General features: G+C 32.1%; 52 protein-coding genes and 1 other RNA gene (2 of these 53 running past the window's edge). 34 read left to right on the top strand and 19 right to left on the bottom strand.

Annotated features, from left to right (window positions below; translation table 11 throughout):
- Together B2Y85_RS03685 and B2Y85_RS03680 are read left to right on the top strand one after the other, a co-directional pair.
- On the top strand, window positions 1–4,204 hold the 3' portion of the coding sequence (locus B2Y85_RS03685) for a hypothetical protein (RefSeq protein WP_372519127.1). The gene continues 1,310 nt to the left of window position 1, outside the view; 4,204 of the gene's 5,514 nt are visible here — the last part of the coding sequence; its start codon lies beyond the left edge, outside the window; its stop codon occupies window positions 4,202–4,204.
- 1 nt (window position 4,205) lies between these two features.
- Window positions 4,206–4,919 (top strand): ComF family protein, encoded by a 714-nt coding sequence (locus B2Y85_RS03680; RefSeq protein ID WP_372519126.1) that lies wholly within the window; start codon window positions 4,206–4,208, stop codon window positions 4,917–4,919.
- A gap of 2 nt (window positions 4,920–4,921) precedes the next feature.
- Here B2Y85_RS03680 and surE read toward each other — a convergent pair whose 3' ends face one another.
- The 12 genes from surE to B2Y85_RS03620 form a co-directional block, all read right to left on the bottom strand.
- Window positions 4,922–5,668, bottom strand: a complete 747-nt coding sequence (surE, locus tag B2Y85_RS03675; RefSeq protein ID WP_372519125.1) for a 5'/3'-nucleotidase SurE — start codon at window positions 5,666–5,668, stop codon at window positions 4,922–4,924.
- Window positions 5,655–6,746 carry an undecaprenyldiphospho-muramoylpentapeptide beta-N-acetylglucosaminyltransferase gene (murG, locus tag B2Y85_RS03670; protein WP_372519124.1) on the bottom strand — a complete coding sequence of 364 codons (1,092 nt, stop codon included), beginning with the start codon at window positions 6,744–6,746 and terminating at the stop codon, window positions 5,655–5,657. Before murG ends, surE begins: the two co-directional genes overlap by 14 nt.
- Window positions 6,743–7,915, bottom strand: coding sequence for an FtsW/RodA/SpoVE family cell cycle protein (locus B2Y85_RS03665; protein ID WP_372519123.1), 1,173 nt, complete (start codon window positions 7,913–7,915; stop codon window positions 6,743–6,745). Before B2Y85_RS03665 ends, murG begins: the two co-directional genes overlap by 4 nt.
- Window position 7,916: 1 nt before the next feature.
- Complete coding sequence (gene murD, locus B2Y85_RS03660) at window positions 7,917–9,251, bottom strand: UDP-N-acetylmuramoyl-L-alanine--D-glutamate ligase (protein WP_372519122.1); 1,335 nt, start codon at window positions 9,249–9,251, stop codon at window positions 7,917–7,919.
- Window positions 9,252–9,254: 3 nt separating this feature from the next.
- Window positions 9,255–10,328 (bottom strand): phospho-N-acetylmuramoyl-pentapeptide-transferase, encoded by a 1,074-nt coding sequence (gene mraY, locus B2Y85_RS03655; RefSeq protein ID WP_372519121.1) that lies wholly within the window; start codon window positions 10,326–10,328, stop codon window positions 9,255–9,257.
- 1 nt (window position 10,329) lies between these two features.
- Window positions 10,330–11,736: a UDP-N-acetylmuramoyl-tripeptide--D-alanyl-D-alanine ligase gene (locus B2Y85_RS03650; RefSeq protein ID WP_372519120.1), complete on the bottom strand. Its 1,407-nt coding sequence runs from the start codon at window positions 11,734–11,736 to the stop codon at window positions 10,330–10,332.
- Window positions 11,737–11,746: 10 nt separating this feature from the next.
- Window positions 11,747–13,231: a UDP-N-acetylmuramoyl-L-alanyl-D-glutamate--2,6-diaminopimelate ligase gene (locus tag B2Y85_RS03645; RefSeq protein WP_372519119.1), complete on the bottom strand. Its 1,485-nt coding sequence runs from the start codon at window positions 13,229–13,231 to the stop codon at window positions 11,747–11,749.
- Window positions 13,228–14,934: a peptidoglycan D,D-transpeptidase FtsI family protein gene (locus tag B2Y85_RS03640; protein ID WP_372519118.1), complete on the bottom strand. Its 1,707-nt coding sequence runs from the start codon at window positions 14,932–14,934 to the stop codon at window positions 13,228–13,230. Before B2Y85_RS03640 ends, B2Y85_RS03645 begins: the two co-directional genes overlap by 4 nt.
- A 206-nt stretch (window positions 14,935–15,140) precedes the next feature.
- Window positions 15,141–15,413, bottom strand: a complete 273-nt coding sequence (locus tag B2Y85_RS03635) for a hypothetical protein (RefSeq protein WP_372519117.1) — start codon at window positions 15,411–15,413, stop codon at window positions 15,141–15,143.
- Window positions 15,406–16,293, bottom strand: coding sequence for a 16S rRNA (cytosine(1402)-N(4))-methyltransferase RsmH (gene rsmH / locus B2Y85_RS03630; RefSeq protein ID WP_372519116.1), 888 nt, complete (start codon window positions 16,291–16,293; stop codon window positions 15,406–15,408). The genes B2Y85_RS03635 and rsmH overlap by 8 nt, the downstream gene beginning before the upstream one ends.
- Before the next feature lie 25 nt (window positions 16,294–16,318).
- Window positions 16,319–16,651: RNase P RNA component class A (gene rnpB / locus B2Y85_RS03625), an RNA gene on the bottom strand.
- Window positions 16,652–16,655: 4 nt separating this feature from the next.
- On the bottom strand, window positions 16,656–17,381 hold the full coding sequence (locus B2Y85_RS03620; protein WP_372519115.1) for a zinc ribbon domain-containing protein: 726 nt from the start codon (window positions 17,379–17,381) through the stop codon (window positions 16,656–16,658).
- Between the two features lie 129 nt (window positions 17,382–17,510).
- Here B2Y85_RS03620 and tmk point away from each other — a divergent pair, with 129 nt between their 5' ends.
- From tmk to B2Y85_RS03495, 25 genes are all read left to right on the top strand, one after another.
- Window positions 17,511–18,170: a dTMP kinase gene (gene tmk / locus B2Y85_RS03615; protein ID WP_372519114.1), complete on the top strand. Its 660-nt coding sequence runs from the start codon at window positions 17,511–17,513 to the stop codon at window positions 18,168–18,170.
- On the top strand, window positions 18,163–19,116 hold the full coding sequence (gene holB / locus B2Y85_RS03610; protein ID WP_372519113.1) for a DNA polymerase III subunit delta': 954 nt from the start codon (window positions 18,163–18,165) through the stop codon (window positions 19,114–19,116). The genes tmk and holB overlap by 8 nt, the downstream gene beginning before the upstream one ends.
- A gap of 16 nt (window positions 19,117–19,132) precedes the next feature.
- The gene (locus B2Y85_RS03605; RefSeq protein WP_372519112.1) at window positions 19,133–19,927 is read left to right on the top strand and encodes a PSP1 domain-containing protein; all 795 of its coding nucleotides are present in this window, start codon (window positions 19,133–19,135) and stop codon (window positions 19,925–19,927) included.
- A gap of 73 nt (window positions 19,928–20,000) precedes the next feature.
- Complete coding sequence (locus tag B2Y85_RS03600) at window positions 20,001–20,615, top strand: phosphatidylserine decarboxylase (RefSeq protein WP_372519111.1); 615 nt, start codon at window positions 20,001–20,003, stop codon at window positions 20,613–20,615.
- A gap of 88 nt (window positions 20,616–20,703) precedes the next feature.
- Window positions 20,704–21,516, top strand: a complete 813-nt coding sequence (gene pssA / locus B2Y85_RS03595; protein ID WP_372519110.1) for a CDP-diacylglycerol--serine O-phosphatidyltransferase — start codon at window positions 20,704–20,706, stop codon at window positions 21,514–21,516.
- A gap of 123 nt (window positions 21,517–21,639) precedes the next feature.
- On the top strand, window positions 21,640–23,193 hold the full coding sequence (locus tag B2Y85_RS03590) for a 2-isopropylmalate synthase (protein WP_372519109.1): 1,554 nt from the start codon (window positions 21,640–21,642) through the stop codon (window positions 23,191–23,193).
- A 1-nt stretch (window position 23,194) separates the two neighbouring features.
- Window positions 23,195–24,457: a 3-isopropylmalate dehydratase large subunit gene (gene leuC, locus B2Y85_RS03585; RefSeq protein ID WP_372519108.1), complete on the top strand. Its 1,263-nt coding sequence runs from the start codon at window positions 23,195–23,197 to the stop codon at window positions 24,455–24,457.
- A 21-nt stretch (window positions 24,458–24,478) separates the two neighbouring features.
- Complete coding sequence (locus tag B2Y85_RS03580) at window positions 24,479–24,718, top strand: Sec-independent protein translocase subunit TatA/TatB (protein ID WP_372519107.1); 240 nt, start codon at window positions 24,479–24,481, stop codon at window positions 24,716–24,718.
- A gap of 5 nt (window positions 24,719–24,723) precedes the next feature.
- The gene (gene tatC, locus B2Y85_RS03575) at window positions 24,724–25,437 is read left to right on the top strand and encodes a twin-arginine translocase subunit TatC (RefSeq protein WP_372519106.1); all 714 of its coding nucleotides are present in this window, start codon (window positions 24,724–24,726) and stop codon (window positions 25,435–25,437) included.
- A gap of 69 nt (window positions 25,438–25,506) precedes the next feature.
- Window positions 25,507–26,073 (top strand): RsmD family RNA methyltransferase, encoded by a 567-nt coding sequence (locus B2Y85_RS03570; RefSeq protein ID WP_372519105.1) that lies wholly within the window; start codon window positions 25,507–25,509, stop codon window positions 26,071–26,073.
- 2 nt (window positions 26,074–26,075) lie between these two features.
- Window positions 26,076–26,840: a RecB family exonuclease gene (locus tag B2Y85_RS03565; protein ID WP_372519104.1), complete on the top strand. Its 765-nt coding sequence runs from the start codon at window positions 26,076–26,078 to the stop codon at window positions 26,838–26,840.
- A gap of 12 nt (window positions 26,841–26,852) precedes the next feature.
- The gene (locus B2Y85_RS03560; protein ID WP_372519103.1) at window positions 26,853–27,839 is read left to right on the top strand and encodes a hypothetical protein; all 987 of its coding nucleotides are present in this window, start codon (window positions 26,853–26,855) and stop codon (window positions 27,837–27,839) included.
- A gap of 31 nt (window positions 27,840–27,870) precedes the next feature.
- Window positions 27,871–28,620, top strand: a complete 750-nt coding sequence (gene argB, locus B2Y85_RS03555; protein WP_372519102.1) for an acetylglutamate kinase — start codon at window positions 27,871–27,873, stop codon at window positions 28,618–28,620.
- Between the two features lie 24 nt (window positions 28,621–28,644).
- Window positions 28,645–29,298: a histidinol phosphate phosphatase domain-containing protein gene (locus tag B2Y85_RS03550; protein WP_372519101.1), complete on the top strand. Its 654-nt coding sequence runs from the start codon at window positions 28,645–28,647 to the stop codon at window positions 29,296–29,298.
- 2 nt (window positions 29,299–29,300) lie between these two features.
- Window positions 29,301–29,927 (top strand): YfgM family protein, encoded by a 627-nt coding sequence (locus tag B2Y85_RS03545; RefSeq protein ID WP_372519100.1) that lies wholly within the window; start codon window positions 29,301–29,303, stop codon window positions 29,925–29,927.
- 14 nt (window positions 29,928–29,941) lie between these two features.
- Entirely contained in the window at window positions 29,942–32,143 is a 2,202-nt protein-coding gene (locus B2Y85_RS03540) for a glycoside hydrolase (protein ID WP_372519099.1), read from the top strand.
- 140 nt (window positions 32,144–32,283) lie between these two features.
- On the top strand, window positions 32,284–32,577 hold the full coding sequence (locus B2Y85_RS03535; protein WP_372519098.1) for a YunC family protein: 294 nt from the start codon (window positions 32,284–32,286) through the stop codon (window positions 32,575–32,577).
- Window positions 32,578–32,631: 54 nt separating this feature from the next.
- Window positions 32,632–33,627, top strand: coding sequence for an AAA family ATPase (locus B2Y85_RS03530; RefSeq protein ID WP_372519097.1), 996 nt, complete (start codon window positions 32,632–32,634; stop codon window positions 33,625–33,627).
- Between the two features lie 36 nt (window positions 33,628–33,663).
- Complete coding sequence (locus B2Y85_RS03525) at window positions 33,664–34,551, top strand: DUF58 domain-containing protein (protein ID WP_372519096.1); 888 nt, start codon at window positions 33,664–33,666, stop codon at window positions 34,549–34,551.
- Window positions 34,552–34,570: 19 nt separating this feature from the next.
- Window positions 34,571–37,309, top strand: a complete 2,739-nt coding sequence (locus B2Y85_RS03520; RefSeq protein ID WP_372519095.1) for a hypothetical protein — start codon at window positions 34,571–34,573, stop codon at window positions 37,307–37,309.
- Between the two features lie 44 nt (window positions 37,310–37,353).
- The gene (locus B2Y85_RS03515) at window positions 37,354–38,229 is read left to right on the top strand and encodes a hypothetical protein (protein WP_372519094.1); all 876 of its coding nucleotides are present in this window, start codon (window positions 37,354–37,356) and stop codon (window positions 38,227–38,229) included.
- The gene (locus tag B2Y85_RS03510) at window positions 38,226–39,212 is read left to right on the top strand and encodes a VWA domain-containing protein (protein ID WP_372519093.1); all 987 of its coding nucleotides are present in this window, start codon (window positions 38,226–38,228) and stop codon (window positions 39,210–39,212) included. The genes B2Y85_RS03515 and B2Y85_RS03510 overlap by 4 nt, the downstream gene beginning before the upstream one ends.
- Before the next feature lie 3 nt (window positions 39,213–39,215).
- Window positions 39,216–40,238, top strand: a complete 1,023-nt coding sequence (locus tag B2Y85_RS03505) for a vWA domain-containing protein (RefSeq protein WP_372519092.1) — start codon at window positions 39,216–39,218, stop codon at window positions 40,236–40,238.
- Window positions 40,235–41,005, top strand: a complete 771-nt coding sequence (locus B2Y85_RS03500; RefSeq protein ID WP_372519091.1) for a tetratricopeptide repeat protein — start codon at window positions 40,235–40,237, stop codon at window positions 41,003–41,005. The genes B2Y85_RS03505 and B2Y85_RS03500 overlap by 4 nt, the downstream gene beginning before the upstream one ends.
- Window positions 41,006–41,010: 5 nt before the next feature.
- Window positions 41,011–42,783, top strand: a complete 1,773-nt coding sequence (locus tag B2Y85_RS03495) for a BatD family protein (RefSeq protein WP_372519090.1) — start codon at window positions 41,011–41,013, stop codon at window positions 42,781–42,783.
- 70 nt (window positions 42,784–42,853) lie between these two features.
- On the opposite strand, the gene B2Y85_RS03490 is transcribed toward B2Y85_RS03495, so the two are convergent.
- The 7 genes from B2Y85_RS03490 to rimP all read right to left on the bottom strand — a co-directional run bounded on the left by B2Y85_RS03490 (window position 42,854) and on the right by rimP (window position 49,504).
- Window positions 42,854–43,294: a hypothetical protein gene (locus tag B2Y85_RS03490; protein WP_372519089.1), complete on the bottom strand. Its 441-nt coding sequence runs from the start codon at window positions 43,292–43,294 to the stop codon at window positions 42,854–42,856.
- A gap of 42 nt (window positions 43,295–43,336) precedes the next feature.
- The gene (truB, locus tag B2Y85_RS03485; protein ID WP_372519088.1) at window positions 43,337–44,041 is read right to left on the bottom strand and encodes a tRNA pseudouridine(55) synthase TruB; all 705 of its coding nucleotides are present in this window, start codon (window positions 44,039–44,041) and stop codon (window positions 43,337–43,339) included.
- On the bottom strand, window positions 44,042–45,043 hold the full coding sequence (locus B2Y85_RS03480) for a DHH family phosphoesterase (RefSeq protein ID WP_372519087.1): 1,002 nt from the start codon (window positions 45,041–45,043) through the stop codon (window positions 44,042–44,044).
- Entirely contained in the window at window positions 45,024–45,380 is a 357-nt protein-coding gene (gene rbfA / locus B2Y85_RS03475; protein ID WP_372519086.1) for a 30S ribosome-binding factor RbfA, read from the bottom strand. Before rbfA ends, B2Y85_RS03480 begins: the two co-directional genes overlap by 20 nt.
- 77 nt (window positions 45,381–45,457) lie before the next feature.
- A complete protein-coding gene (gene infB, locus B2Y85_RS03470) occupies window positions 45,458–47,752 on the bottom strand; it encodes a translation initiation factor IF-2 (protein WP_372519085.1) in 2,295 nt (764 codons plus the stop codon).
- Between the two features lie 38 nt (window positions 47,753–47,790).
- Window positions 47,791–49,038, bottom strand: coding sequence for a transcription termination factor NusA (nusA, locus tag B2Y85_RS03465; protein ID WP_372519084.1), 1,248 nt, complete (start codon window positions 49,036–49,038; stop codon window positions 47,791–47,793).
- A 10-nt stretch (window positions 49,039–49,048) separates the two neighbouring features.
- A complete protein-coding gene (rimP, locus tag B2Y85_RS03460) occupies window positions 49,049–49,504 on the bottom strand; it encodes a ribosome maturation factor RimP (RefSeq protein ID WP_372519083.1) in 456 nt (151 codons plus the stop codon).
- A gap of 222 nt (window positions 49,505–49,726) precedes the next feature.
- On the opposite strand from rimP, the gene B2Y85_RS03455 reads away from it, so the two are divergent.
- The 7 genes from B2Y85_RS03455 to hprK form a co-directional block, all read left to right on the top strand.
- Window positions 49,727–50,164 carry a hypothetical protein gene (locus B2Y85_RS03455; protein WP_372519082.1) on the top strand — a complete coding sequence of 146 codons (438 nt, stop codon included), beginning with the start codon at window positions 49,727–49,729 and terminating at the stop codon, window positions 50,162–50,164.
- A gap of 170 nt (window positions 50,165–50,334) precedes the next feature.
- Window positions 50,335–53,820, top strand: coding sequence for a chromosome segregation protein SMC (gene smc, locus B2Y85_RS03450; RefSeq protein ID WP_372519081.1), 3,486 nt, complete (start codon window positions 50,335–50,337; stop codon window positions 53,818–53,820).
- Window positions 53,821–53,830: 10 nt separating this feature from the next.
- Window positions 53,831–55,009 (top strand): DUF362 domain-containing protein, encoded by a 1,179-nt coding sequence (locus B2Y85_RS03445; protein WP_372519080.1) that lies wholly within the window; start codon window positions 53,831–53,833, stop codon window positions 55,007–55,009.
- Window positions 54,996–55,886: a lysophospholipid acyltransferase family protein gene (locus B2Y85_RS03440; protein ID WP_372519079.1), complete on the top strand. Its 891-nt coding sequence runs from the start codon at window positions 54,996–54,998 to the stop codon at window positions 55,884–55,886. The genes B2Y85_RS03445 and B2Y85_RS03440 overlap by 14 nt, the downstream gene beginning before the upstream one ends.
- Window positions 55,887–56,007: 121 nt before the next feature.
- A complete protein-coding gene (gene hpf / locus B2Y85_RS03435) occupies window positions 56,008–56,556 on the top strand; it encodes a ribosome hibernation-promoting factor, HPF/YfiA family (RefSeq protein ID WP_372519078.1) in 549 nt (182 codons plus the stop codon).
- A gap of 52 nt (window positions 56,557–56,608) precedes the next feature.
- The gene (locus tag B2Y85_RS03430; protein ID WP_372519077.1) at window positions 56,609–57,067 is read left to right on the top strand and encodes a PTS sugar transporter subunit IIA; all 459 of its coding nucleotides are present in this window, start codon (window positions 56,609–56,611) and stop codon (window positions 57,065–57,067) included.
- Window position 57,068: 1 nt separating this feature from the next.
- On the top strand, window positions 57,069–57,671 hold the 5' portion of the coding sequence (gene hprK, locus B2Y85_RS03425; protein WP_372519076.1) for an HPr(Ser) kinase/phosphatase. The gene runs 345 nt beyond the window's last position; the window shows 603 of its 948 coding nt (coding positions 1–603); the start codon lies at window positions 57,069–57,071; its stop codon lies off the right edge, out of view.

The raw sequence follows: 57,671 nt of genomic DNA, 5'->3' as shown, positions 1-57,671 counted from the left end.
ATTTAAAAATACTTTGTCCAGTCAGTATGTCGTTGCTATAGATTATCAATATACGGATGGTACTTGGTTGTCGGATGAAACAGGAGGAAATCCTCAAATAATTAAAGATACTAATAATACGGATTCTTTATCTAAGGAAGTTCGAACTTTTTACAGCTTGGGAAATTATCAAATTACGAAATATAACGGCAGAGATAATTTTATTTTGGAATTAAGAGATTTGAATGATACCGTTCCCAGAGAGATAGACGGAGGAAAACCTGTTCCTAAATTTCCTAACATTGACGGATATGAATCAAATATTATCGTTGATTATGAAAAGGGTGTATTTAATTTACAACCGATAACCGGCAAACCTTTACACGATGATTTATATACATCAAATACACACAAATATAATTTTGTTGCACAATACGAATATAAAATTAAAATTTTTAATTTAAGAACGGATATCGTTCCTATGTCGGAAAAAGTTGTTGCAAACGGCAAAACTTTGAAAATTAACGAAGATTATATGTTGGACTATGATGTCGGTATATTAACTATTTTGAAAGATGAATATATTAATAATGATACGGTTATAGATGTTTCTTATGACTATTCTCCGTTGGGAGGAGCATCGGCAGGTTCAACACTTGTAGGTGTTCGTTCCCAATATGATTTTACCGACAATATTTCGTTGGGGGGAAGTTTTATTTATGAATTTGCCGCAGAAGATACAAAATTACCTGATATTTATACTACTCCTTCCAGCACATTGGTCGGGGAAGTTGATGCCAAAGTAAAAAATGTAAAAATAACCGATAGTTTAAAGGTTTCGGCTTCTGCCGAATATGCCATGAGTAAATATAATCAAAATACAACAGGTAAAGCTATAGTTGAATCTATGGAAAGTGCAAAACAGGATGACAGTTTTTCTTTAATAGATGATAATTGGTTTTATGCTGCAACTCCGAACGGCATATATGCACAATATGATACGAATGCGATAACGTGGAGAAATTATGATATAGAAAAAAAAGAAATAGATAAAAATTTGGAAATTATATCAGGTGAAAAACAGCAGGTTATGGATGTAAATTATAATTTACTCGTTTGTGATTATGCTTCTATAGGGCAAATCATATCCGCTTCCGGTTATGATTTTTCAAAAAAATTATATTTGGAAGTTTGGATAAAAGCAAATTTTGCACAAGTGAAAGTAAGGCTTGATTTAGCTTCCGCAATAAGCGAAGATTCCGACCAAAACTATCTGCTTGATACGGAAGATAAAAACGGGGACGGAATAATCAGCCCTTGGGAAGATGTAGGTAGAGATTTTACAAATAAAACAGCTGCTTACGGTATATCAAAAATCGGAGCGAATAACGGCAGGCTGGATACGGAAGATTTAAACGGTAACAACATTTTAGACAGATATGAAACAAATCTCACATATTTCAATTTGGATGAATATGCCGATATTACAAAAACATCCTGGCAAAGAATTCAAATTCCGTTGGATATCACGACCGATGCCGATAAAGAAAAATGGAAAAATATAAGAATTGCAAGATTAACCCTAAACGGTTCCGGTTGTGAAGGTAAACTTACCGTAGGTAAAATTTCCGTTGTAGGAAATAAATGGACTAAAGAACAAAATAATTCTTTAAGTGCAGGTGAAATATTTTCCATAGGAAGAGATAATCCGCAATATGTTTCACTTTTAACTAATTCATATTATAGAGATTTATACGATATAGACAGTGATTCCAAAAGAGATGAACAGGCATTGGCAATCAATTATGATTCCTCTGCAAGCGGTGATGAATTCTTTGCCAGAGCAACATACAGTTCGGGTTTTGATATATCCAATTATGAGAAATTTAAATTCTTTTTATACATAAAAGATACAACGGCTACAAGTCCCGATGAAAGTTCTTTCGTTATGAGAATCGGAGGAGATGAAAATAATTACTACGAGTATTCTATTCCTATAACCGATGATATGAAAGGAAAATGGAATCTTCTTGAAATCAGACAGCCTGGATACGGAGCAATGGCTGCATGGGATATAAATGATCCGAGAATTACCAAGCAAGGTGAGCCGAGTTTACAAAAGATTGCATTTATTGAAACAGGTATAAAAACAAACGGTGCGGATAAAGGTGAAATTTGGGTAAACGAAATCCATGTTGCAGGAAGTAAAAGTAAAGACGGTAATGCATGGAAAGCCGATTTAAACATAAATTGGAACGGTAAAGGCAGAATAGGCGGTTTAAATGTTGATTTATACAGAAAAAATATAGATCAGGATTTTGAAACTTTTGCTCCGGGAACTTATGATAGAACTTTTTATGAAGACTGTGCGGATCTTACCTTTAAAGGTGTTGAGATTGCGGGAACACAAGTTTTACCGATAAATGCATCTTTAATTAAGACAAAGACTATTACGCCTCTTGCCTTGCAAAATACCTCGGATCAGGTTTCGGTATTGGATGAAGGTAAAGTTGTTTCTTATATGGGAAAAGTAAATACCGTTTTATCCGCCGGAACGGATTTGCCTAAGGTTACATTGGAATATAACAGATTTATTAAAGATACGGAAAATATTGAAAGGATTGAAGATAAAGAAACTGTTTCTGCGAATATGGTTTATTTAAATCCGATAGATTTTGATTTTTTACCGACAAGCATTGTCGGCGATTACAGAATAAGTAATTCCGCGTATAAAGTTTATCCCACCGAAAAAATAGAAGATACAAATGCTTTTTTAGACTTGGATACGATGAGAAAATATATGGAAATTGAAGATTTCTTAACATTGGAAAAAACCGAAACCTGGGGTTTAAAAGCTCCTTTTTCTTTCTTTGATAAGGTTGTTTTTTCTCCGGCTTATGTTATTACAAGAGTTAACGAGAAAAATAAAGAATATTTTGAAAATGAAGAAATCTTTTATGATAAATCTTTAAATCAGGATATAGGAGCAAGTTTGAATTTCAAAGTGGCAAAATGGTTCCAACCGAATATTCTTTACAGTTTGAATACCGTTGAAACTTATGACTTAAATTACAGCAGTATGTCTGCAACAAAATTTTATCCCGGTGAGAAAAAAGCAATAGACAGGGTAGGGACAACCGAATTTACTTGGAACTTACAGGCAAAAGATATTTTTGATACAAAATATTTAAAAAGTTTAACATTTACCACATCTTACAGAATGCAGGATTCCGATTCTTATACTAATGTTGAAAAGAATTTTTCTTCCGTAGGCTTTTCCGCCGATAAGTTGTGGATAAGAGATAATATGTTAAAAGAAATACAGCCGGTATATTCAACATCATCGTATACCGTTAAAACCGTTTTGAAAAGAGATGACAGAAGGGTTATAGGAAGATACAATCCGTTTGAAGCTTTTGATTTAAAAGGAAAACTGTTACCGATAAAAACAATGACTATGAGTTTTACTTTTACTGACGGAGAGGAGGAATCATATAGTACCGGAACAACAAAAGATTCCTATACAAAAACTTGGCCGGATATTCTCATAGGTATGAGCAGATTTGAAAAGTTGTTCGGACAAAATTGGATGAGTGATACTCAACTTAATTTAAAATACAATAAAAAGACAACTACTGTTGCCGGAGTGTCTTACGGCGACAGCATCATGTTCGGCGGAGACTATAAATTGAAAATTGTAAAAAAATATGATGTGTTGCTTTCTGCGGATGTAACATCTACTCAGGATTTCGATACCGAAGCTAATGTTCTTAAGCAGGAGGGGAAAATCACTAATTGGGCCGTGCAGGTTGCTACAAATGTAAAACAATGGAGATTTAGTTTAAGATATGACAATTCCCAAAACTGGACAAAAAATTCCAAAGGAAACCTTGCTACACAAGTTTTTTCAAATGCCGTAAACGGGCAGGCAACATCGGATTTGGTTTTCCCGAGCGGGATAAAAATACCTTTGATAGGAAATATTCCTTTGAAAAACAGATTACTGTTTGAATCGAATGTGTTCTACAACACACAAAGTTCTGCAGTGGATGTTGAGGCTGCAAATTATCAAAATTTCGGATTTAAATTGTCGGGAGATTACGAAATATCTAAAAATTTCAGATTTGCTTTAGGAACGAGTTTTTCAAGATTTTTATATAACTATGTTCCTGAACAAAATTATACAAATATAGAACTTTCAAGTAAGTTGACAATACAATTCTGATATGAAAAAAATTTTAAATTTTATAATATCAATAATATTTCCGAGAACATGTTCTCTTTGCGGTAAAAAAATCTCATTTAACTTTGAAAAAAATATTTGTAATGAGTGTATTGAAAAACTTCCTAAAGTGGAAGGATTGATATGTCACAAATGTTCTTTGCCGTTACCTGATGGAGGTGCTACTTGTTCCGATTGTAAAAGCAATAAAGATATTTATTTTGAAAATTTAAAATCTCCTTATATATATTCGTTACAAATGAAAAAATTAATAAAAAAGTTAAAATATTCAAGAAAAACTTTTTTGGCAAAAGATTTATCCGCTAAATTAGCGGATTTTATAATAACAGAAAATATCGATAAGAATATAGATGTTGTTGTTCCCGTTCCTATGCATTGGCTTAAAAAGTGGAAAAGAGGATATAATCAGGCAGAACTTCTTGCAGATGATGTTGCACGAATTATAAATAAACCGATGTATAATGCTTTAGCGAGAACAAAATATACCAAACCGCAGTTTAATCTTAAAAAAGGACAACGAAAAGAAAATTTGGAAGATATGTTTGCCGTAAACAAAAAATATGCAGATATAATACAAGGGAAAAGAATTCTTTTAATAGATGATATTGCAACAACTTGCTCTACGGCAAATCAGTGTGCAAAAGTTTTAAAAAATTTAAGATGTAAAACTGTTGTGGTTACTCTTGCAAGAGCATAAAGCTATTTCTTTTCCAGGAATTTGTAGCTTTTTATTTTAAAAAAACTTGTTTGGTCGAGTTCTAACGGAGTAATCGAAATAAAACCTTGTTCTATGGCATCAATATCCGAATTTTTATTTTTTTTGCCGGATATAAATCTGCCCGCAAGTTTATAATATGTTCCTTTTTTTGTTTTCTTTTCCACGATTGTTTCGTCGTAACATCTTATACCTAACGGCACAACTTTTATTCCTTTATAATTTGGGGGAATATTTATATTAAGACAAAGTGCAGGTCTGCCTTTCTTTTCTTTTTTTAAAACTTCTTTTGCTATTTTTAATACAGCTTTTGCAACTTGATTATAACAAGGATTTGTTTCATCACTTGCCGAAACGGATATTGACGGTATTCCCAAATATGCTCCTTCACGGGCAGAAGCAACAGTTCCTGAATAGACAACATCCTGTGCAAGATTTGCACATGTATTTATTCCGGACACAACCAAATCTATTTTATCTTTGAAAAAAGAATATAATGCATATTTTACGCAGTCTGCGGGAGTTCCTCCTACAAGAGCATAAATATTGTGTTTTATTTTTTCAAGTTTTAAATATTTTTTTAAATGTATTGAATGACTTGTTCCGGACATTTCGTGTTTTGGAACAATGACATAGATATTTGCAAAAGAAGATAATTCTTTAATTAAAGGCTTTAGTCCCGGTCCGTTTATCCCGTCGTCATTAGATATCAAAATATTATATTTTTTCATTTGTTAACTTTAAAACCTCTTTCGCCAATATTTCCTGAGGGAAAAAATCGGGAGAAACTATTCTGTCAATATCTATAACATCAGATATATATTGCTCGATAAATTTTATTATTTCCTGTTCCGTAATATTTTTTTCTTCCGTAACGACTCTAAAGTTTGGTACTTCTACCGATTTTGCATTGAAATATTGATGATTGTCTGTGGCATAAGGGAAAGGTATAAAAAGTGTCGGTAAATTATAATTTTCAACTTCTTTTACCGTTCCCGCACCTGCTCTGCAAATAACTAAATCGCTGCAAGCATAGGCATTGCCTATATCATTCATATATTTTGTTATAAATTTTTTTGTGTTGAGTTTTTGGTATTTGTTATCCAAATTTTCAAAATCATTATTTCCCGTAATATGTATAAATTGTATTTTATCTTTATGTCTGTTGAATAAATATTCGTTAACATTAAACATAATATTATTTAGTTTTGTTGCACCCAAACTTCCGCCGAAAATAAAAATTGTAAAGATATCGGCATCAAGATTTAATTTTTTTGCTGCATCCTTTCTTGAAATATTAAAAATATCTTTTCTTATCGGATTGGATGTAAATATTGTTTTTTTTCTGTTGAAGAATTTTCCCGAATTTTTAAAACTTATTGCAACTTTCGTAACTATTTTTGATAACAATCTGTTTGCAAGTCCAGGTATGGAATTTTGCTCATGAATCAATGTAGGAATCTTTTTGAATTTTGCCATAAGTAAAACGGGAAAAGATAAATATGCACCCATTCCGACAACGACCTTCGGAGAAAGTCTGTTTAACATTCTTTTTACCGTAAACAATGTTTTAACAAATCTAAACGGAAATAAAATCAAATCCAAAGATATTTTTCTCGGAGGAGCTTTGAAATCCAATATTTCATAAGAATATCCCGACGTACTTACAATTTTTAAAGATACACCGTTTTTATTGTTGTTTACCACAAAAACAGGATTGTATCCTTTTTGTTGCAGTTCATAAGCAAGTGCTATTCCCGGATAAACATGTCCGCCCGTACCGCTGACAGCTATAAGTATATTTTTCATAGTATTTTATTGTTGTTCCTTGCAATATTAATAAGTATTCCTATCATATAACAATTTATGAGCATGGCAGAACCGCCGTATGAAATAAAAGGCAGCGGAATTCCTTTTGACGGAAAAATTCCGGTTGTCATTCCCATATTGATAATAGCTTGTCCCGTTATTGTAAGCATTATTCCAAAAGACAAAAATTTACCGAAATCATCTTTGCATTTACTGTTTATAGATAAAGCTGTTTTTGTAAAAAGAATAAAAAGAAATACCGTTAATAATGTTCCTAAAAGTCCGTATTCTTCTCCTATGATCGGGAAAATATAGTCGGTCTGCTTTTCCGGAAGATAGCGTAATTTTGTATCACTTTTGCCGGCGCCTTTTCCGGTTAATCCGCCGGAACCGAAAGCGGCAAAGGAAATATCCGAATTATATCTTGCATCATCTATTTTTTTTCTCAGCTTTTTATCTTCGGCGGTTTCTTTGTTACCGGAAAAAGAATGAACTATTTGGTTAACATAAGTTATTACTCTTGCTCTTCTGTAAGGTTTTACGATTATTGCCGCTGACATACCTAAAAAAGCAATGAGAATAAGTATCAGTATTCTTTTTGTATCTATTTTTGCGATAAAAAGCATTGATGACCATATAACAAAAAGCAGAATAGTCGTTCCTAAATCACTTTGTAAACCATATATGATGGAAGCAAAAACTATAAGGTAAATGCAAGGAAAAACATTTGCACTCCATGTATTTATATGGTGTTTATGTCTGCTTAAAAAATTTGCCATTATTATTATTATTACCAATTTAGCCAATTCTGATGGCTGAAAATTAAAGAAACCGAGATTTATCCATCTGTGAGCACCGTTTATTTCTCTAAAAAAAGAAGTTGACAGCAATAACAATGTGGTTACAATAAATAACGGTAAATTAAAGTTTGTATATTTTTTATAGTTAAAAAAAGAAGCTATGATAAAAAGAATAAAACCTAATCCTATATTAATAAAATGTTTGGTTATGCAGTCCAAAGGTGCATTTATATTTACCATGGAACTACACGAAGAAACGGCCGATATTCCTATTATGATAAGACCTAAAGTAATATATGAAAGATATCGAGCTTCTTTGTTCTTTTTAAAATTATTAACGATAAAATTATTAAAAAATAATTTTGCCATATTATTTTATTGCCAAAACAAATTTTTTAAATTCTCTGCCTCTGTGTTCAAAATCGTTGAACTGATCGAAAGATGCACATGCGGGGGAAAATAACACAATATCACCTTTTTCGGCAACAGAATGTATCTTTCTTATTGCATTTGATAATGTTTCACATTCCGTCATTTCGGCAGAACCTTTAAGCTGCTTTTTTATAATGTTTGTTGCTTCACCGATTAAAAATATGTTTTTTACTTTTTTCTTAATTAAATTAAAAATCGGTTTATACGGGCTGCCTTTATCTTGACCGCCGAGTATAAGTTGAATGTTTTTATCGAAAGATTCAAGTGCGACTTTCGTTGAATCTACATTTGTTCCTTTAGAATCGTTATAATATTTTACACCGTTTATTTCTTTTACGAACTCTATTCTGTGTTCTACACCTTTAAAATTCGATATTACTTTTTCAATTATTGCAGGCTTTGTTCCCGCGATATAACTTGCGGCAACTGCAGCAAGAATGTTATCTATGTTGTGTTTTCCCGGAATATTTATTTTCGGATTTAGTTTTATTGTTTTGTTATTCTTCTTTAAATAAATAGTTCCGTCGTTATAATAAATACAGTTTTTTGTTTTGTTGTAATTAAATTCAAACTTGGTTGCTTTCGTCTTTGTTATGGCTTTTTTCAAATATTTATCGTTATAGTTATATATTGCGTAATCTTTTTTCTTTTGATTTATAAAAACATTTGCTTTTGCTTTTACATAGTTTGCCATTGTATGATGGTGCTTTAGGTGGTCCGGAGTAATGTTCATGCTGACACTTATGTCCGGTTTAAAGTAAGGGGAATCTTCCAGTTGATAAGATGACAATTCCAAAACTAAAACAGATTTTGAATTTAATTTTGTCACAACTTCGGATATCGGAAAACCTATATTTCCGGCAACAAAAGTGTTTTTATATCCTTTCTTTATTATTTCATAAATTAAAGTTGTTGTCGTTGTTTTACCGTTGGTTCCGGTAACTGCAATTATTTTCCTGGGTTTTGCAAAATTTAATGCAAAGTCAAGTTCACTTAATATGGGAATTTCTTTTTTTCTTGCCTGTTTCAAAATATAGAGATCGTTCGGTAATCCGGGACTTTTGATTATTATGTCGCTATCGAGCACTTTTTGAGAATGTTTACCGAATTCAAGTTTAACATTCTTGTTTAATTTCATTTGTTTATGTGTTCTTGTTTTGCCGCTGTCACTGGCAAACACATCGTATCCTTTTGATATTGCTAAGTTCGCACAAGCAATACCGGATTTTCCCAATCCCAAAACCGCTATTTTTATACCGTTGTTTTTTATCATTTTTTATCTTAATTTAAGAGAAGCTATTGATATAATAGCAAGAACGATTCCTATTATCCAAAATCTTATAGTTACTTTTGTTTCCGCAATTCCGCCTAATTCAAAATGATGGTGCAACGGAGCCATTCTAAAAACTCTTTTTTGAGTCCTTTTAAACACGGAAACTTGTATCATAACCGATAATGCTTCTGCTACAAATATTCCTCCTAATATAAAAAGAATAAGTTCCTGTTTTATAAATACGGCACATAATCCCAACAAACCGCCTAAACATAAGCTGCCGGTGTCACCCATGAATATTTCTGCCGGATACGAATTATACCATAAAAATCCTAATCCGGAACCGAATAAAGCCATTAAAAATACGGAAATTTCTCCCGCTCCCGAGACATAAGGAACTTTTAAGTAAGAGCTTATGTGTGAATGACCTATAAGATAAGAAAATATTGCCAGTGTTACGGCTGCAATTATAATATTTCCCGTTGCAAGTCCGTCCAGACCGTCGGTTAAGTTTACCGCATTGGAACTTCCTACTATAACAAGGAATATTAACACAAAATACAAAAAAGATAATTCAATAAAAGTTGTTTTTAAGTATGGGATATTTAAAGATGTTGCATATTGAGTGTTTGTCGGATAAAAATATAAATATACTATCACAAGTATCGCAAATACGGACTGAAACAATAATTTCTTTTTAGCCGATAAGCCTTTGGGATTCTTTTTTACCAATTTTAAATAATCATCTATAAACCCTATCATGCCGAAATATATTGTTGCGGCTATTAACCATAAAATAAAATTGTTATCCAATCTTGCCCATAAGATTGTTGATAATAATAAAGATAATAAAATTATTATTCCGCCCATGGTAGTTGTTCCGGATTTTACTTGGTGAGTTTTGGGACCGTCATTTCTTACTATTTGTCCGATTTTATATTTTTTTAAATTTTTTATTATTGCCGGTCCTATTAAAAAAGTTATTATTAAACTTGTTAAAATAGCTCCTCCGGCTCTGAATGTAATATACTGAAAAAGATTTATATCACACAATGTATAGAAAAGATAATAGAACATTTTATTTCATTCCTTTTTTTATTTTGTCTGCGGCAATAATTTCATTATAAACTTCATCGAGCTTCATTCCTCTGGAGCCTTTTATGAATACTAATGTATTTTCCGTTATATCGTTTATCAGTTCTTCGCAAAGAATTGTTTTCGATATAAAATATTTTGAGCTTTTATCCGTAAGTTCGTTTTTTAAATAATTAACCAAATCTCCGAATAAATAAACTGTTTTTATGTTCGGCAAAGAATTTATATATTGTCCCAGTTCTGCATGATAATCCGGAGATTTTTCTCCCAACTCCAACATATCTCCTAAAACTAAAAGAATTTCTCTGCTTGGATAAGATTGAGCCAAACTTTTTATCGATTCATGCATAGATGTGGGGTTTGCATTGTAAGCGTCATTTATAATAATAGCTCCGTTGCTTAAAGAATACGATTGCATTCTCATTTTGGGAGGGGTACATTTTGCCAAACCTTCTTTTATTTCTTTAAAAGAAAATCCGAGCCCGTAAGCAACGGCAGCCGCACCTAATGCATTAAATATATTAAACTTACCTTTTATCGGTAACTCTATTGTTTCTTTATTCCCGTCAATATACATATCAAATAAAGGTTTATCCAACCATAATTTTATATTCTTTGCATAAACATCGGCACCGTTATACAAACCGAATGTAATAACTTTTTTTGATACTTGCGGTATAAGATTTTTCAAGAAAGGATTATCGTTATTTAAAGCTATGAAACCGTCATCGGCTATACCGTCTATCAATGTCATTTTTTCCTGTAATACTTTTTCCGGAGTTTTAAAAAATTCCAAATGAGAATTTCCTATATTCGTTATTATTCCGCAGTGAGGAATTACAATATCCGTTAAAGCTTTTATTTCACCGAATTCCGAAGTTCCTATTTCTATTGCAGCATATTCCGTATCACTCGTAAGATTAAATAAAGTTAACGGAACACCTATTCTGTTGTTGAAATTTCCCTGATTGGTTAATGTCTTGCCTTTTTGTCTGAATATTGACGACAACATTTCTTTTGTTGTTGTTTTTCCGTTTGAACCCGTAATTGCGGCGCAATGCAGGAGATTGAATCTTTTTCTGTATGCCGTCGCAAGTTTTTCCAATGCAACGGAGGTGTCTTGAACTTTTACTAACGACGGAATTGTAGGAAACATATTTTCAAAATTCATATCTTCTTTAGAATAAACTATTGCGGAAACATTTTTTTCTATGGCATCTCTTATGAAATCATGTCCGTCTAAAGATTTTCCTTTTATTGCAAAAAATAAAGACCCTTCTTTAACGGTTCTGGTGTCTATACTTATTTCTCTTATCGGTAAATGAGGGTTTCCTATGACGAAAGAACCGTTTACGGCATTTATTAAGTCCATCAAATAAAAATTTTCCATTTTATATTACCTAAATTTTGTTTAATATTTCGGAAGCAGTTTCTCTGTCATCAAAATGAATTTTATTTCTTCCTATTATTTGATAATTTTCATGTCCCTTACCGGCTATTAAAACAACATCTTTTTCTTTTGCCGCAATAATTGCTTGTTTTATTGCTTCCTTTCTGTCTACTATAACTTTATAATTGGTTTTATTAATTTCTTTTGCACCTGCTTCTATATCTTTTGTTATTTCTACGGGCTCTTCTTCTCTGGGATTATCGGAAGTGATAAAAACAAAATCACTCATGCTGCAAGCAACTTTTGCCATTTTCGGCCTTTTTGTTTTGTCTCTGTTTCCGCCGCAACCGAATACTGTAATAATTTTCGACGGTTTTAAATTTTTTATTGCTTCCAATACATTTTTTAAAGCATCATCGGTGTGTGCATAATCGACTACTACGGAAAATTTTTTGTTGCTCTTTATAAGTTCAAGCCGTCCGGGTGCACCTGTCATATATTTTAAACATTCAACAATTTTTCTTAACTCTATTCCCGTTGATATACAAATACAAATTACGGCAAGGATATTGTATACATTGTGCAGCCCTATGTGATTTACTTCTATTTCCGCATCACCGACCCATGATTCCAAAGTAAAAGAACTGTATTTGCTGTTTAATAAAATATCTTTTGCAAAACAAAATATGTTGCCGTATTTTGAAATTGTAGAGTAAGAGATTTTGGTAGCAGCAATACGGGAATCTTCTAAAAGTTTCTTCCCGTAAAAATCATCGGAATTAATTATAGCAAACTTTTTATTGTTTTTTAAGTTTTGCGACAATGAATAAAACAGTCTTTTTTTTGCATTAAAATAATTATCCATGTTTTTATGAAAATCAAGATGATCCTGAGTTAAATTAGTAAAAACGGCAATATCGAATTCTATTCCGAAAACTCTGCCTAATTCCAAAGAATGAGAGGAAACTTCCATTATCAAATATTTTATATTTGATTTAACCATTTCCGACATCATCTTATATAAATCTAAAGACTGCGGTGTTGTGTTCGGGGCATCAATAACAACATCGGCATATCTGTAACTTATAGTTCCTATTACACCTATGTTGATATTTAATTTTTTGAATATTGATTCCGTCATATATGTTATGGATGTTTTACCGTTGGTTCCCGTAACTCCGATAATTGTTAACTTCTTATCGGGGTAGTCATAAAATTTAGCACTGAGTTTAGACATACATAAAAAGACATCGTTTACAACTATGTTTGTGCAGCTGCAATTTTTAATTTCCGTGTCGGAAACAATACAAACCGCTCCTTTTGATATTGCTTGATCCGAAAATTCTATTCCGTTTGTATGTGTGCCGTTTAAAGCAAAAAACATGTCTCCCGGTGATACTTTTCTTGAATCGTAAGATAATCCTTTTATATCAATATTTGTATTTCCGAAAATGTTTTTAATCTCTATAACTTCAAGCAAAATGTTTAAATTCATCTTTTTGCTCCTTTTTTATTTTTCTTTTCCGTTAATTCTTCCGGCTTATCGGGTTTTATGTCGAGATATTCCGCAGCTCTTTGTGCTATTTTTGAAAATACCGGTGCCGCAACCGTGGAAGCATAGTATTCGTCACCGTAGGGTTCATCATATATCACCAAAATAACTATTTCAGGGTTCATTGCCGGCAGCATTCCGCAAAATGATGCCATGTAATTTTTCTTTGAATATTTTCTTAATTGTTGGTCGAATTTTTGTGCCGTTCCTGTTTTGCCTCCTACGGAATATCCCGGAACTCTTGCCGATTTTCCCGTTCCGTCTGTCACAACACCTTGCAAAGCCTGCCGAACTTTATAGGCGGTATCTTTACTTACCACATTTTTTCTTACAACTTCTATATCTTCAAATTCATTGTTTGCAATGGCTTTTATGATTTTAGGTTTTAAAAGAGTTCCTCCGTTTGCAATTGTACTGTAAGCACCTATGGTTTGTAACGGAGTAACAAACAATTCTTGTCCGAAGGATAAAGAGCAAGGGCTCAGCTTACTCCATTTATTTACCGGGGCAACAATTCCTTTTTCTTCTCCTGTTAATTCTATTCCGGTACGAGAATTGAATCCGAAGTTTCTTATGTAATTATAAAAAATATTATTGTCTGTTTTCAGCGCAAGTTTTGAAGTTCCGACGTTTGATGACTGTTCCAATATTTGCTGAACCGTAATTGTTTTTTGTTTATCATGGTCATGTATTGTTTGCCCGAAAATTTTAAAGTTTCCGTTTTCGCAATATACTTTGTCGGTTAATTTAAATATTCCCTGATCAAGAACAGTAGATAAAATAACTATTTTAAATGTTGAACCCGGTTCGGCGGAAAAGCCTATGGCATTGTTAATTAAATATTCCTGTTTTGCTACCTTTTCTTCCGGATTATATTTCGGTAATGACGCCATTGCCAGAATTTCACCGTTATGAGGATTTTGTATTATGGCTACTCCTTTTTTCGATTTTGTTCTTATCAATCCTTTTTCAAGTTCTTCTTCGGCAATAAATTGCAGTTTCCTGTCGATAGTTAAAACGACATCGTTAGATTGATCGATATCTTTTTCCGATACGGAATCCAAAAATACGCTCTTATAATTATTTATTACCATCTTTTGTCTTTTTATGTTTTCACCGTTAAGTTGTTCGTTACAAAATTTTTCTATACCGTTAGTTCCTATGTTTTCCGAATTTACTTTCCCTATTACATGTGCGGCCAATTCTTTTTCCGGGTAAATTCTTTTATATTTGCTTTCTATTTTTAAACAAACAAATTTATCTTCTTTAATTTCGTTTAATTCCGCACGAATTTGTTCTTTTTTTTCGATATCTTTTTTATAAATTTTTGAATCTTTTTTTAATTGTCTTATTCGTGCTCTTATCTTTTTTCTTTCCTCTGAAATATCGTGTTTTATTTGCAGAATCGTTATTTCCGATATGTTCGATTGTATAGGAATATATCTTTTTTTTGCTTTTATTGCTTCGTAGTTGGAGGAACTGAAACGAATATCGTATTTTGCAAGTAAGTTCTCGATTGCTTTTATATCCGGCATCATTTTCGCGTCAACAGACAGTGTGTAAGTTTTTACACTCATAGCCAAAATATTTTTATTTCTGTCGAAAATAAAGCCCCTTTGCTGTTGTTCTTCACTTTCTTTATACACTGTACTTTGAATGAATTGCTCTTTGTTGGAATGTTGAAAAATCTGTAAATTTATGAGTTTTGCTATTATTAAAACAAAAAATAAAAATAAAAATCCTATGATAATTTTTTGCCTTGTAGCTGCAGAGAAAAAATTTGTGTTGAGAAATTTTTTTAAGGTGTCGGAACTAAAAAAACGGTTTTTCTTCTTACTTTGTTTTATTTTTATCATTTTTTTAATATTATTTTTTGTTCTTTTGTCGGCTTTTTTAAATTTTTTTCTTTAGCAATATTATCGAGATTTTTCATGGAAAGCAAAGATTCAATTTCTCCTTTTATGGAATTTGTTTTGCTTTTTACTATATTGTAGTTTTCTTCAAGATCTGTAATTTGTATATTTAAATCAACCAACTTTATGTTTATTTGTACCATGACGATAATATAAAAAACAATACATGCCAATATGAGTAAAACGATAATTTTTATTTGTTTGCTATTCATCTGTTTTTTCCGCAATCCTGAGTTTTGCACTCCTGCTTCTCGGATTAATTTTTATTTCTTCTTCACCGGCAGTTATAACTTTTTTATTTATTATTTTTAAATTAATATTTTCTTTAAAATTTTGTTTAACTATTCTGTCTTCCAAAGAATGATAAGTTAAAATTGCGGCTCTTGCCCCGGTATTTAAAACATTTGCAATACTGTTTAACATATCCCGTAAACTGCCGAGCTCGTCGTTAACATAAATTCTTAAAGCCTGAAAAATTTTTGTTGCCGGGTTAATTTTACCTCTAGCCCATTTTACTTTACAAACAATGTCCGTTAACTGATTACAGGTTTTAATATTTCCTTTTATACGTTCTTCAACTATTTTTTGTGCAATCTGTTTTGAAAGACTTTCTTCACCGTACTTAAAAAATATATCCTGCAACTTTTCTTTACCGAAAGTGTTCACAACTTCATAAGCGGTCAATTCTTGTTCTTTGTTCATTCTCATATCGAGCAAATCATTTGAATTAAAAGAAAAACCTCTTGTTTTATCGTCAAGCTGTTTTGACGATACACCCAAATCCGCAAGTAACCCGTTAATCTTGGATATATTCAATTCTTTTAATTTTTTTTCAATGTTCCTAAAATTATCATGACAAAAAATTATTCTGTCTTTAAATTTTTGCACTTCGGGATTTTCTTTAAATCTCTTTAGCGAATCTGTATCCTGATCGAAAGCTATTATTTTAATTCCTTTGTGTTTGTTCAAAAGATATAAACTGTGACCGCCGCCTCCGAAAGTACAATCAACATAATAACCGGTATCTTTAGTTATAAGATACTGATCTATTTCGTTTAACATAACCGGTAAATGATAAAAGTTTTCTTCCATTTTCGGAGTGTTCTTTCCGAAGAACACTAAACAGACGGTTATACACCGAATTCTGTATGTTTACAAGTAAACATTGTGGTCATTTCTCTGCTATATAAATTACTTTATATAGTCAAGCGATAATAACTGCTATCTTGCTTTCCGGTAAGGTTTTAGCCGTTTCACCTCTTACCTTGGTTATAGTAAGAGCTATTCCTTTTGCAAGGAACACATTTTCCTTTCGGAAAATATCGTCTCTGCTCGCACCTCTATCCTCGCGGACTGTGGGAATTGCCCACTACCGTTTTTCTCCCGAAGGAGAGTAAAGTTCGGACTTTCCTCTTTACAATGAATGTAAAGCGACCACGAACCGTCTGTTTATGTTATTCTTCTATACCTTTTTTATTAAATAATATTCTGGAACAATTATCGCAATATACAAGTTCTTTGCATTTCGTTGCCTGAACTATCAATTGCGGTCTTAAAACCATATTGCACCCGCTACAACTTTCACCGTCAATTGTCGCAATTCCCTGTCCGTTTCTGCTTTCTCTTATTCTTTCGTATTGAGATAAAATGTTTTTGTCTATCGTTTTGGAAAAATCATCTCTTTCTTTTTGTATTGTTTCAATGTTCTCTTTAGCTTTTTCCACGGTAAGTTTTGCATCCGCAATTTCTTTATTTATTTCCGCTTCTTTTGCTTTTGTATCTTCATCGTATTTTTTTAAATTAACCATTTCTTTATCTATATCTTCCATAAGTTGAAGAATTTCATCTTCAACAACACTTTTATCGGCTTTGGCTTTCTCTATTTCAAGTAAACAATTTTTGTACATATCGTTTGCTTTAATCGTATTTAAATCTGAAGTATGTTTTGCTATTGCCGCTTCTTTTGCGGATAAAAGAGCTTCTTTTTCTTTTTTCAACGAAGTTAATCTTACATATTCCGCTTTTTTATTTTCAAAACTTGCTTTCAATTCCGCAATCTTTTTTTGTTTTTCTTCAACAAGCTTCGGTAGATTTATAAGATTTTGTTTCAGTTCAAAAATCTTTACATCTTTTTCCTGTAATTGATATAAAAGTTCTAAAGTTTCTTTTAAATTTTCCATTATATCTCCAATAAAATTATAAATTTAGTTAATTATAGCAAGTTTAAAAATATTAGACAATACAAAATAATTATTAAATATGATTTGTTTTGACACTATAAGGCTTTTTTTTATAAAATCTAAAGATATATGAAGAATAAAAAAGCTGTTTTTATTACAATAGAAGGCTGTGAAGGGTGTGGGAAAACCACACAGTCCGAACTGCTGAAAAAATATTTGGAATCCAAAGGATTAACCGTTGTTTTAACAAGAGAGCCCGGCGGGAGTATTGTTGCCGAACAAGTAAGGAATATTTTGCTTAACCCGGATTTTAATGTTGCTCCTTTTTGTGAACTTATGTTATATGAAGCATCGAGAGCACAGCATTTGGAAGATGTAATAAAACCGAATTTACAAAAAGGGCATGTTGTAATTTGTGACAGGTTTACCGATTCCACGCTTGCTTATCAGGGATATGCAAGAGGAATAGATAAAGAAGTAATAAAAAAATTAAATAATATAGCAACATCGGGATTAAAACCGGATTTAACTATTTATTTGGATATAAATCCGAATAAAGGTATAAAAAAAGCAAAAACAGTTAATAAAGGAAACCTTACCGGAGGAGACAGAATAGAAAGAGAAAGTTTAAAGTTCCATAATAACGTAAGAAAAGGATTTCTTGAACTTGCAAAAAAATATCCTGACAGAATAAAAAAAGTAAAGACGAGCGAAATAATAGAAAAAACTCAAAAAGAAATAAATAAAGAAATAGATAAATTTTTTAAGAAGAAAAAAATATATGTTTGAAAAAATAATAGCACAAGATAAAGCAAAAAAAATCCTTTCCGAACAAATAAGAAATAATAAGATTCCGCATGCTTATATTTTTATGGGTGAAGAAGGAACGGGCAAAATGCTTACCGCAATAGAATTTGCAAAAATTTTAAATTGCATGATTAACGATTATACAAAAGTAGATGCCGGTCCGTGTAATCATTGTTTGTCTTGTGAGCATATAGATAAAGGTACTTTTCCGGATTTGCATATAATAAATTTCGAAAAACAAGATGAAATTGCCGAAAAAGAAAGCGAAAAAGGAAAAACAAAACTCGGCATAAAGCTTATAAGATATATGCAGGAAAAAGTATATATTAAAGCTACCGACGGTAAATGGAAGTTCTTTATTATAGAACCGGCTGAAAAAATGACAACAGAGGCTTTTAATTGTTTATTAAAAACACTTGAGGAGCCGCCCGATAATACAATAATCATACTTATAGCCAAACATAAAGAAACAATACCCGTAACTATTTTATCAAGGTCTCAAACTGTTTTTTTTCAACCTCTGCATAGCGAAGAAATCTCAAAATATTTGCAGGAAAAACATTCTTTATCGCAGGAAAATGCCGACAAAATTGCAGAAATGTCCGACGGCTCGATAGAAAAAGCGGAACAATTAATGCTGAATACTCAAAATGAATATTCCTCTTTATGGACAGAGTTGACAAGTAAAAAGTTGGCATTGGCGGATATTCTTATAAAAAGTAAATCCGTTGCCAAAGACAGAGATAGTGCCATAGAGGCTGTCGGCATTATTACGGAAAATGCGACTAAATTTTTTAGACAAAATCCTAATAAGTATGCTAATATTATTGAACAGTTATCGCAAAGTAAAAGATATTTGGAACAAAATGCTAATCCTACAAATGTGTTAGACAATTTGTTCTTATATATAAATTCAAAAATAAAATAAACGGAGATATAAAGTTATGCCAATGGTAGTAGGAGTAATAGTCAGAAGAATTAAAGATAAAGTTTATGCTCAAACGGGGAAATATACAGTAAACTTAAATGATAAAGTTATACTTGAAACAGAGCACGGAACCGAATTCGGTGTAGTTTGCGAAAAAGAAAAAAATATGCAACCTTCAAAAGATGTGTATATCGGAAAAATTTTAAGAATAGCTACGGAAAACGATTTGAAAAGGCTTGTTAACAATGAAAATAAAAATGCACAGGCAAGAGTGACTGTTTCAAAAAAAGTTCAGGAACATAAACTTGATATGAAATTGACTTGTGTTCAATATACTTTTGACAGAACGAAACTTTTTATTTATTATACTTCCGAAACGAGAGTTGATTTCAGGGAACTTATAAAAGATTTGGCTCATACTTTGAAAACAAGGATACAGATGGTTCAAATAGGTGTCAGAGATGAATCTAAAATTGTAGGCGGAGTCGGAGTTTGCGGTAAGCAATTATGCTGTCAAATTTTCTTGAAAGATTTTTCGTCGGTAACAATAGATATGGCAAAAGATCAGGATTTGTCTTTAAACACTTCAAAACTTTCCGGACTTTGCGGAAGATTGATGTGTTGTTTGGCTTACGAATATGATAATTATGTTTGCTTTAAAAACAAACATCCGAAAGTCGGGGAAACGGTAATAACTCCTAACGGGAAAGGAAAAGTTGTTTCGGTTGATTGTATAAAAGAAACTTTTAATGTTGAACTTTCCGAAAACAATATAAAAACTTTTAAAGCGTCGCAAATAAAAAAGGCTTAAAAGTTTGAATATTGTTAGTCAATATGATAAAATAATTATTTAGATTTGCAGTTATTTTTAAGGAGAATAAGTTATGAAAATAGTTAAAGAAGGTTATCCTTTTATTTTGGGCTTTTTTATAGCAGGTATCATTTTTAATTTGATTTTTCCGCCTTTAGCTATAATTTGTTATCTTTTATCAATAGGTTGTCTTTTATTCTTTAGAGATCCGGATTTAACCGTAAATACAGACGAAAAATTTATTTTGTCACCATGTAACGGAACCGTTATGAATGTGCTGGAAAATGAAAACGGTCAAACGGAAGTCAGAGTTTTTATGTCGGTAGCAAATGTTCATTTGCAAAGATCTCCGATTTCGGGAACAGTAAAATCCGTTGAACATAAACCGGGTAAATTTTTGAAAGCACATTTGCCGGAAGCTTATATTGAAAATGAACAAAATGTTATTACAATAGAAAATGAGAACGGAACTTATATAGTTAAACAAATCGCCGGTATTCTTGCGAGAAGATGTGTTGCTTGGGTAAAACCGGGGGATGTTGTAAAACAGGGTGATAAAATAGGTGTTATTAAGTTTAGTTCCCAGGTGGATTTGATTATGCCTGCAGGTTATGATGTAAGAGTAAAAGTAGGGGATAAAGTAACTTCAGGTCTTAGTATATTTGCAATAATAAAACAAAATGCATAGCATTTTTGGTAAATAAACAGATTTTTCGCTTTGCGAAAAATACATTCATTATACATTGTAAATTATAAATTATAAATTGGAGTTTAAGATGCCTTCTTTAAGAAAAGGTTTGTATGTTTTACCGAGTATGTTTACTGCCGGGAATTTAGCGTCCGGATTTATTTCGGTTATATGTGCAATAAACGGAAACTTTAATGCTGCCGCATGGTTTATAATACTTGCGATTGCTTTTGATATGAGCGACGGTAGAGTTGCAAGACTCACAAAAACAATGAGCAAATTCGGTATGGAATTTGATTCGTTATGCGACTTGGTTTCTTTCGGTGTGGCTCCTGCTGTTTTAATGTATCAGTTGGTTTTAAATACAATGGGAAATGTCGGTATAGCAATAGCCGTTATTTTTGTTGTTGCAAGTGCCACAAGACTTGCAAAGTTCAATGTTAAAGCTATGGAACCCGTAGATGCAACAAAACCTAAAAGTGATACTTTTTCAGGGCTTCCTACACCTGCATCGGCCGGGTTAATTTCATCTTTTGTTTTAAGTTATGAAATATTTGACGGAACTGTTTTGAATTTTAAAACTATTCCTTTGCTTATGAAAAAGATGCCTTTTTTCTTTAATGCAATGCCTGTAATAATGTTAATACTTGCATTCTTAATGGTATCAACAGTTCCTTACGGAGCATTTAAACATATTAAATGGACAAGACCGAAATCTATACAGGTCTTTTTCTTGGCGGTTGTATTTGTTGCTTTAATTTTTACATATCCGCAAAATACAATTTTTATAATATTTTTACTCTATATCCTTTCCGGTTTTGTGGTTCTTTTGGTTAGAGGATATAAAATAAGAAAAGCATTATCTAAGAATAAAAAAGAAAATAAAAATGAAGATAAATAAAATAATACTAAAATTTTTACATATCGGCTTTTTGGGAAATTGGCGATTACAATAGCTGATTATTTATTTGTTTGTATAACAAAAATTGACGAGAATAAAAGTAAATAATTGGAGAGAATAAAAATGGTAAAGAAAAATAAAAAAGATACTGTAGTTTTTTTTGATACAACTTTAAGAGACGGAGAACAATCACCGGGAGCAAGTTTGACTTTCCAGGAAAAGTTATTGGTTGCACAACAACTTGCCGCTATGAATGTGGATATTATAGAAGCCGGTTTTCCTGTATCAAGTCAGGGTGATTTTGAGTCGGTAAAATCAATAGCACAACAAGTTAAAGGTCCTGTGATTTGCGGTCTTTCAAGAGCAAATACAAAAGATATTACAACTTGTTGGAATGCAATAAAATATTCCAAAAAACCGAGAATTCATACGTTTATTGCAACATCGGATTTACATATAGAAAAGAAGTTACAAAAAACAAGACAACAGGTCTTCGATATGGCTGTTAATGCCGTAAAATTGGCAAAAAGTTTTTGTGATGATGTTGAATTTTCCGCAGAAGATGCAAGCAGAAGTGATGTTGATTATTTGTGCTCGATAGTGGAAGCGGTTATTGAGGCCGGTGCAACAACGGTAAATATTCCTGATACCGTAGGTTATGCACTTCCGTCGGAATTCGGTAAATTAATAGCAACAATTAAACAAAGAGTAAAAAATATAGAAAAGGCAGTTATAAGCGTTCATTGTCATAACGATTTGGGTTTGGGTGTTGCAAATTCTCTTGCTGCAATAGAAAACGGTGCAAGACAAATAGAATGTACGGTTAACGGTATTGGAGAAAGAGCAGGTAATGCCGCAATAGAAGAAATTGTAATGGCAATAAAAACAAAACCTATGTTCTATCCTGTAAATTATAATATCAAGACAAAAGAAATTTATAAATCGAGTAAGTTGGTTTCAAATTTAACGGGAATTACCGTTCAGCCCAACAAAGCAATTGTCGGTATAAATGCTTTTGCTCATGAATCCGGTATTCATCAGGACGGAATGTTAAAAGATAAGAGAACTTACGAAATTATGTCTCCGCAGGATGTCGGAGTTCCGGAAAGCCTTTTGGTTTTAGGAAAACATTCCGGCAGACATGCTTTCTTTAAGAGATTAAAAGATTTGGGATACAGCAAATTACAACCGGAAGTTATGGAACAATTATTTGAAAAGTTTAAACTTTTGGCAGATAAGAAAAAATGTGTGTTCGATGATGATATAAATTCGTTGGTTGAACAATCCGTTTCCGGAGTTAAAGAAGTTTATACAATAGATTATGTAAATGTTACTTCCGGTGTCGGAGTAATTCCTACAGCAACAATAAGACTTATAAAGACTGTTAAAAATAAAAAAGAAGTTATACAGGAAGCGGCCTGCGGTTCGGGGCCGGTGGACGCAGCATACAAAGCAATAGATAAAATTACAGGCATAACTGTGGATTTGGAAGACTATACTTTAAGAGCAATTTCAAGCGGTGAAGATGCACAAGGTGAAGTAAATGTTAAAGTAAAATATAACGGGGCTAAATACATAGGTAAAGGTATGTCTACCGATATCGTTGAGGCAAGTATAAATGCTTATGTTCATGCCGTAAACAAAATAGTTATAATGCAATTCGGAGGAAAGAAATAAAATGGGTCAAACAATAACAGAGAAAATATTGGCTGCTCATTGCGGTAAAAAAGTTGTGGTTCCGGGCGAATTTATAGAGCCTAAAGTTGATATATCGTTATCGAACGATGTTACTGCACCTCTTGCGATAAAAGAATATTTGAAGACAGGCAAAAAACATGTTTTCGATAAAAATAAAATAGCTCTTGTTATGGATCATTTTACCCCGAATAAGGATATAAAATCTGCAGAAAATGTTAAGTTTGTCAGAGAATTTGCTAAAAAAGAGAAAATAAAACATTACTATGAAGGCGGTAATGTAGGTATAGAACATGCTTTACTTCCCGAAAAAGGAATAGTTGTTCCGGGAGATATTGTTATAGGCGCGGATTCTCATACATGCACTTACGGAGCACTCGGAGCATTTTCAACGGGTGTAGGTTCGACCGATATCGGTGCTTCTCTTGCTACAGGTAAAGTATGGTTAAAGGTTCCTCAAACAATAAAGTTTGTTTATAAAGGTAAATTGAATAAGTTTGTCAGCGGTAAAGATTTGATTCTTTACACAATAGGTAAAATCGGTGTTGACGGTGCATTATATCAAACAATGGAATTTACCGGCGAGACGGTAAAAAAATTAAAGATGGCGGACAGACTTACAATGGCTAACATGGCTATTGAAGCAGGCGGAAAATCCGGAATTTTCCCTGTAGATAAAATTACATTGGATTATGTTTCAAAAAGAGCTTTAAGAAAATTTAAAGTTTATGAAAGTGATAAAGATGCAAAATATGCAAATGTTATTGAGATAGATTGTTCAAAAATATATCCTCAAGTATCGTTACCGTTTTTACCGGAAAATGCAAAAGCCGCAAAATCCGTGAAAAAAACTTATATAGATCAAGTTGTTATAGGTTCTTGTACAAACGGAAGAATTGAAGATTTAAGAGTTGCGGCTGCAATTTTAAAAGGTAAAAAAGTTAACAGCAATGTCAGAACAATTATTATACCTGCAACACCTCAAGTTTATGCGGATGCTTTAAAAGAAGGTTTAATGAAAATATTTATAGAAGCGGGTGCAATAATTTCCGCTCCTACATGCGGACCTTGCTTGGGCGGACATATGGGAGTTCTTGCAAACGGAGAAAAATGTGTTTCGACGACAAACAGAAATTTTGTAGGCAGAATGGGAAATACAAAGTCCGAACTCTTTTTGGCAAGTCCGGCTGTGGCTGCAGCATCTGCAATTAAAGGATATATTGCAGATCCTACGACAATAAAATAGTTGTTTTATCGGAGGTAAATTATGGGATTAGGATTTTCTGAAATAGTTGTAATTCTTATAGTAATAGTAATTTTGTTTTTCGGTGCAAAAAAAATTCCGGAATTGGTAAAAGCAATAGCAAGAGCCGGTCACGAATATAAAAAAGCAAAAGAAATGTTAAAAAAAGAATCCGATGAAATAGCAAAAGCGGAATCCGGTGACACAACTGCGCAAAAGCAACAATCTGCGGATATAAAGTCGGAAGAGAAAACAGATAAGTAAATTAAATGGCGGATTTAGATCAGGAATCTTTAACTTATCATTTGTCCGAATTAAGAAAAACAATCATTTCAATAGTTGTTTGTTTATTTGTTTTGTTTCCTATAGGTTATTTTTTAGCTCCATATTGTATCGATTGGTTGGTACGGTGGAGCTTTCCTGTTGATAATGCACAATTGAACTTTTTCTCTCCGATGGAAGTTTTTATTCTAAATTTAAAAATAGGTTTTGTTATTGCTCTTATATTGGGTTTTCCTTATATAATTTATAAAATATGGCAATTTTTGTTGCCTGCATTATACGATAAAGAAAAAAAATTTGTAAAAACGGCAGTGTTTTGTTCAACATTTCTTTTTGTTTTAGGTGCGGCGATGTGTGTTGGATTCGTGTTACCGTTAATAATAAAATTTTCTATGAGTTTTGCAACCGAACAAATTAAACCTATATTGGGAATAAACAATTTTGTAGTTCTTTCCGGTTGGCTTATGTTGGCTTTCGGTTTAATGTTTCAATTCCCTATAGCAATATACTTTTTGGTTAGGTTTGATATTGTATCCTTGGAGAGTTTAAAAAATAAAAGACCTTATATTGTAGTAATACTTCTTATTATTGCGGCTATTCTTACTCCGCCGGATGTAGTTTCTCAAATTTTATTGTTTATACCTACTTATCTTTTGTTTGAATTGGGACTTTTTTTTGCAAAGTTTCCGAAACAAAAATAATTGCTTTTAATCTTTAAACTTTAATACAAAAATAGTAAAATATTAGCCATAAAATATTAGGATTTTATTATGTTAAAAGTTATAGCCGGAACTGCAAGAGGCAGACAACTCAAAACATTACCGAAAGAGGATTTTTCAATCAGACCGATGCTCGGTATGATGAAAAAATCGGTGTTTGATATTATTACACCTGTATTGCCCGACAGTTTATTCCTTGATTTATATGCCGGTGTGGGTTCGGTGGGTATAGAAGCTCTTTCTAGAGGAGCAAAGAGAGTAGTTTTTGCCGAAATAAGCGATAAATCGATAGCACTTGTAAAATATAATTTGAAAATGCTCGGATTTGAAGATAAAGCCGACATTGTAAAATGTGATGTCGTAAAAGGATTTCCGAAATTTCAAAATAAATACGATATTATTTTTATGGGACCGCCTTATAAAGACGGCGACAAAAAAGCTTTGGCTTTAACATATCCCACATTGAAAAATGTTGTTTTGTTTTCTATGCTTAAAGAGAACGGAATAGTTATTTCTCAAAGACATATGAAAGAACCTGTAGGGGATGTTGCGGGATTAAATAATTACAGAACGGAAAAGTACGGCGATACCGTTGTTGCTTTTTATAGGATGATATAACAGTGAGAGATAATTCTTTTAAAATCAGTTATTCGAGAATAAATACATATTTGTTCTGTCCGCACAAATATAAATTGATATATTTGGAAAATAAATATATTCCTTTAAACGGAGATATTTCTTTCGGAAACTCGGTTCACAAGACTTTAGATGATTTTTATAAGAAAGGTAAATATTCTTTTGAAGATTTAACAGATAGCTTAAATACGTGTTGGGAAAGCAGCGGTTATGAAACGAATCAGGAAGCATATGTTGCTTATTTGAGAGCCCGGGATGTTTTAAAAAACTTTTGGGATACTTACGGAAAATATCCTCCTAAAAAAATATCTACCGAACATAATTTTAAGTCGGAAATAGGAAAGTATCCGTTTATAGGAATAATAGACAGGATAGATGAATATGAAGATGGTACAAGAGAACTTGTAGATTATAAAACACATAAAATTATATGGGAACAGGAAAAAGTAGATAATGACTTACAATTAAGTTTGTATTGTTATGCTTGTAAAGTCGCACTCGGATTTATTCCCGACAGAATAGCAATATACTTTTTGTCTCACAATAAAAAAATATATACGACAAGAAACGAAGAACAAATAAATAATGCAATAAAACTTTCCGTTGAGGTTGCGGGAAAAATTAACAGCAATGAATTCGAACCAAATAAAGATAAGTGTGCTTATTGTGATTTTAAATACTCTTGTAAATATAGTTCTCTAAAAACAAAAGATGACGATTTTAAAGTAACAATTGCGGATCTTATATAAGGAGATAATTTTATGAAATTTATTTTGTTTTTAATAATGATGTTGTTTAGTGTACCTTGTTTTTGTCAGGACGAAGCTTTTCAGGAAGAATTTATAGATTTTGAACCGAAGACGGAAAAAATACAAGAAACCGAAACTGTTGACGAGGATAATATAACAGAGAATGAAACAGAGGTTGAAGAACAATTAAAAAAAGAAAACGAATTAAATATTCTCAAAGAACAAAATAAAAAAGATTTGGCAAAATTACAAAGACAGTTTGATTCCGAAGAAGACGGTATAAAAAGAATAGAAATCGAAAATCAAATTAAGGCAAAAAAAATAGAATACAAAGCAAAAGAATATATGCTTGATTGGACGGATATTTCGGAGGATATGTCCATTCAAAAAATATTAAAAGAGGCAATAAAAACAAAAAAAGAGACGGCAAACTTATTGGATGAGTATGAGTCTTTGTTGGAAGCCGATAACGAAAGATTTTTGGAAAGTGATACAGGGTTAGATCTTTTACGATATGATACTTCAGATGAGCGGGAAGAAATAAATATCGGTGGCAGCAAACATAAAGAGTTGTCTTTGATGTCGGAAGCAATGACCCCGTATATTGAAAGATTAAAAATTTTTCAAAAAAATTATTTCAGAAGCGAAGGTAATGAAAGGGCAAAAGTTGTTTCTTTAAGTAAAGTTAATAACAAATACATGATAGTGAAAATAATTTATACCGGAGAAGTGACGGCAGTATATAACTTAAAATACGATTGTTCGAATATGAGTAAAGAAAATATTAATGCAACCAATAAGGTCGGTTTAAAAGTGAGTCCTCAATTTTCCGTAGGACAAAACAATAACGGAACTTTATCAAAAGTGTTAACGGGCTTTTATGTAAGAAACACAAATATAAATGAAGGTAAAATTATAAAAATTTCGGCAATTTTAGATGAAATTTCGGAGATTGCAAGATATAAAAAAATATTCAAACAGTATAATACAGATAAATAATAACCATGAGAAAATATATTTGGGGGAACAGATGAATGATGTTACTGTAATAAAATTCGGCGGAAGTTTAACAAAAAATAAAGATGCTCAAAAAAAGTTTATAAAAGAGTTGGCGGAAATTTCAAAAAATAGCAATATAATTCTTGTTCACGGCGGTGGACCGGAGATAAACAATCTTCTTTCAAGGCTGAATATAGAATCAAAATTCGTTAACGGTTTAAGATATACCGACGAACAAACTTTAGAAGCTGTGGAAATGGCTTTGAGCGGGAAAGTAAATAAAATGCTTACGGCAGAACTTATAAAATGCGGAGTAAAAGCTGTAGGAATATCGGCAAGAGACGGTTCTATTGCCGTTTGTGATGTTAAGAAAGAATTGGGATTTGTCGGTGAACCTGTAAAAATAGATATAAGTTTAATAGAAACTTTGATAAACGGCGGATTTTTCCCTGTTATATCTTCCGTAGGCATGGCGGAAGATACGCATGCTTTAAATATAAATGCCGATACTCTGGCAACAAATATAGCAATAGCTTTTAAAGCGGCAAAGCTTATTTTTTTAACCGATGTTGCCGGTGTTCTCGATAAAAACAAGCAGACCATAAAAGAAATAAAAATAAATGAAGTTGATAACCTTATAAAAACGGAAGTTATTACCGGCGGAATGATACCGAAAATAAACAGTTGTAAGCAGGCTGTTGAGAAAGGCGTTAAAGAAGTTTTAATTATTGATGGTATAAGCGGTATAAAACAACTTAACGGAACAGTTATAAAAAATTAATAAAAATGATATAATATTTTAGTTATGATAGATTTACATACACATACATTATTTTCGGATGGGGTTTTGTTACCGAGTGAATTGGTGTATAGAGCAAAGTTTAAAGGATATAAGACTATTGCTTTAACCGATCATGTCGACTACTCGACGTATGATTATGTTATTCCCAGAATTATAAAAGTATCAGAAATATTACAGGGACAATACGATATTCGGGTAATACCGGGTGTAGAGATAACTTATGTTCCTCCGAAACTTATAAAAGATATGGCTTCAAAGTGTAAAGATTTAGGAGCAAAAATTATTGTTGTTCACGGTGAAACGACAGCCGAAACGGTTCCTCCTTTAACAAATCATTATGCTGTGCAAGCCGGTATAGATATTCTTGCACACCCCGGACATATAACGAAAGAAGATGTTTTACTTGCAAAAGAGAATAATGTTTGTTTGGAAATTACCACAAGGTGCGGACATAATGCAACAAACAAAGAAGTCGCATCCTTGGCTTTGGAATGCGGGGCAAAACTTGTTTTAAATACCGATTCTCATGAACCGGAAAATTTGATGGATAAAACAAAAATAGAAAATACTCTCAAACAATCGTGTTTGGATTTGGAATATTTTAATATTATGCAACAAAATTCCTATGATATTGTTGCTTTAAAAAGTAGAGGATAAAAATGGAAATGGAAAAACAGGAAAATGCGGCAATAGTTGAACTTATTAAATGGATAAAAAGAAACAAAAAACCTTTCTTTTCTACATTGATTAGTGTAATTGTAGTAGCTTTGATAATAGTTTTTGTTTATGTAAGAATACAAATGGTGAATACCGCAGCATCGGATAAGTTGGATATGGCTACAAAAATAATTGCTTCAGGGAATTTGGATCAAGGACTTTCTTTGATAGATGATGTAATAAATACATACGGCAATACTCCCGCGGCATACAGAGCTATTATAATAAAAGCAAGCAATTTGATATTTCAAAAAAAATATGACGAAGCTGAAGCAAATTTAAAAACTTATATAGAAAAGGCAAAACCGGATACCGTAAAACCGATAGGATATCCGTTGTTGATTTCGGTTTATGACAATAATGATAATGTTGAAAAGGCAATTTCCGTTTCAAAAGAATTTTTATCAAAATATCCGGATAATTATTTGGCGGCTTCGGTAATGGAAAATATGGCAAGACTATATGCTTTATCCGGAAAAGAAGAAGAAGCAAAACAAACATATAAAGATATCACGGAAAAGTTTCCGGGAACGATTTATTCGGAAAGAGCAAACGATAAGTTAAAGTAGTTTTGGAGCTTATAATGAAAAAAGTTTACTTGGCGTTTTTATGGCATCAACATCAACCGATATATAAAAATCCGTTAAACAATGTTTATGAATTGCCTTGGGTAAGACTTCATGCAACAAAAGATTATTACGATATGATTGCCATTTTGGATAATTATCCGAGAGTAAAAGCAAATATAAATTTGGTTCCTTCGTTGTTGGTTCAACTTGAAGAATATTCAAAAGGAATAGCAAAAGATAAATTTTTGGAATTAACATTAAAACCCGTTTTGGAATTGTCCGATGATGAAAAAGTTTTTATCTTGATGAACTTTTTTATGGCAAATTGGGAAACAATGATTTTTCCTTATAACAGATATCATCAGTTGCTGGAAAAAAGAGGAAAACAAACAAGTGAAGCCGATGTTAGAAGAATATTAAATTATTTTAAAAATGAAGATATCAGAGATTTACAGGTATGGTTTAATTTGTCATGGTTTGATCCTTATTGGAGACAACATGATGAATTTATAAATTCTCTTTATATAAAAGGAAGAGATTTTACCGAGGACGAAAAGCATAAATTAATAGATAAACAGCTTGAAATTTGCGGAAAAATAGTTCAAAAACATAAAGAGTTGCAAGATAGAGGACAGATAGAAGTTTCCGTTACACCATTTTATCATCCGATAATGCCGTTGTTGTGTGATACGAATAATGCTTTGGATGCAACCCCCAATATAGTTTTACCTAAAAAAAGATTTTCTCATAAAGAAGATGCTGTATGGCATGTTCAATCTGCCGTTAATTATTATGAAAAAATATTCGGAAGGAAACCGACCGGGATGTGGCCGTCGGAAGGTTCCGTTTGTGATGAAGTAGTAAAGATTGTTTCCGAAAACGGAATAAAATGGATTGCAACGGATGAAGCTATATTGAGCGGAAGCTACAAAAGAGTTTGTGAAAACAGAAGATATTTGTTCAGACCTTATAATGTGAATGTCGAAGGTAAAAATGTAAATATGATTTTTAGAGATCACGGCTTATCCGATTCTATTGGATTTGTTTATTCAAAATGGAATCCTGATGATGCCGTAAAAGATTTTATAACGAAAATAAAAAATATAGGCGATTATGCCGGTCAAGAATATGATGCTCCTTTAGTGTCTGTTATTCTCGACGGAGAAAATTGTTGGGAATATTACAAAAACGACGGATGGGATTTTTTATCAAAGTTATACGATGCATTAAACAAAGATAATGAGATAGAAACAGTAACGATAACCGATTATTTGAACAGATTTCCTCCGAGAGATACAATTACACATTTGATGGCGGGGTCTTGGATAAACGGGAATTTCGGAATTTGGATAGGTCATAACGAAGATAATACTTCTTGGCAATATGTCGGACAAACAAGAGATTTTATAGTTGAATATACGAAAAATCATCCTGATTTTGCGGGAAGTGAACTTGAAAAAAAAGTTTGGCAAATTTTGTATGCTGCGGAAGGTTCCGATTGGAATTGGTGGTATGGCGACGATCATTCTTCCGGTAATGACGGAATGTTCGATTTATTATTTAGGCAACATTTGATGGCAATATATTCGTTACTTAATGAAAAAATTCCCGATTATTTGTATAAGGCCATAAAAGGCCAGCAGCACATGTCAAATAATCGTAACAGTAATTTTATGATGCCGACTTCGCTTATATCTCCTTCAATAGACGGGGAGATAACAAATTATTTTGAGTGGAAAAGATCCGGAGTATATGTTGTCGGGCATACCGGTGGTTCCATGCACCAGGTTGCAACAACTATAAAATCATTTAATTTCGGTTTCGATTTGGAGAATATATATTTGGCCTTGGATTTAAATATTGAACAAAATTCAAAGGAGATAGAAAATTTTAATTTTAATATTAATTTCTTGGAACCTGTAAAAACAAAGGTTTCTTTTAAGTTCGATATTAATCATAATGTAGTTGAATTTATTTCTTTTTATGAGAATACCAATGAAACAAGAACTTTATCGCTTGATGATATAAAATTTAAATCTATAATAGAATTAAAAATTCCTCTTAATATTTTGAATTTACCTGAAATTTACAAAAATATGGAATTTACTCTCAGTGTTGATAAAGACAGCATGGAAGTTGAAAGATGGCCGTATCAATCTTCAGTTATTATACCTAAACCTACCAAAAATTTTAATATTCTGTCTTGGACAGTGTAAAAATCGCAGAAGCGATTTGATGCATGGATGTATAGATGCACGGAGTAACAGAAATTATGAAATTGCAGAACAATAGAATATCAAAGTAACAAAGTAGGTAATAAGATAGTCTAAGAATTATATTAGGGGAAAAAAATAAAATGGTAACAAAAGAGATAAAAGTAAACAATACTGTATTTAAAGGTGTGGAATTGCCATTATGTAATAATGCAAATTTATTGGTTATTACCGGAGAAAAGGGTTATATTATGTGCGGATATTTGAATATAAATACTGCACAAAAAAGAAATGATGTTGCTTGTATCGTTACGGGTGTGAAAACAATAGAAGATATGCTTAATTCAAAAGTTGTGGCACTTACCGCACAAGCACAAAAACTCGGAATAAGTATGAACATGGAAGTAAAGAAAGTACTTGAAGTATTGGCTAAATGAAATTATTAAAATTTTATTGATAACAAATTACACATAGCAAACAAGGAGTAAAAAATGTCAGAAAGTATTGATATTAAAAGTTTAAATGAAAAAGTAAAACAGCAATCGTTGGCTGTTGTAAGTTTGTTAAGTGAAGTTTCTAAGGTTATAGTAGGACAAAGTTATATTCTTGAAAGAATGTTGGTAGGTTTATTGTCGGACGGACATATTTTGTTGGAAGGTGTTCCGGGACTTGCAAAAACTTTAGCGGTTAACACTATGGCAAAAGCCGTTTCCGGAGATTTTAAAAGAGTTCAATTTACTCCGGATTTATTGCCTTCGGATTTAACGGGAACTTTAATATATGATTCAAATAAAGGGGATTTTAATGTAAAAAAAGGTCCTATTTTTTCAAACTTCATATTGGCGGATGAAATAAACAGAGCTCCCGCAAAAGTGCAAAGCGCTTTTTTGGAAGCTATGCAGGAAAGGCAAGTTACTATAGGAGACATAACATATCCATTGCCTGATCCGTTTTTAGTTTTAGCTACACAAAATCCTATAGAACAGGAAGGAACTTATCCGTTGGCTGAAGCTCAGGTTGACAGGTTTATGCTTAAATTAAAATTGGATTATCCTACAGAGCAAGAAGAAAGAGCAATTTTAGACAGATATTCCACAAGAAAAAAAATAGAAGTAAATTCTGTTATAACATTGAAAGATTTAGAAGAAGCAAAAAAAGCTGTTGATGAAATATATGTTGACGATAAAGTTAAAAATTATATAGTTGATATTGTTATTGCCACAAGAAAACCGGAAAAATACGGACTTGAAAATTTAAGAAGTCTTATAGCTTTCGGTGCATCTCCCAGAGCAACGATAAACTTGAACAGAGCGGGAAAAGCATTAGCATTTTTAAAGGGAAGAGGTTTTGTTACACCGGAAGATATTAAAGATATAGGTCCCGATGTTTTAAGACACAGAGTACTTACAACTTACGATGCTGATGCTCAAGAACTTACAAGTGATGATATTATAAAACAAATTTTTGACGGAGTTGAAGTTCCGTAGAATTTACTTTTGATATTTTAATTCGGAGATAAGAAATTGTTAAATTCGGATATTTTGTCAAAAATAAAAAAAATAGAGCTTAGATCGAAAAAACTTGTAGATGATGTTTTTTCCGGAAAGTATCATAGCGTTTTTAAAGGACAGGGGTTAGAGTTTAGTGAAGTAAGAGAATATGTTCCGGGTGATGATGTAAGAAGAATTTCGTGGAATGTTACAGCCAGGAGAAATAAACCTTACATAAAAAAATATGATGAAGAAAGAGAACAAACGGTTATGTTTGTTGTTGATTTGAGTGCTTCGGGACAATTTGGCAGTAAGAATATTGTAAAAAATGATTTGATTGCCGAACTTACGGCGGTTCTTGCTTTTTCGGCTCTTAAAAACAGCGACAGAGCAGGACTTCTTACTTTTACTGATATTGTCGAACAATATATAAAACCGAAGAAGAATAAAAAACATATATTAAGGCTTATAGATATAATTTTGAGCTATAAACCGCAAAACAAAAAAACGAATATTGAAAATGCATTAAAATCTTTAAACAGATTATGCAAAAGAAAGGCATTAGTTTTTTTAATATCTGATTTCTATGATGAAAATTTTGACAGGATGTTGAAAGTTACGGCAAAAAAACATGATTTAGTGTGCATAAAAGTTTCAGATCCTAAAGAGCAGGAAATTCCTAAAAAAGGATTGTTTAGATTACAAGATGCAGAGACAGGTTTAGTGACGGATATAGATTTTTCGTCAAGAATTGTCAGAGAAGAATATTATAAAAATTTAAAGTTACACGAAAAATATTTGGACGATACTTTTAAAACGGCAAAAACGGATGTAATGAATATATATACGGATAAGCCTTATATATCGGAATTGATAAAATTTTTTAAGTCCAGACAAGAAAAAGCATTGAAACATTATTAAATATAATATTGGAGGTAGTATGAAAAAATTTGTTGCATTTATTACGGTAGTACTTTTATTCGGTTCTATTCATGTTGCGGCTGCGGTAGTTAACGAAAATGAGAAAAATGCCGATGCACAGTATGAAATAGGTATGAAATACCTTGAAGGTAACGGTGTCGGTCAAAATTATGTGCAGGCATATAATTGGTTTAAGAAGGCTGCTCTTCAAGGTCATGCTCAAGCTCAATATGAGTTGGCTGGTTTGTGTGCAAGCGGTTCGGGAAATGTTCATCAAACCGATAAAGAAGCTTTTAAATGGTATCAAAAAGCTTCGGAACAGGGTGTAGGTGAAGCAAAATTTTATCTCGGAGAAATGTATGAAAATGCAAGAGCAACGGCAAAAGATGATGCAAAAGCTTTGAAATATTATGAAGAGTCCGCTTCATACGGATATTATGAAGCTCAATATTATCTCGGGAATCTTTGTTATGAAGGAAGATTGGTAGAAAAAGATTATGAAAAAGCTTTTAAGTGGTATCTTAAAGCTGCGGAACAAGGTGATAAAAGAGCTCAATTTTCTTTAGCCGAAATGTATAAAAAAGGAGAAGGTGTTTCTAAAAATGAAGAAAAAGCTCTTCAATATTATAAAGAATCCGCAAATCAGGGATATGCTAAAGCGGAAAATGAGTTGGGAAGTTATTATTATGACAGAGAAAATTATAAAGCTGCATTAAAATGGTATGACGAGGCGGCAAATCAAGGAAATGCCGATGCCGAATATGCTTTGGGACTTATTTATTACAGAGGAGAAACCGGTAAAATTGATTTTGCAGCTTCATTGGAATATTTCAGAAGAGCAATGGTTAACGGAAATGAAGATGCTCTTTATATGTTAGGAGAGATGTATTATAACGGTTATGAAGTAGAAAAAGATTATAAAGAAGCAATGGATTACTATAAAGAGTATAACAGATTAAAAAAAGATTCCGATACCCAATATATGATCGGTCATATGTATGAAGAAGGTGAAGGTGTAGCAAAAGATATTAACGAAGCCACAAAGTGGTTTAAATTATCTGCCGCTCAGGGCAATGAACAAGCTATATCAAAATTAAAAGAATATAATGTTGCTGTTCCGGAAGTTGCTGCTTCGGCACAATCAGTAAAAGATAATGAAAAAAATGAAGAACAAAAGATAGTAAACGAAGTAAATAAGTCTACACAGACGGTTAACAATAAAGCCGAACAAGGCGAAGCACCTAAATTTGTTGCCGGAATAACGGAAACTTCTCAATTGGAACAAAATAAAATTGAAGAAAACAAAGAAACAACCAAGAAAAATAAAAAAGATAAAAAGAATCAAAAAAACGGATTTGTCAATGAAAATATAAATGAACAAACAGGAAATAAACCTGTAACAACAGATGTAAATATTTCTTCGGAAACAATGAAAGCCGTTGTAAGTGACAATAATGAAGTTGCAAATAACAACGTTAAAAATGAAGTAAACAATATAAAAGAAGATGCGGATGCTGCCGTTGAAACAGTATCTTCGGATGTAAATACTTCTTCTCAAACAGTTGTTGCCGCCGTAAAAGATAATGTCGAAAATGCCGAAGCCGAAGTTAAAGAAAAAGCTGAAAACGATAAGGAAAAGGTAAAATCTGCGGAAAAACAAGCAAAAGAACAGGCAAAAGCCGAAAAAGAAAAGATAAAAGCTGCCGAAAAAGAGGCTAAAGAAAAAGCTAAAGCGGCAGAAAAAGAAGCTAAAGCTCAAGCAAAAGCAGTAGAAAAAGCTGCTAAAGAAAAGGAAAAATCTATAGAAAAACAAGCAAAAGAAAAAGCAAAAGCCGAAGCAAAAGTTGAGCAGGAAAAAGTGAAAGCTGCGGAAAAACAAGCAAATGAGCAAGCAAGAACTCAAGCAAAAGCCGAAATTGAAAAAATAAGAGCCGAGGAAAAAGCCGAAAACGAAAAAGCAAAAGCTCATGCAAAAGCGGAGATAGAGAAGTTAAAAACAATACAAAAACAAAAAGAAGATGCCGCTAAAGCAGAAACAAAAAGGCTTCTCGCAGAGAAAAAAATAGCAGATAAACAGGCCGCAAAAGAAGATGCAAAAAAAATTAAAGACACGGTAAAAAATGCAGAAAATAAAATGAAGGCTCAAATAAAAGCAGAAAAAGAACAGGCTGCCCGGGAACTTGAAGCTATAGAAAAATCAAAAACAGCTGAACAAATAAAAGCCGAAGAAGAAAAAATGAAAGCTGAAATGGCTGCAAGAGAAAAGATGTCAAAAGAAGAGATAAAAAAACTTGAAGCGGAAGAGAAAGCTGCCGCAAAAAAACTTAAAGCAGAGAAAAAAGCAGCTGAAAAATTAGCGGCTAAAGAAGAAGCCAGAAGAATTGCGGAAGCAAAAAAAGAAGCTGAAAAGAATATAACGGATCAAATAAAAGCAGAAAGAAAATTGGAGTCGCAAAAAGAAGAAGAAAGAATTAAAGGCATAGAAAAAGAAGCGATAGGTGCGGCATTGACTGAGTTTAAAGCAGAGGAAGCAAAGATAAAAGCCGCCGAAAAGGAAGTAAATGTTAAAGCAAAAGCTAAAGCAAATGCCGAAATAGAAAAAGTAAAATTAGCAGAAAAACAGGCAAATGACAAAGCAAGAGCTCAGGCAAAAGCGGAACAAGATAAAATAAAAGCTGCTCAGGCAGAAAAAGAAAAAGCATTGAAAGAAGAATTGAAAAAAACTGAAACAGAGGGAACAAAACAAGAAAGTAAATAAGAACAACAACAATAGTTCGGTTTGTTTCTTGTAATTAACGGTAAATGTTTTTATATAAAAAAGCATTAACAGCAGTAATATTATTTATATCGGTTGTCGGATTATATGCATTTGAACAAACTTTATCACCGCAACAGGATATCACTGTCGGTGATAAAGTTGTTCTTAATATAAGAGCCGAAGGGTTAACCGTTGATTCTTTGGATAAAGAAAAATTATCGGAAGCGAATTTCGGTGATTTTGAATTGTTGGATATTCAGCCTGCACAAGACGGAAGTGTCGATTTTCTTTTATCTGTTTATAAATCCGGAAAAGTAGAATTATTATCCGTTGAAATCCCATACACTTATATCGATCAAAAAAAATTCGTAAAAACAAATGCTTTACCTGTAGAGGTAAAAAGTGTTTTGGATCCCAAAAATCCGCCTATGGATATATTGGGTATAAAAGGCATTGTTAATTTTCATCATGGATTACTGTGGTATTTGTCCTTTTTGATAATATTAATAATTTTAAGCTTGATAATATATTTTATTTACAAGTACATTAAAAAAAGAAACAGAAAACCTACACAAGAAGAAATAATACAATCTGTTCCGCCCAAAGAATATGCATTAAAACAATTGGATGAATTAATTGCCCTTAATTTAATAGAAAAGGGGAATATAAAAGAATATTACGATAAACTTTCCGATATTATAAGATTTTATGTGTCAAGAACTTATTGTGTCGACGGGATGGAAAAAACAACAACTGAACTTTATTCAATGTTAAAAAATAAAATTACGCCCGAACAAAACAGGGAATTAAAAAATTATTTGATAAATTGTGATTTTGTTAAGTTTGCAAAACTTATACCTTCTAAAGAAGATATAAAAAATGATTTTGATACCGCAAAAGGTTTTGTGGAAAAACTATGAGATTTTTGTATGTTTATTTATTATCCTTAATTCCTATAATACTGATATTTTTTTTATTAAAGGAAAAATATTATTCTAAACCTTTATTGAAGTTTTCTTCACTGTCTTTTTTCGGAAATAAAAGAAGTTTTAGAACTAAGTTTTTAATAATTCCGGAAATTTTGATATTGATAGGAATATTTTTTATAATAGCTGCCCTTGCAAGGCCGCAAAGTTCTTCAAAATATGAAACTTTCCAAGCAAACGGAATAGATATAATGCTTGTTATGGATACATCTACCAGTATGGAAGCAGTGGATCCTACGGTTAATATTTCAAGAATACAAAATGCAAAAGACAGAGCAAAAGAGTTTATTTTAAAGAGAGTAAACGATAGAATGGGAATAGTTGTTTTCAGTTCTTTGGCTTTTACTCAGTGTCCTTTGACACTGGACAAAGATGCTTTGGTAAATTTTGTTGATTTAATAAATACACGAATAACAAAAGCAGACGGAACCGCTATCGGAGATGCACTGGCAACGGCAGTTAACAGATTATCCAAGGTTGAAAGTAAAAGTAAAATTGTTGTTTTGTTGACCGACGGTGCAAATAACAGAGGAGAGATTAGTCCTATGACTGCGGCACAACTTGCAAAAGATAATAATATAAAAGTTTATACCGTAGGTGTCGGAAGTGAAAGAGATTATTATGAAATAGAAGATTTATTTTGGGGAAAAAGAAAAGTGCAGGCACAAGGAAACGATTTAGACGAAAATTTACTGAAAGAAATTGCGGCAAAAACGGACGGTGAATATTTTTCCGCACAAACTTCAAAAGATTTGTACAAAGCTTTTTCCGGTATAGATAATCTTGAGAAAACTACGGTTGAACATACGAAATCCGTAAATTATAACGAACAATTTATGAAATTCTTGTTTCCCGGTTTTTGGATTTTGATAATGGGTTTTTTATTAAAAATTACAATCTTAAAAAGGTTGCCGTAACAAATGTTTGAAAATGTAAATAATTTATTACTCTTAACGGTGGTTTTGGCTATAACGATAATATTTTTGTTTTCATTTAAGTTGTCGAGAAAGACAATAAACGAATTTACAAATTCTTCGTTGTGGAACAAAATGTTAACGGTTGATTTTTTTAAAGTCTTTTTGAAAAATATTTTTTTTATATTGGCTTTGATATTTATCGTTATTTCTCTTGCAAGACCTAAATGGGGCTTAAAACAAGTCGAAGCTAAATCTTTGTCAAGCGATATAGTTGTTGCCATAGATGTATCTAAAAGTATGTTGGCACAAGATTTGAAACCCGACAGACTTACAAGAGCCAAAATTATTTTTAAAGATTTAACGGAAAGATTAAAAGGTCAAAGGATAGGTTTGATTGCTTTTGCAGGGCAAGCATATTGGCAGTGTCCTTTAACTTCGGATGTAAAAGCTTTTGAAATGTTTTTATCTTTATTGGATACCGATACTGTTCCTTTTTACGGAACAAATATTTCGGCACCTATAGATTTGGCTTGCGAAAGCTTGAAGAAGGTTCCTTCAAATGCAAAAGCTCTTGTTATCATTACCGACGGTGAAAGTTTTGACGGAGATTTAAAAAGTTCTTTGGAAGAGGCAAAGGAAAGTCAAACAAAAATATTTTGTGTAGGTATAGGAACAGAAAAAGGAGAACCTATTCCTACTTATGAAAACGGACAATTTAAAGAATATTTAAAAGATGACAAAGGTAAAACCGTTGTAACTAAACTCGATTCTTCTACTTTGGAACAAATTGCATTAGCTACCGGCGGAAGATATTATAATATGAACCAAGATCAGTCTCTTAATAATCTTGTTTCAGTGTTGAACAAGCTTGATAAAATAGAAGGAACGGCAAATATATTCAATAATTTGGAAGACAGATATTATTACTTTTTAGCAGTATCACTGATATTTTTGTTGTTGTATTTGTTTATACCTGCAACCAAACGGCAGAAGGTTGGAAGAACGGAAGATTGGGAGAAAAAATGAAAAAAGCATTAATTTTAATTTTTATATTGTTTTTGTTTCCCATGGTTTCTTATGCAAACGAAAATATGGTGAAGGGTAATAAACAATATAAAAAAAATAATTTTGATAAGGCTATAGAATATTATGAGAAGGCAAAAGCTACAGATACCGATAATGCCATGATTAATTATAATTTAGCAAATGCCTACTATAGTAAAGGCGAGTATGATAAAGCAATGGAAAACTATAAAGTTGTGTTAAACAATACAAACGATAATGTACTAAAAAGTGCAACATTATATAATATGGGAAATACGGCATACAGAAATCAGGATAGAGATTTAGCACTTGAATATTATAAGAATTGCTTAAAAATAAATAGTTCCGATATGGCGGCAAAACATAATATAGAATTTTTACAACAAGAACAACAGCAAAACAAAGATAAAAATAAAGATAATAAAAACGATGAGAACAAAGATAATAAACAACAAGATAATAAAAATAAAGATAATCAGGATAATAAAGATAAACAAAATCAGGATAAGGATAAAAAGAATAATCAACAGGATAAAAATGATAATCGGGAACAGAATAAAGATAATCAAAAAGATCAAGATAAGAAAAATAATGAACAACAAAATAAAGATAATAAAAAAGATGAAAAAAAACAAAATCCCAATCAACATCTTTTGGATTATTTCGATAAACAGGATAAACAAAATCTTGATAATGCAAAAGATGGCGGAACAGTACAAAAAATAGGAAGAAGCGGAAAATCATGGTAAAAAGTATGAATATAAAAAAATTAATTACTATTATAATGTTTTGTTTTTTTACGACTGTTATTTATGCAAATAAAATTGAAATGTATTCGTCTGTAAATAAAACTTCCGTTGCATTAAACGAAACTTTGCAACTCACGATTTCAATAACGGGAGATTCAAAAAGTTTACCGTATTTTTCATCTCCTACTTTGAAAGATTTTAATACGTACGGTTCTTCTCAGTCTAAAAGTATGTCAATAATTAACGGACAAATAACAAACACCGTAAGTTATATATATACATTAAGTCCAAAAAAAGAGGGGGAATATGAAATTCCTTCTTTTAAACTTGATTATGACGGACAGACTTATGAAACCGAACCAATAAAAATATCGGTGTCAAAGGCACAAACCGTAAGTTCCGTGTCCGTTCAAAATACACAAATACCGCAACAAAAACAATCTTCTCAGGTTTATAATTTCGATACATCAAAAGCCGTTTTTGTAGAATCAAAAGTTGATAAAAAAACAGCATATATTAACGAAAAAATAATTTACACTTTTTCTTTATATACTTCCGTTAATTTATTATCTAATCCTTCTTATCAGGCACCGAGTTTTATAGGCTTTTTTACCGGTAATACAACACAAAATAATTATAGAACACAAATTAACGGCAGAAACTATGTCGTAACGGAAGTTTCAACGGAGTTATATCCTCAGCAAGAAGGAAATATTAAAATAGATAAGTCTATGTTGGCTGTGTCCATAGAAGATTTTTCGAAAAATTATGACGACTTTTTTGCCAGTTTTTTCAGAAGAAGCAAAACTGTTGAGTTGGTAACCGATGAAATAAATGTAAAAGTTTTGAAAGTTCCTCAAAATATAAGTATGGTCGGTAATTTTAAAATGTCGGCAACGGTTGATAAAAAAGATAAAAAAGAAAACGAACCGTTTGATTTGAAAATAACAATATCCGGAGACGGTAATATAAAAACAATACAAGAACCGGAGATAATGCTTTCCGATAATTTAAAAAAATATGAAACATCCGAAAAAATAATAAAACAAGGTGAAAAAGAGACAGGAAAAGAATTCACGACTTTAATAATGCCTTTAAGTGCCGGTGAGGGTGAAATTAAAATTTTATCTCAGAAATATTTTGATATGCAGACAAAACAAATAAAAATTTTACCCGCAAAAAATATTAAAGTGAAAATTTTAGAAGATTTATCCGTTAAAAAAAGTTCCGATACAATAAATAATAATATGATACAAAGTAAAGAAATACTTGATTACGGAAACACAAATAATCAGCCTAATATAAATTTGTCGTTTTTTATTAAAGTATATAATTTTATAAAAAGACCTGTTTTATGGATTATTTTAGGCTCTTTGATAATATTGTATATTTTGATAATATTGATTATTAAATATGTCGATTATGTAAACAAAGATCAACAAAAATTAAAGAATAAAAAAGCATACAGAAAGTCAAAAAAATATTTTCAAAAAGCTAAAAAAACTAAAAATGCGACTGAGTTTTATGAGTGTATGTATAAAGGTTTATTGGAATATTTTGCTTCTGTTGTGGGACAATCCGCAGACGGTTTGACAGCTTACAAAATAAGAAAAGAATTGGAAGAAAAGGCGGTTAATTCCGAATTAATCAAACAGATAGAAAATATTATAGATGAATGCTCTGTTGTATTGTATTCCCAAAATTCAACTAATAACAATGAAAATCTAAAAGATTTTTATAATAAAACATTTGATGTTTTAAAAAAGTTAGATATATAAAGTTTCTTACAGGAACAAAAAAAGCAGATGACATTTTTTATCATCTGCTTTTTTTTGTTTTATTATATGATTAAAAATCCGTATTTTGAGGCTGCTCTTGATTCGATCTTGGTCCTTGTCTCGGTCTTTGTCTTCTTTCCGGTCTTTGCGGTTGCTGTCTCTGCTGTCTTTGTTGCTGAAAGTTCGGAACATCTCTTCCTTCTTGTTGCTCTCCTTGTAATTGCGGTCTTTGTCTTGCTCCTTGTCTCCCGTCTGCAAATCTGTCTTGAGGATTAAACCCGGAAGAACCGTTCAAAGGCGGTCTTTGATACATAGGCTGTTTGTTAGATGAAGATCCGTTACCTCCTATAAAAGTTCCAAACAATAAACCGAGTAAAAAACATATCAAAGAACAAGCTACTATAATTAATATCGTTTTTTTGTCAAGTTGATTGATGTTAAAAGCCTGTTCCTTATTTGCCTGAGATGTTTCTTGTTGAGATTGAGTTTGTTCTTGTAAGTTTTCTTCCATAAACAATATCTCCTTTAATTATTTCATTTTTCAATATTATAATTATATAAACTTATTATTTAAAAAATCAACTTGTTTAAGACAAGAATTATCGTTTTCTTTTATGTCGTCAATGTTAAGTGCATCGGAAAGTTTAAAGTTTCCGATTTCTTCTCTTATTAAGTTTGTTACAACAGTATCGGTCTTTAATTTAGTTCCGATATCTTCGGACAATGTTCTGATATATGTTCCGCTTGAGCATTTTACTCTTATTGAAAAGTTATCTTTTTGATAGTCTGTTAAATCTATGGAATAAAATGTTATTTCTCTCGCCTTTCTCTCTACTGTAATTCCTTTCCTTGCAAGCTCATATAATTTTTGACCGTTAATTTTTAATGCCGAATACATAGGGGGAATTTGGTTGATTTTGCCTATAAAACTTTTACATGCTTGTTCTGTTAACTCTTTCGTTACATGAGAAAAATCCGATTTAGATATTATTTTGCCGTCGAGATCTCCGCTGTCGGTTTTTATGCCGAACTTTATTGTGGCACGATAAACTTTATCTTGCTTCATGAATTTATCCTGAAACTTTGTGTATTTTCCGACAAGAATAATCATTAGACCGCTTGCTAAAGGATCCAATGTTCCGCAATGTCCTGCTTTTTTTACGTTTAATTTCTTTTTAATAATATGAACCAATTTAAAAGAAGTGATACCTGTCGGTTTATTTACTAATATAAGGCCCGAAAAATCATTGTATTGCACTTATAATTTATCCTTAAAAGCATGAATTATTTTTTTTGTTGCCGTGTTTATGTCTGTATTTATAGTGCATCCCGCGGCATTTTTATGACCGCCGCCGTTAAATAATCTGACTATGTTTAATAAATTAAATTTTTCTATCGAACGGAAACTTAATTTTGTTGTTTTTTTGTCAACTTCTTTAAGTAAACAACCTACTACTGCTTTCGGTGCGGAAATACAATAATTTATTATACCGTCGGTATCGGTATCCGATGCTTTTGCTTTATTAAACATTTCTTTCGTTAATTTTATATATACCAATTTGTCGTTATAAGCTGTTTCAATATTTGATAAAGCAAAACCATATAGTCTCATTTTTGAAATTTCCATTGTTAAAAATAATTTTTTGCAAAGTTTGTTTGAATTAACGCCGAGTTTTAATAATTCTGCAACGACTAAATGAGAGTTTGCATTTGTATTTAATTGCTGAAATCTGCCTGTATCGGTTACAATACCGACATATAAATTTTCAGCCTCTTGTTTTGTAGGTTTCTTTTTTAAATTTACAAAAATATCGTAAATCAATTCCGAAACGGAAGATGATGACGGAACTATATAATTAACATCTCCGAAATTTGTATGAGCAAGGTGATGATCTATATTTATTATCTTTTTTGCTTGATTTGGGGAAATAATATTTCCCATTCTTTCAAAATTTATACATTCCAAAATAATTGCACAATCAAAATTTTTGGATATTTTATTTATTATTTTTATAGTTTTTGAGCCGTTCATAAAAGCCATATCTTGAGGAACAGGATCCAATGAACAATGAGTAACTTTTTTGCCCATTCTTTTTAATAAAGATGAAAGCGCTAGTCCGGAACCGAGAGCATCTCCGTCGGGTTTTGTGTGCCCGGCTATAAAAAAAGTTTTAGATTGTTTTATTATTTTCGATATAGCATCAAGAATTTCTTTTTTTGAACTGTTTTGTAATGATAAATTAGTTGTTATCTTTTTCATGTTCTATCTTATCTAAAATTTCAAATATTTTTTCCGCTTTTTCTCCGGAATCATCATACTTAAAATCTATTGTAGGCGTTCTTCTTAATTCCATGTTTTGTGCAAGCTGATATCTTATTTGTTTAAGGTTTTCGTTTAGTACTTTTTCCGCATTCTTTTTATCATCTTCCGTTCCTATAACGGAATAAAAAATTCTGCATGTTTGTAAATCGTCCGTAAGTCTAACGGATGTCACTGTAACTAAACCTTTGTTCAGCTCTTTTATATCTCTCAAAATTTCAGCTATATTTTTTTGTATTAATTCCGCAACTCTCGTTGCTCTCTTATATGCTTTCATGTTGATCCTCTAATTTGTCGTTTGCAGTTGTCGTTTCTATACCTCTATACATTCATACTTCTATTCTTCTGCCGTTCTTAGTTTTCGCTTACTAACTTTCTTGCAATTTTTTCTATAGTAAAAAATTCCATAACATCGGAAACTTTTATATCGGAAAAATTTTCAAGAGAAATACCGCATTCATAACCTTTTTCAACTTCTTTCACATCGTCTTTAAATCTTTTTATAGCGGAAGAATTGCCTTCAAATATTATAACATTATCTCTTAAAAGTCTTATCTTAACATTTCTTTGTGCTTTACCTTCGGTTACCGTACAACCTGCAACGGTTCCCGCGGAAGACAATTTAAACACTTGTTTAACAACAGCTTTACCCGTGATTTTTTCTTGTGTATCGGGATCGAGTAATCCTTCCATAGCTGCTTTTATATCGGCTATAAGATCATAAATAATTCTGTAAACATTTATGCTTACACCTTCGGTTTCCGCTAATTTTTCTACGGCAGCATCAGGTCTTATATTAAACCCTACAATCAAAGCATCCGAAGCTGCAGCTAACACAACATCGGATTCCGTGATAGAACCTGCACCTTTATGTATTATTTCCAAATTTATTTCCGAATTGGACATCCTTTCAAGAGCATCACACAATGCACCCAAAGAACCCTGAACATCGGTTTTTAAAATGATTTTAAGATGTTTTGCTTTACCTGCATTCAAATCCAACAAAGACACATGTTGTTTAGGGCGTAACGCATCCGCTTTTGCTTTTTCTTTTCTGGCATTAGCTATTTCTCTTACTTGAGATTCGTGTTCCAATACAACAAACTTATCGCCTGCTTGAGGAGGTTCGTTTAAACCTAATATTTCAACCGGCATACTTGGTATTGCCTTATCGAATCTTTTTCCGTATTCGTCAATCATGGCTCTTACTTTACCGAAAGTCGTTCCTACGACTAAATTGTCTCCTACATGAAGAGTTCCGCTTTGAACAAGCACTGTAGCAACCGCACCTCTTTTAGGATCTAATTTGGCTTCTATAACAATACCTTCGGCATGTTTGTTGGGATTAGCTTTTAATTCCATCATTTCCGCTTTAAGTTGAACTAATTCCAATAACGAATCTATATTTATTTTTTGTTTTGCGGATATATCAACCATTATGGTATCGCCGCCCCATTCTTCGGGGAGTAAACCGTAATTACTTATTTCCTGTCTTATTTTTTCGGGATTTGCCGTAGGTAAATCAATTTTGTTCACGGCAACGATTATAGGTACATTTGCAGCTTTTGCATGGTTTATTGCTTCGATTGTTTGAGGCATAACTCCATCTGCCGCGGAAACAACCAATATAACAATATCTGTCGCTTGTGCACCTCTGGATCTCATAGCTGTAAAAGCTTCGTGTCCAGGTGTATCCAAAAATGTTATTTCTCCGGTAGATGTTTTTACTCTGTAAGCACCTATATGCTGAGTTATTCCACCGGCTTCTCCGGCTATAACATTACTATGTCTTATTGCATCAAGTAAAGATGTTTTACCGTGATCGACATGTCCCATAATTGTTACAATCGGTGATCTCGGTTGAAGATTTGCTTTGTCATCTTCAGCCGAATCTTCTTTAATATTTTCTTCTTCGTATAATGAAGATAATTTTGCATCAAAGCCGAATTCATTTGCGAGTAAAATTGCCGTATCCGTATCTAATCTCTGATTTATTGTGGCAAGAGTTCCCAAAGCCATCAATTTTCTCAATATGTCTCCGACTTTTAAATTCATTTTTTCGGCAAGGTCTTTTACCGTTATAAGTTCATTTATTGTTATCGAAGGTAACTTCGGTTTTTTTGCTTCTTCTTCCGCTGCCTTTCTTTTTGCTTCCTCTTCGGCAGCTTTTCTTTTTGCCTCTTCTTCTGCCAATTTCCTTCTTGCATTTTCTTCTTCGATTCTTTTTCTTGCAGCTTCTTCTTCCGCTGCTTTCTTTTTTTCTTCTTCAATTCTTTTTTGTTCTTCCAATATTTTTTGCTGCTTTTCTTTTTCGTTTTGCTCTTCCGCCTTTTTTGTATCCGAAACTTTTTTTGTAACATTTGATTTTTTTGTAACGGAAGTTTTCTTTACGGAAGAAGTTTTTTTTGTATCTGAAGTTGCGGTTTTTGTTTTGTGAGTTGTTTTCTTTTCTGTCTTTTCTTTTGTTTTAGAAGATTTTGGAGCTTTTTTTTCTGTTTTGGACACAGTTGTAGAACCTGAAGAGGAAACTTTTGTTTTCTTTGCGGCAGTTTTTGAACCGCTGTTAGTCGTTGCCGTCTTCTTTGTCTTTTTTACTTTTGTCTCTTCCGAGTTTTCTTTTTTTGTTGTTTTTTTTGTTGTTGTTGCCATTTAATCATCAACTCCTTCTTCTAAAATCTTCTATAAAACTATTTAATTGCTTCTTTTGCGGCTTCTATAATTTTTTCGGCGGTCTTTTCACCTATTCCGGGTAAAGTTGTTAAATCTTCAATTTTCAATTCGGCTATTTTATTTATATTCGTAAATCCTGCCTGAACAAGCAAATCTATTGTCTTGTCGTTAATTCCTTTTAATTGTTCCAATGCAGAGGTTTTATTGGCAATTTTTTGTTCTGTTTCTTGTTTCTTTTGCTCTTCCGATTTTACATCTATATGCCAACCGGTAAGTCTTGCAGCAAGTCTTACATTGTGTCCGGATTTACCTATTGCTAAAGATAACATATCGTTTGCAACAATAACTTCAGCTTTCTTTTCTTCTTCGGAAATTATCGCAACAGTCAAAACTTTTGCAGGGGAAAGAGCTGCCGTAATATATTTTACCGGATCATTTGAAAAAGGTATTAAATCTATTCTTTCTCCTCTTAATTCGTCGATTATAGGTTTTATTCTTGCACCTTTTACACCTACGCATGCTCCAACCGGATCAACTTTTGAATTATGAGAAATAACAGAAATTTTCGTTCTAAGACCAGGTTCTCTTACTATGTTTACTATATCTACAACTTTTTCATATATTTCCGGAACTTCAAGCTCGAATAAAACTTTAACTAAATCAGGATGAGTTCTCGATAAAACTATATTCGGACCTTTTGCATTTTTTTCGGCCTTAATTATTAATGCTCTTATATGTTGACCTACTGAAAAACTTTCTTTAGGTACTTGTTCGGATACGGGAAGAATGGCTTCTGTTCTTCCTAAGTCAACGATAATGTTTCTGTTTGATATTTTGTATATAGAACCATTTATCATTTCTCCGATTTTAGCTTTCATTTCTTCATATAAGGAATCCCTCTCGGATTCTCTTATTTTTTGTACGATAACTTGTTTTGCCGTTTGTGCCGCAATTCTTGAAAAATCGTCAGTATCTAAAGGAATTTTTATTTCTTCGTCGATTTTTGCGGATTTGGAAACTTTTTTTGCATCTTGAAGAGTTACTTCCAATAAAGGATTGGAAACTTCTTCAACGACTTTTTTTATTACACATGCCGACATTGCTCCGGTTTCAGGATCAACTTTAGCTTCTACATTTACCGCTTTACCGACATGTTTTTTATATGCGGAAACCAAAGCATTTTCTATAACATGTAAAATTTCCTCTTTCGAGATTTTCTTCTCTTTTTGTATTGTTTCAAGTGCATTTATAAGTTCACTAGACATACTTCCTCCATTAATTTTCTGAATCTACTTGTGCTCTTACTATATTTAATATTTCTATTTCTGCAATTCCGTTTGTTACATCATCAACCACTATTTTATTGTTTGCAACCGCAACCAATTGACCTTTAAAATGTTTTTGGTTGTTTATGGCTTTTGCCGTTGTAACTTTTATACAGAATCCTTTAAATCTTAAAAAATCTTTTTCTTTTTTTAAAATTCTGTCTATACCCGGAGAAGAAATTTCCAAAATATAATGATCTTTTATCGGATCATCTTTATCAATTTCATCTCCGAAAAGATGACTCATCTTTGTGCATAAATCGAGATTCACACCTTCGGGACTATCAATATAGATTCTTAAAATATTTTCGCCGTTTTCTCTTACATATTCAATGTCTACTATTTCAACATTTTCTTTTTCCGCCAAAGGCAAAATGATTTTTTCTATCTGTTCCGGTATATTCATAATTCTCCCTATAAAAACTAAAGGTGACCTACATCGGCCACCTTTGAACTTTGCTAATTATATCAAATTAAATTGAAATATTGCAAATAATATGGCACTTTTACATTTTTATTGCGGTTTTTTGATATTGATTTTATTGTTGTAATTTTTGTAAAATCAATAAAAGTTAAAAATATTATTGTTTATTTTAAGTAAACAAAAATTATTTAGGAGTGTAGCAAAATGGCCACAAAAAAAGTAAAAAAAGTTGTAAAAACAGAAAGTTCATCAACAGTAAAACCTGTTGCAAAGAAAAAAGTTGTTGCAAAGAAAAAAAGTTCGGTTTCTAAAACAGCTTCGACAAAAAAAGTAATTTCTTCCGTAAAGAAAGATAAAGAATTGGAATCTAAAAAGAATTCTTATGTTATAGTAGATTATCCTGTTGAAAACGAAACAATCGCAGGAAATAATTATGTTTTGAGAATCGGTGCTTCAACAGACGGTTATGTTGAAGTGTCTTTCAATTCCGGTGAGTGGTTGCCTTGCAGATTTGCATCCGGATATTGGTGGTTTGATTGGAATTATTTTAAATCCGGAAATGTAACAATTGCAGCAAGAATAGTTGGAAGCGATGGAAAAGTTGTAAAACTTTCCGATATCAGAAAATGCAAGGTTTCTTAATCTGATAATAAAGAATAACAAAACTGACAAATATTGTATTTTCAATAAGATAACAAATCGACTATTGTTTGGTTATCCTGTGAGTGTTTGTAATAGGAGTGCCGAATGTTGTTGATTTGTTATCTTTGAGGAATAATCTGTAATAAAATAATTTTAGGAAAAAACAAATAATGTATTTAAAGAAATTGGAACTTTGCGGATTTAAGTCTTTTGCCGATAAAACCACATTGACATTTGAAAGAGGAGTGTCTGCCATTATCGGACCGAACGGTTGCGGTAAATCAAATATATCCGACTCTATTCGTTGGTGTTTGGGTGAAAAAAGAACAAAGTCAATGAGAACCAAAGCCATGCAGGATGTTATTTTCGGCGGAACAAAAACAAGATCCGCCGCAGGTATGGCCGAGGTAACATTGGTGTTTGATAATTCGCAAAATATGATTCCTATAGATTATTCCGAAGTTGCAATAACAAGAAAATTATTTAGAAGCGGTGAAAGCGAATACTTTATAAATAAAACACAATGCAGACTTAAAGATATAATAGATTTGTTTTTAGACACCGGAATCGGAACCGGCGGTTATTCTATCATAGAACAGAACAAAGTTGAAGAACTTGTTATGGCAAATCCGGAGACAAGAAGAGAATTCTTCGAGGAAGCTGCCGGAGTTGCGAAATATAAAGTAAGAAGAGAAGATACTTTACACAGACTTAAAAATATAGAAATCGATTTGTCCAGACTGGAAGATTCTTTAAAAATATTCGAAGGACAAATAAAACAGTTAGATCAGCAGGCAAAAAAAGCAAAACAGTGTAAAAAATATAAAGAAGATCTTGCCAAATATGAAATAGCCGAAGTTGTTAATAATTTGGCAAGAGGTTATCAAGAGTTAGAAAAATTAAAAGCTCAGATAGAACCCAAAGTAAGAGAATATGAAACCACAAATGTTACATTACATCAACTTGAAGCGGAACAACAGGATTTAAGACTTGCACAAACCGAAAATAACGAAAAATATATTTCATTGAATTCGGAGTATTCGGATTTAAAAACGGAATCGGCTTTAGCCGATGCCAAAATTAAAAATTTACAACAAAAGGATGCGGATTTAATTCAAGAACAAGACAGATTAAGAGTAGAAATAGAAGATGCTCAAGAAAAAATATTGAAGTATGAAGAAGATTTAAAAAATGTAAATACAGCCGATGACGGCATAGAAGCCGAAGTGGCAGGTTTGAAACAAGAAACGGAACAGAAATTTGAAAAATATAATTTGATAAAACAACAAGTTACCGATTTAGAGACACAGGAAGATCAGTCAAGAACAAAACTTGATTATATTGATCAAAAGAAAAATACACTTATCAATTCAAAAACCTCAATAATTCAAGAACAAGCTGAAGCTGCAGCAACTGTATCTTCAATAGGCAGAAATATTGAAAGATTAAATAATGATGTTGCTCCGGCAAATCAAGAAATTGCTTCTTTTGAACAAAAATTGCAAGAAGCTCAAAATTCATTAAAAGAAATAGAAACAAAAGTTGAGGCAAGTAAACAAGTAGTTTTAAATATAGATACGGAAATAGAATCTCTAAAAGATAAAGAAATTGAATATAATAAAGAAATTGCAGGATTGGAATCCAAGATAAGCACAATTAAAGAAATGGATGCCGAAAACCCTATAAAAGCAGCAATAAATGCCGTGAAAAGTTTAGGGTATATTAAATATAGTGTGGGGGAAATCATTTCTCCGGATTTGGATAGAATAGACATCGTTGCGAATGCTTTGGGCGATAAAATAGATTATCTTATTTGTGATACTATGCAGCAGGCGGAAGATGCAATAAAATATTTGTTGGACAATAATTTGTGTAAATTATCGTTTTTGGTATCCGAAAATATTCCGAAGGATATTACTGTTCAAAAAAGTACAGACAGTGCCGTAGAAGCCGTAGAATTATTTAAAATGTTAAATTGTTTACCGGAATACGAAAATGTCGGAAAATTTATTTCCGATGGTATATTTGTAAACAATGATAAAATTTATTCGAAAGCCGTTGTTTCCGGCGGAGCCAAAAATGTGTCGGATAAACCTGTTCTTGTTGAAGAACAAATAAAAAAGATACAACAGACAATAGAAAAAACGAAACAGGAATTAGAAAATTTAAGTAAAGAAATTGATAATAAAGAAGATACTAAACTAAATATAAGTTTTGAAGACAGAGATAATAACAATTTAAAAATCAGAATCGGTGCACAGATAGAAAATTTACAAGAAACCATAAAACAAAGAAAAGCGGATATTTCCGACACTGCGACCGAAATAGAAAATTTACAAAAAGAAAAAATTGAAAAGCAACAGATTCTTAATACCGTTAATGAAAAAATAGCGGATATCGATCAACAACTTTCCGATATGGAAACGGAAAGTGTGACTTTAAACGAAACCTTAAGTAAAATTGAACAGGAAATAGATGCATTAAGAAATCAGGAAGAACAGGCAAATCAGGAATATATAGATATTTCAAATAATTACGAAAGAAGAAAAAGCGATTTGGAACACCGTGCAACCGGTCAGAAATATATTACCGACAATATAGACAATTTGAAATCTCAAATAGAACAAAAAACAAACAGAACAGCCGAAATAGAAACAGAACTTCAAAATATTCAAACAAATCAAGAAACGGAAACATCTAATATTCAAAAGTATAGCGAAACGATGACACAAAAAGAAACCGAACTTCAAATTGTTATCGGAGACAGAGACAGAATTCAAGGGGAAATAGACGCAAAAGAAACTGTTATTTCCGAAACAAGAACAAAAGTTGCTCAATTAAACGATGAAGTAAATTCTTTGCAATCCGATCAGAGAAGTTATAATACACAAAAAGATATTTTGGAAGCTCAAATAAAAGAAACTTACGGTAAAACTTATGAAGAAATAAAAGATCAATATATCGGTGTTGAAGTTGATAAAGAAGAAATTGCAAGACTTAAGAAGAAGATAGAAAGTTTCGGAGCCATTAACTGGAGTGCCGAAGAAGAATACGAAAGTTTATCTCAAAGATATGATTTTATACAAAGTCAACAGAAAGACTTGTTGAAAGCCAAACAGGATTTGGAAGAAACAATCAAAAAAATAAATGAAACAACAATCGTTAATTTTAAGAAAACTTTTGATGCCGTTAGAGAAAATTTCAGAACATTATATAAAAAAGTTTTTGGCGGAGGAGATGCCGATCTTATTTTAACGGATGAAAACAATTTATTGGAAAGCGGTGTTGATATTAAAGCTCAGCCGCCCGGGAAAAATGTTAAAAATATTATGCAATGTTCCGGCGGAGAAAAAGCTTTTACCGCAGTTGCACTTTTATTTTCTTTCTTTATGGTAAAACCTTCTCCTTTTTGTATACTCGATGAGGTTGATGCTCCTTTTGATGATGCAAATGTAGGAAGATATAATAACATTATAAGAGAATTTGCACAGAAGACTCAATTTATGGTGGTTACGCATAATAAGAGAACTATGGAGATGGCGGATACATTGTATGGTGTTACCATGGAGCAGCAAGGTGTTTCAAAAATAATATCCGTAAGAATGAATAAAGACAGCGAAAAGGAAATAGATCAAATTTTATCAACAAAGCAATAATGGTTAAAATATGTTAAAAACAATCATTTCGGCTTATCATTGCGATAATTATGATAAAGACAATGTTTATAATATTGTTGAAAACATAGTAAAATCTTTCGGTAATATATCCGATATTATAAAACCGAATACAAAAATCCTAATAAAACTTAATTTGTTGAGTGCATACACTCCGGAACAGGCAATAACGACACATCCCGAAGTTGTTAGAGCTGTTATAAATATTGTTAAAAAAGCGGGTGCTATTCCGGTAATAGGTGATAGTCCCGGAAATTTGACACAGGGAATAGAACATATTTGGGAAAAAACAGGTATGTTACAACTTGCAAAAGAAGAAAATGTTGAACTTGTAAATTTTGAAGCATGCGGATGTGTTGAAGTATCGGTTCAACATCCTAACATAAAGCAAATCTATATTACAAAAGCAATAACAGATTGTGATGCAATAATAAATATTCCTAAATTAAAAACACATACATTTATGGGGTTTACGTGCGGTGTAAAAAATTTTTATGGTATTGTTCCCGGAGTTCGAAAAGCGGAATATCATAAACTTGCACCTACTCCAAAAGATTTTTCTTATTTGTTATCCGAAATTTACAGAATGGTAAAAGAAAAGTTATTGTTTACCATAGTAGACGGTGTTTACGGGTTGGAAGGCAACGGTCCGAGTTTGAGCGGTCAAAAAAGAAAATACGGAATAATTGCGGGAAGTCAGGATACGGTTATGCTTGATACTTTCATTCTTGACAAAATGGGAATCAAATCGAAAAGCAATGTTTTATTGAAGCCTTTAAAAGAAAAAAAGTTGGGAGATACGAATTTGCAAAACATGATTTATGTCGGGGATAATGTTTCCGAATTTAATTTCAGTAAAACCAAACTTCCCGTTACAAAATTTTTAACTTTATTACCGTCGTGGTTTGCAAGGTTTGTTACAAAATATGCCGGCAGGTTATTTTGGGTAAAACCGAATATAATCGAAAGTAAATGTGTAGGATGTTTGCAATGTATGAAATCTTGCCCGGTAAAAGCAATAGTAAAAAATAAAGGTAAAACAAAACCCGTTATACAAAAAGAAAAATGCATAGGTTGTTTTTGTTGTCATGAGTTATGTCTTCATAAAGCCGTAGAAATAAAAGAAAGTTTCGTTGCGAGTTTATTTATAAATAAAAATGAAAAAAAATAAAAAAATTCAACATTACATAGAATATATCTCTTTGAAAATGCTTATTTCTTTTTTGCATTTATTTACAATAAATTTTGCAAAAAAAATAGGTTTTTTATTAGCGGATTTTGCTTTTGTTTTTGTTCCTGTAAGGAAAAAACATATTATTGATTCTTTAACGAAATCTTTCCCTGCAAAAAATGAGATGGAAATAAAAAAAATAGCAAAAGATGTTTATAAACAATTTGTTTGTACGGTAGTTGAAATTATTTTTGTCAGCAAAATGACAGACGAACAAATAAAGAATTTTGTTAAATTTGAGAATATATATCTTATAGAACAAGCATTAAAAAAGGGAAAAGGCGGAGTTATAATGTCTGCTCATTTCGGCAACTGGGAAATGTTGGCATTGTCTTTTGCTAAAAGATATCCGTTATCGGTTATTGTTGCAAAACAGGAAAATCCGTATTTTGATAATATCATAAACGGTATAAGGTCAACTCGCGGATATAAAACAATTTATAAAGAATTTGCACCGCTCGGAGTTTTAAAAGCTTTGAAAAGAAATGAATTTGTTGCTATTTTAGCGGATCAGCATGCCGGAGTTCAGGGTGTGTATACTCCGTTTTTTTATAGGGAGGTTTCCACTCCCAAGGGGCCTGCCGTTTTTGCTTTAAGAGCAAAATGTCCGTTATACACGGGTTTTTGTGCAAGACAACCGGACGGAAGATATGTCGTCGCTTTTGAAGAAATTGCTTTACCCGATACCGGTGACGATGAAAAAAATATAGAAATAATAATGACGGAATATAATAAAATTTTGCAAAGACATATTGAAGAAAATCCTTCTTTTTGGTTTTGGTTTCACAGAAGATGGAAATCTCAAAAACCAAAATAAAGGTTGTAAATTAAAAATTTTTAATTTATAATTTATTTAAGTCGTAAAAAAGTTGTTTGTTTTAATTGCTTTTGTTTGTAAAAATATGGTATAAAAATAAGATAATCAAAGGAGACAGCTTATGCAAATTAACATTACGGCAAGGCATTTGAAGTTGACGGATGCTATTGATTCTTATGTAAGACAAAAGATTTCAAAAGCAGGTAAATTTTTTGACGGCGAAAATGTTTGGGCTCATGTTATTTTATCCGTTGAAAAGAACAGACAAATAACGGAAGTGACTTTCTATATTGCAGGGAAGGCTTTCAGGGCAAAAGAAGAATCCGAAGACTTATATGCATCAATAGATTTGACAATAGATAAACTATCCAAACAACTCAGAAAAGAAAAAGAAATTTCAAAAATCCACAGAAAAGCAAATTTAAAAGTATCAAAATCAAAAAAAATAAAAACGGAAGTTTTCTCTTACGACACAATGGAAGATTCGAGAACAAAAATTTCCGAAATAAAAAGGTTTGATATTCGTCCTATATCGATAGAGGAAGCTATTAACGAAATGGATTCTTTGAACTATAGAGTATATATGTTTTTAAATTCCTCTACGGAAAAAATAAATGTTTTGTACAGAAAAGACAGCGGTTCTTTAGTAATGTTGGAACCGGAGATGTAATATAAAATAAAAAAACAGAAATGCCAAATAAATTGGGAGGCTTTAGAAAAAAATGAATATTATGGATTTCTTATGTCAGGATGCTATTACAGTAGATTTGAAAGCACAAAACAAAAAAGATGCTATTATCGAATTAATAGAACTTTTGAAAGATGCTAAGAAAATCAAAAAAACGGACGAAATCATTGATGTTGTTTTGGAAAGAGAAAAACTCGGTTCTACCGGTATCGGTCAAGGTGTTGCAATACCTCACGGAAAAACAGATGTTCTTTCCGAACAAGTAGGTGTTTTGGGTATATCAAAAAAAGGTATAGAGTTTAATTCTTTAGACGGTGAACCTGTTTATATAATATTTCTTTTAGTCGGTCCTGTTGAAGTTACGGGTCAACATTTAAAAGCTTTATCAAGAATATCAAGATTGTTTAAAGATAAATTCTTAAGACAAGCAATAAAAGATGCGGAAACAAAAGAAGATGTTATAAAAATTATTCAGCAAGAGGATGCCTATTAAAATGCCGGTGCTAACTGTAGGCACTTTAATTGAAGAGAAATCAAAAGATTTATCATTAACCGTGATTGCAGGTTCGGCAGGTTTGGGCAGGCACATTACCGTACCGGACACAAACAGACCGGGTCTTGCTTTCACGGGATATTTCGAGCATTTACCTTACGAAAGAGTTCAAATAATAGGTATTGCCGAACATACTTACCTTACAAACTTATCCTATGAAAAACAGTGTGAATTATTGACGAAGATTTTTTCTCCGTCACAGGTTCCTTGTTGTATTATCACAAGATCTTTTGAACCGTCGAAATCGATGGTTGAAATATTTAATAAACTGAATGTTCCTTTGATAAGCACACCGCTGTCTTCCGCACAATTATTGGGAGATTTATTATTTTATTTAGATGAAAAATTGGCACCTATGGAAAGGGTGCATGGTGTATTGTGCAATGTTTACGGGTTAGGTGTTTTTATCAGAGGAAAATCCGGTGTCGGAAAATCGGAATGTGCTCTTGAACTTGTTAAAAGAGGACATATGCTTGTTTCCGATGATACTGTTGAAATAACAAAAAGATCCGGCAGAATTTTGATGGGTAAAAGTACCGGTATA

The sequence above is a fragment of the Candidatus Ruminimicrobiellum ovillum genome, from assembly GCF_002392975.1.
In the GTDB taxonomy this organism is placed as follows: Bacteria; Elusimicrobiota; Endomicrobiia; order Endomicrobiales; family Endomicrobiaceae; genus Ruminimicrobiellum; species Ruminimicrobiellum ovillum.
This window is presented reverse-complemented; position numbering and strand designations above follow the sequence as displayed.

What these genes read in the sequence shown, in the direction of transcription:
- surE (WP_372519125.1), bottom strand. Translation starts at nt 5,668, where the DNA reads ATGAAAAAATATAATATTTTGATATCTAATGACGACGGGATAAACGGA.
- argB (WP_372519102.1), top strand. Translation starts at nt 27,871, where the DNA reads ATGAATGATGTTACTGTAATAAAATTCGGCGGAAGTTTAACAAAAAAT.
- B2Y85_RS03620 (WP_372519115.1), bottom strand. Translation starts at nt 17,381, where the DNA reads ATGGAAAATTTAAAAGAAACTTTAGAACTTTTATATCAATTACAGGAA.
- pssA (WP_372519110.1), top strand. Translation starts at nt 20,704, where the DNA reads ATGCCTTCTTTAAGAAAAGGTTTGTATGTTTTACCGAGTATGTTTACT.
- B2Y85_RS03580 (WP_372519107.1), top strand. Translation starts at nt 24,479, where the DNA reads ATGGGATTAGGATTTTCTGAAATAGTTGTAATTCTTATAGTAATAGTA.
- leuC (WP_372519108.1), top strand. Translation starts at nt 23,195, where the DNA reads ATGGGTCAAACAATAACAGAGAAAATATTGGCTGCTCATTGCGGTAAA.
- B2Y85_RS03665 (WP_372519123.1), bottom strand. Translation starts at nt 7,915, where the DNA reads ATGGCAAAATTATTTTTTAATAATTTTATCGTTAATAATTTTAAAAAG.
- B2Y85_RS03520 (WP_372519095.1), top strand. Translation starts at nt 34,571, where the DNA reads ATGAAAAAATTTGTTGCATTTATTACGGTAGTACTTTTATTCGGTTCT.
- B2Y85_RS03490 (WP_372519089.1), bottom strand. Translation starts at nt 43,294, where the DNA reads ATGGAAGAAAACTTACAAGAACAAACTCAATCTCAACAAGAAACATCT.
- murD (WP_372519122.1), bottom strand. Translation starts at nt 9,251, where the DNA reads ATGATAAAAAACAACGGTATAAAAATAGCGGTTTTGGGATTGGGAAAA.
- rimP (WP_372519083.1), bottom strand. Translation starts at nt 49,504, where the DNA reads ATGAATATACCGGAACAGATAGAAAAAATCATTTTGCCTTTGGCGGAA.
- B2Y85_RS03550 (WP_372519101.1), top strand. Translation starts at nt 28,645, where the DNA reads ATGATAGATTTACATACACATACATTATTTTCGGATGGGGTTTTGTTA.
- B2Y85_RS03600 (WP_372519111.1), top strand. Translation starts at nt 20,001, where the DNA reads ATGAAAATAGTTAAAGAAGGTTATCCTTTTATTTTGGGCTTTTTTATA.
- B2Y85_RS03645 (WP_372519119.1), bottom strand. Translation starts at nt 13,231, where the DNA reads ATGAATTTAAACATTTTGCTTGAAGTTATAGAGATTAAAAACATTTTC.
- B2Y85_RS03605 (WP_372519112.1), top strand. Translation starts at nt 19,133, where the DNA reads ATGCCAATGGTAGTAGGAGTAATAGTCAGAAGAATTAAAGATAAAGTT.
- B2Y85_RS03590 (WP_372519109.1), top strand. Translation starts at nt 21,640, where the DNA reads ATGGTAAAGAAAAATAAAAAAGATACTGTAGTTTTTTTTGATACAACT.
- B2Y85_RS03540 (WP_372519099.1), top strand. Translation starts at nt 29,942, where the DNA reads ATGAAAAAAGTTTACTTGGCGTTTTTATGGCATCAACATCAACCGATA.
- tmk (WP_372519114.1), top strand. Translation starts at nt 17,511, where the DNA reads ATGAAGAATAAAAAAGCTGTTTTTATTACAATAGAAGGCTGTGAAGGG.
- B2Y85_RS03570 (WP_372519105.1), top strand. Translation starts at nt 25,507, where the DNA reads ATGTTAAAAGTTATAGCCGGAACTGCAAGAGGCAGACAACTCAAAACA.
- B2Y85_RS03535 (WP_372519098.1), top strand. Translation starts at nt 32,284, where the DNA reads ATGGTAACAAAAGAGATAAAAGTAAACAATACTGTATTTAAAGGTGTG.
- B2Y85_RS03635 (WP_372519117.1), bottom strand. Translation starts at nt 15,413, where the DNA reads ATGAATAGCAAACAAATAAAAATTATCGTTTTACTCATATTGGCATGT.
- B2Y85_RS03480 (WP_372519087.1), bottom strand. Translation starts at nt 45,043, where the DNA reads ATGAAAAAGATAACAACTAATTTATCATTACAAAACAGTTCAAAAAAA.
- infB (WP_372519085.1), bottom strand. Translation starts at nt 47,752, where the DNA reads ATGGCAACAACAACAAAAAAAACAACAAAAAAAGAAAACTCGGAAGAG.
- B2Y85_RS03680 (WP_372519126.1), top strand. Translation starts at nt 4,206, where the DNA reads ATGAAAAAAATTTTAAATTTTATAATATCAATAATATTTCCGAGAACA.
- B2Y85_RS03445 (WP_372519080.1), top strand. Translation starts at nt 53,831, where the DNA reads ATGTTAAAAACAATCATTTCGGCTTATCATTGCGATAATTATGATAAA.
- B2Y85_RS03530 (WP_372519097.1), top strand. Translation starts at nt 32,632, where the DNA reads ATGTCAGAAAGTATTGATATTAAAAGTTTAAATGAAAAAGTAAAACAG.
- B2Y85_RS03560 (WP_372519103.1), top strand. Translation starts at nt 26,853, where the DNA reads ATGAAATTTATTTTGTTTTTAATAATGATGTTGTTTAGTGTACCTTGT.
- rsmH (WP_372519116.1), bottom strand. Translation starts at nt 16,293, where the DNA reads ATGGAAGAAAACTTTTATCATTTACCGGTTATGTTAAACGAAATAGAT.
- B2Y85_RS03440 (WP_372519079.1), top strand. Translation starts at nt 54,996, where the DNA reads ATGAAAAAAAATAAAAAAATTCAACATTACATAGAATATATCTCTTTG.
- nusA (WP_372519084.1), bottom strand. Translation starts at nt 49,038, where the DNA reads ATGTCTAGTGAACTTATAAATGCACTTGAAACAATACAAAAAGAGAAG.
- tatC (WP_372519106.1), top strand. Translation starts at nt 24,724, where the DNA reads ATGGCGGATTTAGATCAGGAATCTTTAACTTATCATTTGTCCGAATTA.
- rbfA (WP_372519086.1), bottom strand. Translation starts at nt 45,380, where the DNA reads ATGAAAGCATATAAGAGAGCAACGAGAGTTGCGGAATTAATACAAAAA.
- murG (WP_372519124.1), bottom strand. Translation starts at nt 6,746, where the DNA reads ATGAAAAATATACTTATAGCTGTCAGCGGTACGGGCGGACATGTTTAT.
- B2Y85_RS03455 (WP_372519082.1), top strand. Translation starts at nt 49,727, where the DNA reads ATGGCCACAAAAAAAGTAAAAAAAGTTGTAAAAACAGAAAGTTCATCA.
- B2Y85_RS03505 (WP_372519092.1), top strand. Translation starts at nt 39,216, where the DNA reads ATGTTTGAAAATGTAAATAATTTATTACTCTTAACGGTGGTTTTGGCT.
- B2Y85_RS03515 (WP_372519094.1), top strand. Translation starts at nt 37,354, where the DNA reads ATGTTTTTATATAAAAAAGCATTAACAGCAGTAATATTATTTATATCG.
- B2Y85_RS03500 (WP_372519091.1), top strand. Translation starts at nt 40,235, where the DNA reads ATGAAAAAAGCATTAATTTTAATTTTTATATTGTTTTTGTTTCCCATG.
- B2Y85_RS03650 (WP_372519120.1), bottom strand. Translation starts at nt 11,736, where the DNA reads ATGGAAAATTTTTATTTGATGGACTTAATAAATGCCGTAAACGGTTCT.
- mraY (WP_372519121.1), bottom strand. Translation starts at nt 10,328, where the DNA reads ATGTTCTATTATCTTTTCTATACATTGTGTGATATAAATCTTTTTCAG.
- B2Y85_RS03545 (WP_372519100.1), top strand. Translation starts at nt 29,301, where the DNA reads ATGGAAATGGAAAAACAGGAAAATGCGGCAATAGTTGAACTTATTAAA.
- B2Y85_RS03510 (WP_372519093.1), top strand. Translation starts at nt 38,226, where the DNA reads ATGAGATTTTTGTATGTTTATTTATTATCCTTAATTCCTATAATACTG.
- B2Y85_RS03495 (WP_372519090.1), top strand. Translation starts at nt 41,011, where the DNA reads ATGAATATAAAAAAATTAATTACTATTATAATGTTTTGTTTTTTTACG.
- B2Y85_RS03430 (WP_372519077.1), top strand. Translation starts at nt 56,609, where the DNA reads ATGAATATTATGGATTTCTTATGTCAGGATGCTATTACAGTAGATTTG.
- hpf (WP_372519078.1), top strand. Translation starts at nt 56,008, where the DNA reads ATGCAAATTAACATTACGGCAAGGCATTTGAAGTTGACGGATGCTATT.
- smc (WP_372519081.1), top strand. Translation starts at nt 50,335, where the DNA reads ATGTATTTAAAGAAATTGGAACTTTGCGGATTTAAGTCTTTTGCCGAT.
- holB (WP_372519113.1), top strand. Translation starts at nt 18,163, where the DNA reads ATGTTTGAAAAAATAATAGCACAAGATAAAGCAAAAAAAATCCTTTCC.